Here is a 57671-nt window from a genome sequence, read left to right as displayed (position 1 = left end):
CGGCTGTTCATCGGGGGCGGTGCCGTCCGGCAGGATCTTCCGGTGGCCGGAGTCCCGGGCGAGGCGGACTTCGTCGTGCAGCAGCGACCACACCTGGTGGCGGTGTTCCACAAAGGCGGGGTGCGAGCGGATGTCCGCGTCGCGGTCGCCCTCGGGGATGTTGATGGCCACGATTTCCTTGAGTTTTCCCGGCCGGGCGCTCAGCACCGCCACCCGCTGGCCGAGGTACACCGCTTCGTCGATCCCGTGGGTGATGAAGACGATGGTCTTCCCGGTCGCCTTCCAGATCCGCAGGAGCTCGTCCTGGAGCTGTTCACGGGTCTGGGCGTCAAGGGCGGCGAAGGGCTCGTCCATCAGCAGAACGTCCGGCTCATGGGCGAGGCTCCTTGCGATGGCCACGCGCTGCTTCATACCGCCGGACAGTTCGTGAGGATAGCGGTCCCCGAACCCGGCAAGGCCCACCAGGTCCAGGAATTCGCTGGCCTTCGCCGCCCTTTCCTTTTTGGACAGGCCAGTGCTCTCGAGGCCTATTGAAACGTTGGCCGACGCCGTCCGCCAGGGAAACAGCTCGTACTGCTGGAAGACGACTGCCCGGTCCTGGCCCGGTCCGGTCACTTCCTTTCCGTCCACCAGGACCTCTCCCGATGTTGGACGGGAGAGCCCGGCCAGCAGGTCCAGGAGCGTGGTCTTGCCTGAGCCGCTGGGGCCCACGAGGGTGAGGAACTCGCCGGCGGCGACGTCCAGGCTGAGGCTGTCGATGGCGGTGAGGACTGGGGGCTCCCCCTGGCGGCGGCTGCCCGTGCCCTTGCCTGGCCGGATACTGAATTCCTTGGTGACGTTTCGGAGGCTGATTTTGGGGGTCATCGTCTATCCTTTCGGGGTTGCGGCCGGCGCCGGGGTTTCCAGCAGGTTGAACTCGTTGGTGTAGAGCGTGGAGGTATCGAGGTCGCCGGTGATGATTCCGGCCGACTTCAGGTAGTCGGCCCAGCGGGTGAAATCGGTCTCCTGGATCCGGCCGCCCGGCGAGGCAACGCCCACGCTCTTCCAGTACTTCAGCGCCTCGGTACTCTCGTTGCGGCCCCGTTTGGCGATGATTTCCTCGAATTTGGCGATCACCTGCTCCCGTGGGGTGCTCCGCTGCCATTCGATGGCCTTGGCCACCCCGGTGACCAGCGTCCGGCTGGTCTCCGGGTTCTTCGCCAGGAAGTCATTGCGAAGGACGTACTGCCCGGCGTCGAACGGTCCTCCGATGACGCCGACGTCGGTGAAGAGCGCACGGACGCCTCCCTCCGCGAGCGCACGGTCCTGCAGCACTCCGCCCAGTGTTCCCACGTCGACCTGCTTCTTGCGCAGGGCAACTTCGGTTTCGTTTGGCGGAACCACCACCAGCTGCACCTGCTTGATCTCCTCGGGAGTCAGGCCGCTGTTCTTGAGGTGCGTGGTGATCACGGCCTCGTGGTGGGCGCCAAGGGTGTTCACGGCGATCTTCTTGCCGATCAGGTCCCTGGCAGTGCGGATGGGGCTGCCTTCCTCCACGTAGTACCCCGTGAAAGTCTTGTTGTCCTCCCCGTAGTAGTTGATGACGGCTTTGACGGGCGCACCGGCCTCGATCAGCTTGATCACGGCGCCGGTGAACGCTCCCCCGATGTCCGTCTGGTCGGTGGCCACGGATTGGATGCTCTGCGGCCCGCTGGTGGTGTTGCTGACCCATTCGAGCTTGACGTCGCCCAGATAGCCGAGGTCTTCCGCCACTTCCACCAGGGCTACTGTGTTGGGCGAACCCTGGTACCGGACGGTTTTCACCTCAGCGCCGCTGCCGCTCCCGGCCTGTTGTGCCGTAGCGGGACCGCCGCAACCGGACAGCGCCAGCGTGACTGCCACGACTGCAGCCATGGCGAATGCCGTGCCTGTGGTGCGGATAGTTCGTGCGGGCAGGAGTCGGTTTTTCATGGTGGTGGGTCTTTCTGCAGTTCGGGTGTCGATCCGGACCATCTGGCTCGTGGCAACCACTAGAACAGAGAAGAATCACCGGCAGAAGCGGCGGCTTAACAGCGCGAAACGGCAGGCAACTGCGGGAAAACGGGAGTAACAGAAGTCCTCGCGGCGTAGTGTTCGGACACTCCGCTGCACGTTGCGCCGCCGGCCGACACATGGCGCATCGGGACGTAAGGCAATCAGGTACCGGAGGTTCATGGCGGTTCATACGGCGACGCGCAGGTCCACAGCAGCGCAACGTACGCCGTACTTTGAACGGTGGATGCCGGCGCCCTGCCCGCATGGGCATCACATCAAAGGGCGCACCGTCCCAGAAATGCCTGGCGGGTGTCGCCAATATTTCTGCCGGTGAGCTTCGTTTGTTACCCGCGGCCCGCCATCGCCTCCGGCGGAACTGCAGCCGGCGCGCCGTCGTCGTCCGGGTGTGAAAAAATCAACCATGCGCCCCATGCAGCACTCCAGCAAGCTCCAGAACGTCCGGTACGAACTCCGCGGACCCATCCTCCAGGCCGCCAAGGCCATGGAGGCGGAGGGGCACCGGATCCTCAAGATGAATCTCGGGGACACTGCCCCGTTCGGCCTGGAAACGCCGGAGTCCGTGGTGGTGGACATAATCCACCACCTGCGGGGCGCCCAGGGGTACAGCGATTCGAAAGGGATCTTCTCCGCGCGTACCGCCATCTCGCAGTACTACCAGACGCGCGGCCTGATGCAGATCGGGGTGGAGGACATCTTCATCGGCAACGGCGTCAGCGAGCTCATCTCGATGTGCCTGCAGGCTTTCATGGAAAACGGCGACGAGATCCTGGTACCCGCTCCGGATTACCCGCTGTGGACTGCCGCGGTCACGCTGACCGGTGGCAAGCCGGTGCACTACCTCTGCGATGAGGGGGAGAACTGGTGGCCGGACATGGCCGACGTCGAGGCCAAGATCACCAGCCGCACCAAGGGGATCGTGATCATCAACCCCAACAACCCCACGGGCGCCGTCTACCCGCGGCACATCCTGGAGCAGTTCGCGGCACTGGCCCGGAAGCACCACCTGGTCCTGTTCTCCGACGAGATCTACGAGAAGGTGCTGTATGAGGAGGCCCAGCATATCCACACCGCGGCCGTGGCCGAGGACGTCTGCTGCCTGACGTTCAGCGGGCTGTCCAAGGCCTACCGCATGCCCGGCTACCGCGCAGGCTGGGTTGCCGTCACCGGACCGCTCGCCGCCACTGCCGCCTACCGTGAGGGGCTGGAGCTGCTGGCATCGCTGCGCCTTTGCCCCAACGTTCCGGCGCAGCATGCCATCCAGACCTGCCTGGGCGGGTACCAGAGCATCGACGCCCTGGTGCGGCCCGGCGGCAGGCTCCGCGAACAGCGCGATCTCGCCTACCAGCTCCTGACGGAAATCCCCGGTGTGACGTGTGTTCCCGCGGCGGGAGCCATGTACCTGTTCCCCCGCCTCGATCCGGAGCTTTACCCCATCAGCAGTGACGAGCAGTTTGTCCTTGACCTGCTGAGGGACCAGAAGATCCTCATTTCGCATGGTTCCGCCTTCAACTGGCCCGCGCCCGACCACTTCCGGTTCGTGATCCTTCCGTCGGTCCTGGATATCCGGGAGGCCGTGCACCGCATCTCCACGTTCCTTGCGGCGTACCGGGCCGGCGTGGAACTGCCGTAGCCTCCTTTGGCCGCGGCCGCCGTCGGGCATTGCCTGCCTGTTCCGCTGCCGCGCCCGGGAACCAGTGCCGGGGAAACAGCACCGGCGCGAAGAACTAACCGGCGCCTAACCGCGGGGAAACGCGGGCGCAACATTGCTTCGGCACACTGGATTCTGCAGGCAAGAGCCGGCACCAGCCCCAGCCAGGAGGCCCCGCCATGAAGCAGAAAGCGACACCACATGTGACCCGGGTCCGCGCCCTGGACCAGCTCCACCGCGGCGACGAGATCGAGGCCCGCCTCTCGGTGGGTCCTTCCTACGACGACGTTGTAATCCGCCGCGGAAGTGTCCAGGAAACGGCTCCAGGCATCGGCGTCGTCTGGATCCTGGACCGGCTTACCGGCCTGCGCAAAGCCATCAATACGGACGAGTGCAGCGTCTGGCGGCTCGCCTGAAACTGTCGGGGTCCGCGGCCCGGGTGTAGCCGGCAAGGGCTGCCCGCCGTACCGGATTCTTCGACGCAGGGGCCTCCGCTCAGCCGCCGGCCACCGACTGGATGACCAGCACCTCCTGGCCTGGCGCCACCTCGGTGTCCAGGCCCTGCAACCGCCGCACCTCGTCCCCGCCGACGTACACATTCACGAAGCGCCGCAACGCGCCGGTCTCGTCACGGAGCCGCCGGGCCAGCACTGCGAAGTCCGAGGTCACCGAATCGAGGAGCTTTCCCACCGTTACAGGCCCGTCGGCGGGCGCAGTCAGGACGGACTGCCCGCCGGCCAGCGGTTGCAGGACGCTGGGAAGCACCACCCTGATTTCCTGCATGCTGCTCTCAGGCACCGGCTATCACGGCTGCCCGGACACAGAGCACATCCGGAAGGTGGGACACCACCTCCTGGAAGGTCCCGCCTTCATCCGCACTGGCGTAGACCGTGCCGCCGCGCGTCCCAAAATAGACCCCGGCCGGTTCCGCTGCATCCACACAGGCAGCGTCACGCAGCACGCTGTTGTACTCCCCCGTGGGCAGGCCGTTGCTGAGCCTCGTCCAGGTGGACCCGGCGTCGTCCGTCCTGTGGACGGCCAACTCGCCGTCCGGCGGAATGCGTTCCCCGTCCGCTTTGAGCGGGATGACCCATGCCGTTCCCTCCCGGCGCGGATGGGTCAGCATCACGAAGCCGAAATCCGCGGGAAGCCCCTCCGCGATGGAATTCCAGCTGTCCGCGTTGTCATCGGTGCGGTAGACGCCGTGGTGGTTCTGGGCGTAGAGGCGGCCGTCGACGGCGGCATCCGCTGCGATCTTGTGCACGCACTGCCCAAACTCGGGGTTGGGATCCGGCATGAAGTAGGCGGAGATGCCGTGGTTGCGCGGCTCCCAGGACGTGCCGCCGTCCAGTGACCGGTACACGCCTCCGGTACTCATGGCCACGTGGACCGTGTCCCCCGCCGGATGGACCACGATGGAGTGCGCGGCGGCTCCGCCGTAGCCTGCGCCCCACTCACTGCGGTGTGGATGGTCCCAGAGCCCGCGGTTCAGTTCAAAGTGTTCTCCGCCGTCGGTGGACTTCCAGACCGAGATGGGTTCAGCTCCCGCCCATACAACGCCGGGACGCGACTCGGCGTCCGGATAGATCTGCCAGATGCGCTCCAGTGCGGCACCCGTGTCCTCCGGAAACCTGACGGCGCCCTGCTCCGGCTCGGACCAGGTGGCGCCCAGGTCATCGGAGTGCGCAACGGTGGGACCCCAGTGCTCGCTGCGGACCCCCACCAAGATCCGGGTGCGGCCTTCCCTGGTGTCTATTCCAATGCTGGGGATCTCGCTCATGAGGAAATGCGGGCCGGTGAAAGACCACTGGCGCCTGTCCTGGCTGGTGGCCAGCCAGAGGCCCTTTTTGGTCCCGATCGCTAAGACAAAACTCTCTGCGGATGCCATGCCCACCATGCAACCACCGCGCACTGCAGCCCGCAACGGTTATTTTGTGTCCCGGCCGGGGTAACTAGTCCACAAACTCCGATTGGGTTTCGATGAAGTCCCAGTCCGCCGGGGTCAGGACGGCCGCCGGATTGTCCGGATGCGGGCCGCCCGCTTCCGCAATTCCCTGGAGCACCGGAAGGGGCAACTCCTCCGCCCGAAGGTTTTCCCGCAGCCATTCCTTGCTGGCCAGGTCCAGGTCAAGCCACCACATGTAGATTTCCATGACGCCATGCACCTTTCGTATGTTCCAACGTTAGGCCCGGGCGGATGCGCGGACAAGATACACCCGTGACGGGCAGGTAGCCAGTGCAGGGAGTCCCCCGATGATGCGGGTACCCGCAAGTAACCGCATGGTCCGGCCGCCGGAAAAGACAAGTACCCCCTACTCAGGACTGCCTTTAGCCCTCCCCCTAGCCTGAAAACTCAAGCAAGCTGACCGTGTTGCTGGGGCATTCGGCGCAAGTGCTGGGCCTCCTCTTCATGGTCCGTTTCACACAGCGAACTGGGGAGAAAACAATGAAACGTACCTTTGTGACTTTGGGGGTCGTCGGGCTGGGGCTGCTTGGCGTGACGGCACCGGCCATGGCAGCGCCTGAGAGAGTCACGGTCTGCCACAACGACGGAGGCAGCTGGTCGCCGCTCGAATTCAACATCAACGGCCTGAACGGCCACGACCAGCACCCGCTGGACATCATTCCACCCACCTCCGAGTCGCCCGGCAAGAACTGGACCGACGCCGGAAAGCTTCTCTACGTCGAAAAGTGCGCGCCGTTGCCGCCAGGCGAAACAATGCCGGAGGTGCCGGGCGAGGAACCTGAAGAGGAGCCCGTCGAGGAGCCTGTCGAGGAGCCGCCGGCTGAAGAGAATCCGGTAGTGGAGACACCGGCCGAAGAGAAGCCGGCCGCGGAAACACCGGTGGCCGAGACGCCGTCGGCGGAGACACCCGCGCTGACGCCTGCTGCTGAACAGCCCGCGGCAGTTCCGGCGGAGGCATCCGGCGTCGTCCCGCAAGCCGCCGCACCGGCTGCGCCTGCTCCGCAGGCAACCGTCCAGCGGCCGGTCGCCGCCACGGGGGCCACCAGCCTCGGCACCAACCAGGGGTACAACGCCCAGACCGCCGTCGGTGGTTCTGAAAGCACCCCGTCCTGGCTGGCCGGACTGGGAGCACTGGCGGCGGCAGGAGCGGCAGTGGCACTCCGCCGCCGGTCCCGCCCATTCACCCCCGCCGGCTGAAGCCAGGAACGGCATAACCGCAGCCCCGGCCCGTGGCTTCGTAAACACGGACCTGGCTGCGGCCCTTGACGGGGAAGGCGTCCCTCCAGTGCCCGGCGGGGCGCCTTCCCTCTTTTTCGTCGAAGCATCGAGGAGCACTATGGCCAAGGTCCACAGCCCGCAGGCAGCGGACGGGAAGCGCGTGCGGCGGCGCTGGAACCGTGGGGACCTGGCCATCCTCCTGTGCGGCGTCCTGGCTTTCCTGTCCATCACCTTTGGCGGGCCACTGCTGACGCACACCGCCTCGGATGGCAGCTCGCAGGGGTCATTCACGGCTGATGCGCCGGTCACCGCCGGCATCCCGCCCACGGACCCGGCACCCATCGCGGCGACGGGTACAGCAGAAGAAACCTCCGCACCTTTGGAATCCTCCGCCAGCCCCGCCCCGGCACCCGCGCTGCCCGCTGCCGCCGAGCCCCGCCGTGTCCGGTATCCGTCTGCCGGCTTCGACGTCCCTGTCCACCGCCTGGAGCTGGACAGCGACGCCCAGGCCAACCAGACCATCGTGCCGCCCGAAACCAAGGACGGCTACTGGCTGGCTCCCTTCGGCACCCCCGGCCACGGTTCGGCCAACACCACCTACGTCATCGGCCACAGCTGGGAAGGGGCGGAGGCACCCTTCAATCACCTGAGTTCAGCGGCAACAGTGGGTGACAGGTTTGAGGTGGACACCGCAACCGGCACCATCTCCTACCAGGTGGACACCGTCACCACGTACCTCAAAGCCACCCTCAAGGACAGTCCCATCTGGGAGATCGTGCCCGACCGCCTGGTCCTGATCAGCTGCTACACGGAGGACCCGTGGGGAAAGAACGTGGTTGTCGTGGCTTCGCCTGCGCTTCCCTGACGGCCCGGAAGCCCCGTTCTCTCCACCTGCCCTATCCAAGAGCCTTAAATGAGGCTGAAAATAGGTTATGAGCCCGGAACAGATGAGCAGCAGCCCGCCCCTGGTGGTGGGGATCGCGCCCGGACAGCATGCGGAAGTCCTGCAAACCGCCGTCGCCCTCGCCGCCCGGCTGGAGACACGGCTGCTGTGCGCCTATGTGGATGAGGCCAGCTTCCTGGTGGACTGGGACCCTGCACGGCCCGTGCACCGGCTCTCCCTGCACCCCGATACGGATGACCCCAACATCGGAGCCGTGGCACTGGAGCTTAAGTCGGCGATAGAAGCGGCTGTGGCCGGAGTCCCGCCCGGAACCGCCGCCGCCGAGTGGACCCTGCAGACCCTTGCCGGGGATCCTGCGCGCGCACTGGCCCGGCTGGCAGCCGAAACCGACGCGCCGATGATCATCGTGGGAACCTCCGAGCGCGGCTTCTCGCACCGCCTCGCGGAAGCCCTCAGCGGTTCGGTGGGTGCCTGGCTTACGCACCATCAGAGCAGGCCCGTGCTCATAGTTCCCTACCGGATGCCTGCCCATGACGACCGGCCGTGAAACTAAAGCGAAAGTAGTTATTCGGGGTGCTGGCGGAGCGGGGTACCAGCCAGTAAGCTGATTCAAGCAAGGCGGGTTCCAGCAGGATGGAAGCCGCAAATTGCCCAAAAGCTGCTCCGGAGTGCGTATCCCCCAATAACGCACTCCGGAGCTTTTTTATGTCCCGGCAACGGGCCGCCCCGATTAGCCGCATACCCCCCAGGGGTACTTGCCGATATACCCCAGTGGGGTATATCGTGTGGTTATGAGCGGAATCGAAGAAGCAGTGGGCGGGCACGCGGTGGACCTGCAGCCGCCCCATGGATACACCGGCAACAAAGAGGCTTACCTCCGCCGGCTCAAGCGCATCGAGGGGCAGGTCCGCGGGATCGCCCGCATGGTGGATGAGGACAAGTACTGCATCGACATCCTCACCCAGGTTGCGGCGGTCACCAAGGCCCTGCACGCTGTCAGCCTTGGCCTGGTGGAAGAGCACATCGGCCACTGCGTGGTGGGCGCCGCCTCTGAACCCGACCCCGCAGCCCGCGCCGACGCAATCGACGCCAAAGTCAAGGAAGCCGCCGACGCCATCGGCCGCCTGCTTCGCTGACGAACAATGACCAAACCAGCGCCGGCTACCGCCGGCAAACCTGAAGGAGCAGCCATGAGCACCACTTCCCCCACCACCACACGGGTCAGCGTCTCGGGAATGACCTGCGGCCACTGCGTTTCGGCAGTCAGCGAGGAACTCGAAGCACTGGCCGGCGTCGAAGAAGTGAGCGTGGAACTGAACGCCGGAGGCATCTCCACGGTGACCATCACCTCCAGCACGGAACTGTCTCCCTCGGAGATCGGGGAAGCGGTCGCCGAGGCCGGCTACCTCGTCGTCGCCAACGAAGCCTAAAAACCGTCACTGAAGCAGGGAAGCCCCAATGAGCAACCAGGAACTCCTCCACCAGCCCGCCACCCGCGTGGTGGAACTCGACATCGAGGGCATGACCTGCGCCTCCTGCGTCAACCGGGTGGAGAAGAAACTTGGCAAGCTCGACGGCGTGCAGGCCTCGGTCAACCTGCCCCTGGAATCAGCCCACGTCACGGTCCCGGCAGGCATCACTGACGAGCAGATCAAGGCAACAGTGGAAGCCGCGGGCTACAAGGCAACGATCCGCCAGCCGGACAGGCAGGACGAGAGCCCGGCCGGCGAAGCCGCAGACCTGCCCGCAGCGAAGCTCCGCCCCCGCCTGATCCTTGCGGCGATCCTGACCGTCCCCGTTTTCATCATTTCCATGGTGCCGGGAGCCCAGTTCCCGCACTGGGGCTGGGCGGCGGCCTTCCTGGCCCTGCCGGTGGTGACTTGGGCGGCGTGGCCGTTCCACCGGGCAGCGGCCGTCAACGCCCGGCACTTCGCGTCCACCATGGACACGCTGGTGTCCATCGGCGTGACCGCGGCGTACCTGTTCTCCGCCTGGCAGCTGTTCGCGGATCCCCGCATGACTGAACACCCGGGAATGGAAGGCATGGAGGCCGGCGGCCTCTATTTTGAGGTGGCAGCGGTGGTCACCACCTTCCTGCTCCTGGGCCGCTACCTGGAGGCCAATGCCAAACAGAAGGCCGGTGACGCCCTGCAGGCACTCCTGAACCTGGGCGCCAAGGATGCCACAGTCCTCCGTGACGGCAAGGAACAACGGATCCGGGCCGACCACCTGCAGGTGGACGACGTCCTGGTGGTCCGTCCCGGCGAAAAAATTGCCACCGACGGCGTGGTGACAGACGGGGACTCGGCCGTGGACGCTTCCCTGGTGACCGGCGAGTCCGTTCCCGTGGAGGTGGGCCCGGGCAGCCGGGTCACGGGCGCCACCATTAATACCTCCGGCCGCCTCCTTGTGCGCGCAACCCGCGTTGGCTCTGAAACAACCCTTGCCCAGATGGCGCGGCTCGTCTCCCAGGCGCAGACCGGCAAGGCACCCATCGCCCGCCTCGCGGACCGCATCAGTTCCGTCTTCGTTCCCGTGGTGCTGGCTATCGCGGCGCTCACCTTCGTACTGTGGCTTCTCTTTACGGGACCGGATGTGACCAGCAATGAGCTGCGCTCGGCGTTTACCGCCGCCGTCGCCGTCCTGGTGATTGCCTGCCCGTGCGCGCTGGGCCTCGCAACCCCTGTTGGCCTGCTGACGGGAACCGGGCGCGGCGCCCAGCTGGGCATCCTCATCAAGGGCCCGCAGGTTTTGGAGGACACCCGCACCGTTGACACCATCCTGTTGGACAAGACCGGGACAGTGACCACTGGAGTCCTTGCCGTGGATACGACCCTTGCCTTTGGGGGCTTCAGCGAGGCGGAGGTGCTTCGCCTCGCGGGGGCCGTGGAGGCAGCATCGGAGCACCCCGTGGCCAGGGCCATCGCTGCCGCCGCCAACGCGGGCGCCCGGGAGTTGCCAACAGCGGACGACGGCGGCACCCTCCCCGCCGTGGAAGGCTTCCGTTCCGCGCCCGGCGGCGGCGTTGCCGGAACCGTCGAGGGCCGGGTGGTTACGGCAGGCCGGACAGGCTGGCTGGAGCAGAACAACATCACCATCTCGCAGGAACAGCGCGCATCACTGGCGGCGGCGGAAGCCTCCGGCGCCACGGCCATCTGGGTTGCCGTGGACGGTGGTGTTGCCGGCATCATCAGCCTCCGGGACACCCTCAAGGAAGGTTCCGCCGCCGCCGTCGCACACCTGAAGCGGCTGGGCCTGCGCCCCATCCTGCTCACCGGCGACAACGCCGCGGTTGCCGCCCAGGTGGCGGCCGCCGTCGGCATAGATAAGGAAGATGTCTACGCGGGGGTCCTGCCCGAAGGGAAAGTGGAGGCGGTGCGCAGGCTCCAGGCCGGCGGTGCCACCGTGGCCATGGCCGGCGACGGAGTGAATGACGCTGCCGCGCTCGCCCAGGCGGACCTGGGCATTGCGATGGGCTCCGGGACGGACGTGGCCATCGAAGCGGCGGACCTGACGGTGATGGGCAACAACCTTGCCCAGGTGGCGCAGGCCATCGAACTCTCGCGCCGGACCCTGGCCACCATCAAGACCAACCTCTTTTGGGCCTTTTTCTACAACGCCGTGGGCATCCCGGTAGCAGCCCTGGGCCTGCTCAACCCGATGATCGCCGGTGCCGCCATGGCCGCCAGCTCCGTCCTGGTGGTGGCCAACTCGCTGCGGCTGCGGAGCTTCGGCAAGCAGCCGCAGGCCAGCTAGAAGGCGGACACGGCAGGAGCGGAAACGGCAGCTGCCGGCTCAGGCGGCGCCGTACCGCACGGCCGCCCGTGCCCTGGCCTTGGCTGCCTCGGCTTCCCGGTCCTTGGGCGGCGCTTGCGAAACCAGGGATTCCAGGAGGTGCTGGGTGATGTGGGCAATTTCGTGGACGGCCTCATCAAAGGCTTCCTGGTTGGCCTTGGAGGGCTTGGTGCTGCCGCTGATCTTGCGCACGTACTGCAGTGCGGCGGCGTGCACTTCCTCCGACGTGGCGTGCGGTTCAAAGTTGTGGAGGGTTCGGATATTCCGGCACATACAGCCATGCTAGGCTCTGGAACGCCTGGGATCGACCCCTCCCCGAACGGTTTGCGCAAGCGCCGGCCATGGGGAGGCCGGCATGGGCAGGGCTGCCCATCGACGCTGTCTCAGCAGCCGGGGTAGGTTTTAGGCAATGGATCTTCCGGATGAGCCGGGAGGCCGAGGGGGATGCCGACCTGGTTCGGATCCACGATTCTATGAGGAGAAATTGATGGCTATTTGGGGTGCAGACGTTCAGCAGCTTCGTCAGCTGGGCAGCAAGCTTCAGGCAGGTGCAACCGAGATCGACAACCAGAAGTCGAATCTCAACAGCCTTCTCAACAGCACCGACTGGAAGGGACCGGACGCAGACAAGTTCCGCGACGAATGGTCCGGTACCCACACCACCATGCTGACCAAGGTGGCCGACGCGCTCAGGGAAGCCGGCAACAAGGCCAAGCGCAACGCCGAGCAGCAGGAACAGGCCTCCAACTAGTCCCTGCGGCTGCGCAAGGCAGGCCCGGACACGTATGGGTGTCCGGGCCTGCTGCGTTTAAAGGCCTGCGGGCCCAGGTGGCGGCCCGCCAAAGTAAGGCCTCTGCACCTAAGGGACGGGCTCGACGTCGTTCGCGTGTTCCAGCGGTGACGCCGCCCTGGGCAGTTCCCGGCCGCGCTGCTCCTCCCCGCCCGCTGCGCCGCCGGCAGCCGGCCCCCGCAGCTCGTCGAGCCGGACCAGTACCACGCCGCCCACGATCAGGACGCCGCCGAGGAGTTGGATGGCCCCCGGCAGTTCACCGAGCAGCAGCCACGCCCACACGACGGCAAAGAGGACCTCGGTCAGCGACACGAAGGACGCCACCTTGGAACCCAGCGCCCGTGCAGCCATGATGCCGGAGACGTAGGCCAGCACTGTCGCCAGGACCACGAGCCCCGCCAGCGGCACCCACCAGGGCGTGATCCAGGGTCCGAGCCTGGTGTCCGTTGCGCTGAAGGCCATGGGCAGCAGGCCGGTGGCGGCAGCAAGCCACATCACGGCGGCACCTACGAACAGCCCGCCCGAGGCCAGCACGATGGGCGGCAGTGTGTCATTTTCCTTCGCGGTGATGAAGAAGTAGCTGGCAAGGCACACCGCGGCGGCCATTCCCCAGAAGACGCCAACAATATCGATCTTGACGGCGCCGGTCAGGTCAAGGACCAGGACCAGGCCGGCCAGGGACAGCAACGTCCCGCCGAAGGTCAGCAGGCGCGGCCGTTTCCGGCTGGCGGCCCACAGCCAGAGCACAATGATCACCGGAGCGAGGTATTCGAGCAGCAGCGCCACGCCCACCGACAGCCTTGCGACGGCGTTGAAGTAGAAGAGCTGGCAGGCCGCGACGCCGATCAGCCCGAACAGCCCGATGGTCACCCAGTTGTCCCGCAGCTGATGCCAGCGGCCCCTGAGTGCGGGAATGGCGGGCACGGCGAGGATCAGGGCTGCGCCGGTAAGCCGGGCCGTGACGGCCGCCCCGGGGCTCCACCCCGATTCCAGCAGCGCCTTAGCGAAGGACCCGGAAAGTCCAAAGACAGCGGAGGAGAAAAGAGCGATGCCCAGGCCGGAGGCGAGGAAGCTGCGCCGGGCTGCGGGCAGACGGCCGGGAGCGCGGCGTGCAGCGGGCATTGGTCGCCTCCTGTCAGGAGTAAAGTGGGCTTATGGTCATGACAGTACGGGACGGCACTGTAAGGAGTCAAGATGGTTTTTGCCCCTGACACTGAGGTGGCCCTGCGGACCGTGGTGAACCTCGTCAATTCAGCTGCGAACGGGAGCGAGGGCCTTGCCACCCAGGCGGACCTGGACCGCTTCCTGGCAGCCGAGGGCTTCAGCGGGTCGCGTACCCGGGACGCGGATGAACTGGAAAGCGTCCGCCGCTTGCGCCGCGAGCTTTGCGAGCTGTGGACGGCGGATGAAAACGCCGCAGTGGACACCGTAAACCGCCTGCTGCGGGAGGCCCGTGCACTGCCCCAACTGGTCAAGCACGACGCTTGGGACTGGCACCTGCACGCCACCACGCCGGACGCTCCATTGGTATACAGGATGAGCACGGAGGCTGCGATGGCCCTGGCAGACGTTATCCGCGGCAAGGAGATGGACCGGATGCGGACCTGCGAGGCGGAGGACTGTGATGCCGCAGTCCTGGACCTCAGCCGGAACAGGTCGAAGCGCTACTGCGATACCGGCAACTGCGCCAACCGCGCGCACGTCGCCGCCTACCGGGCGCGGCAGGCCGCCACCGGCTAGTGGCTGCCCCGGGTGTCCGTGCCGTCAGCCGGCGCGGGCGGGTCCTGCGGGCCCGAAGCCGAACCGAAGCCGTGGGACGGCTTGCGTGCTGAACTGAGGTTTACGCCGGATCCCTTGCCCAGGTGCTCGGCGTTCTCCTTGTGGCTCATGGAGAGCATTGCAGCCACCACCAGCGTGACAATGAAGGCGATGCCGGCCGCAGTGAAGGCCAGGTCAAATCGGGGGGCGCGTGCGCTGCCGCCGGAGGCGAAGACCACCACGGCAAGGAAAGCGACCACCGCCCAGAACGCGGAGAACATCAGCGGGCCCTTCACCGAGGTCCGCACCTTGCGCGGTTTTCCTGGATGCTGGTCTGCCACGGTGATTCCTCCCTGCAGGCGGCACGCAGGCCGGCCTGGTTTAAGTGTTGCGGTGTTTTGCCCGGCAAATTTTCTACAAGAAGTAGAACCGCGCTTTCCTAGTTTACGGCTTTCCGGCGGCGCTGCGGGCATCGTGCCGGAGGGTCAGGGCTGACAGGACCCACAGGACTCCCGAGATGATCGCTCCTCCGCCGGCCACTCCCAGCAGGGCGTGGGCGCCCAACCCGATGAAGAACGGCAGGAGCGCCGCGGTGCCCAGGCCTATAATGCCGGACGTGATCCAGTCGCGGGCCAGGACGTGGCTGCCGCGGAGCTTCAACCCGCAGGCCAGCTCCAGCGCCCCGGCCAGGCCCAGGCCCACAGCAGCGACCACGCCAAACAGCAGGTCCCCATGCAGGACCACCAGGGAAAATCCCGCGCCGGCCATGACCGCACCGGCGGCCGCCAGCATCTTGCCCGGCGCGGCACCCTGGGGTAGCCCCGTGGCGGGAACACTCCTGAGCAGCAGCACTCCGGTTGCCAGGAGGTACAGCCCGCCGGCCCACCCCATGACCTCAACGGAGGGCGCCGCCCAGAAAATGGTGAGGGCACCAAACACCAGGGCTGCCGCAGAGCGGAGCAGGACCGGCTGCCAGAGCTCGGGCCTGGCGTCGGTTCCGGGAGTGGTGCCTGCGGGGGTCCTTGGTTGCGTCACCGGTCCAGTTTAGTAGCGGTGCGCCGCCGGCCGAACTTTGCCCCCATTCCGGCCGGAGCTTACGCGGAACCGAGCACCATCCACCGGCCTGACCGGGCGCGGAGGCCGAGCGTCATTGCGCGGGCCGCCATGTAGCCCAGGGCAAAGGCTGCCCACAGCCAGCCCAGGCCAGCGCCGCCCGGAACTCCCAGCAGCGCAACGGCCGCGAGCATCGGCACGTAGGCGGCGAGATTCACCACGCCCGCCAGGGCAAGGTACTTCGCGTCCCCGGCTCCTATCAGCACGCCGTCCAGCACAAAGACGTAGCCGGCGAGGGGTTGGCCCGCAGCGAGGACCCATAGGGCCAGGGCCAGCATCCGCCGCACCTCGGGATCGGAGGTGAACAGGGCTCCGGCCCACGGAGCCGCCAGCGCAAGGAGCAGGCCCGTCACCGCGCCGAATCCAAGGCCCCACCGGACCATGGTTCCGGTCAAAAGCCGCGCTTTGACGGCATTCGAGGCTCCCAACTCCTTGCCGATCAGGGCCTGGGCGGCAATGGCCAGCGCGTCCAGGGCAAAGGCGAGGAAGGAAAAGATGGTCATTGCCAGCTGGTGGGCGGCAAGGTTGGCTGTGCCTTGGGCTGTGGCCACGAGGACCGTTGCCAGGATGGCGATCCTTAGGGTCAGGGTGCGCAGCATCAGCCAGGACCCCACGCGGGCCATGCTGCGGATGCCCCGCCAGCTGGGGAGGAGTCCCACGCCGTTGCGTAGGGCATTCCGCCTGACGATGGCCAGGTAGACGCCGGCCATGGCCCATTGCGCCACGCTTGTGCCCACCGCGGAGCCTGCCACGGACCAGCCCAGACCGTACACAAGCCACAGGTTCAGGATGATGTTCAGGGTGAACCCGGCAGTGGCCACCAGAAGCGGCGTCCGGGTGTCCTGAAGTCCGCGGAGGAGGCCTGTTCCGGCAAAGATCAGCAGCATGGCCACCAGCCCGGGCATGGACCAGCGAAGGTAATCGACGGCGAAGGCGCGAACCTCGCCTTCCGCGCCCAGGAGTCCAATCAGGGGATCCGCCGCCAGGAAACCGGCAACGGCGAGGAGCACGCCGAGCAGCAGTGCCAGCCACACGCCGTCGCGCCCGGCTGCCAGGGCCTTCCCAAGCTGGCCGTCGCCGATGGCCCTGGCCACTGCGGGAGTGGTGGAGTAGGCCAGGAAAACCATCAGGCCCACCGCGGTATGCAGCACGGCCGAGGCCAGCCCCACCCCGGCCAACTGTGCCACGCCCAGGTGGCCGATGATCGCGGAATCGGCAAGCAGGAACAGCGGTTCGGCCACGAGCGCGCCGAACGCCGGCACGGCCAGCCGCAGGATATCGCGGCTTTGCCCCTTGCGCGGCGCAGCGGTAGCGGGGGCAGGTAGGTAGGGCACGGTGCCAGCCTAATCGGCTGGCCGCAGGCACGCCTCAGGCAGACGGCCTTGCATGACAAGGGACACATTGTGACGGAAATGGTTGACTCTTCAACTATTTCTCGGGAATACTGGAGCCATGAATCAGTCACGACTCACCACGACCGCCATTACCGCCCTCCGCATTGTCCTGGGCTTCCTTTTTGCAGCGCACGGCTGGCAGAAGTTCAACGAATGGACCATCGCGGGCACACAGGCCTCGTTTGCCAAGATGGGCGTTCCGGCAGCGGAGATAGCCGCCCCGGCCGTTGCCATCCTGGAACTTGCCGGCGGCATCGCGCTGATCCTGGGCATACTTACCCGCGTGGTGGCTGCACTCCTGGCACTGGACATGCTGGGCGCGCTTTTCCTGGTCCACGCACCGGCCGGCGTTTTTGCCGCCAACGGCGGGTATGAACTGGTGCTGCTCCTCGCCGCCGCAGCCTTCGCCCTGGCCCTGACCGGCGCCGGCCGCGCCTCAGTGGACCGCGCCCTCTTCGGCCGCAGCAACTCGAAGCTTGCCATTCTGGCCTGACCTTGCACCTCCGGCTCCGTCCGGAAACCGCGACGGCGGATGGGCACCCCGGTGCGCATCCGCCGTCGGCCATTAAACCGGCAAGACCGCCGCGCGGGCCGCACCCTGCCGGAATCCCCCGGCCGGGATCGCCGGAATGGTGCCAACTCGCAGCCCCCAACCCCCTGCCCGGATCGCCGGAATGGTGTGAACGCGCCGCCCCCCTAACCCCCTGCCCGGATCGCCGGAAGGCTGCAGGCTCGCCGTTCCGGGGCGGCGAAGCGGGCGTCTTCCGGCGATTCCGCCGCCATCGGGCCGTTGAACGGCCCGCATCCGCTAACAATCCCGAACATCTAACACCAGAAAGTCACGGGAAAGTTGGGAAAACGCTTGCCACAGCTGCATCCCGACTGATAGACCATTGAATGCCGCAGCGAGAGCTGCGTCACCCTCCCCAGGTCTTCAGCCCCTTCCAAGTCACCACCGGAACCCTTCGCGATTTGCCCGCAGGACGCCTCCGGCGCATCTTTGAATCGTTCCAACCCTGGGCCTGCCTTACCACTGCTCATCGAAGGAGATGTTCGTGACCAAACCCCCGCAAGTGACCCCGGTTCCCCAGGAGGGGCCACCGCCCCGCCGCAGGCTGCCGGCAGGAGCAAAAGCCGTCACCGCCGCGGTGGCCTCCGCCGCCATCGCCTTCACAGGACTCCCGGCCGTTCAGGCCGACACAACCCTGCCGGCAGTGGGAAGCGGCTTCAAGTTCGACTTCGGCCCCGGGGCAACGGCTGACGGCTACACCTCGGTAGGCGCGGGAACGCCGTACTCCACCACTACCAGGTTCGGCTTCACGGATACGGCAGTCACCTCCGGAGTTGACCGGGGCACCGGAGACCCCCTGCGGTCCGACTTTGTGCAGGCCCAGGGAAGCTCCTTCCTGGTGGACCTGCCCAATGGCGACTACACCGTCAAACTCATTGCCGGCGACGCCGCCGAAGCCACGAACATCGCCATCACCGCCGAGAAAATGGCCAAGGTACAGGTCACGGACAAACCGGCCGGCCAGTACCTGGAAATGGAGTTCCCCATTTCCCTCGTGGACGGACAGCTCAACCTAGATTTCAGCGGCACAGCGGCGAAGATCAACTCCCTGGTCATTGCGGCAAGGGCTCCCCGCACCGCCACCACCGACCCCGGCGTCTACCTCGCCGGCGACTCAACCGTCCAGACCTACGATCCCGGCTACGTGCCCCAGGCGGGCTGGGGCCAAATGATCGACCGCTTCTTTGACAGCAGCGTCTCCTTCAAGAACCATGCCATCGGCGGCCGGAGCTCCAAGAACTTCATCACGCAGGGACGGCTGGACGAGATCCTCCGCGTCATCAACCCCGGCGACTACCTCATGGTCCAGTTCGGCCACAACGACGCCACCATCGGCGTCGACGACCGCTACGCCTCCCCCACCGATTACAAGGAATACCTCCGCACGTACGTCAACGGTGCCCGCCAGCGCGGTGCAACGCCCGTCCTGGTGACCCCCGTGGGACGCCGGGACTACGACGAAGCCACGGGTAAGTTCCGCGTCAGCTTTCCGGAGTACGTGGCCAAGATGCAGGAGCTCGCGGCCGAGGAAAACGTGGCCCTGGTGGACCTGTCCGCCTCGAGCCGCGCCTACTACGACCAGATTGGCCCCGAAGACACCAAATCCGTCTTCCTCCACGTCGATGCCGGCGTGTACCCCAACCGCCCCACCGGGACCGTGGACAACACCCACTTCCAGGAATACGGCGCCATCCAGATTGCCCGGCTGGTGGCGGGCGGAGTGAAGCAGCTCAGCGTTCCGCTGGCCTCCCGCGTGAAGGAAATCGCGCCGCCGTCGTCCGTTCCCGCCAAACCGCAGGGCCTGGTTGCCGGAAGCGTGTCCAACGCCGGCGCGCTCCTGAAATGGCAGCCCGTTGAGGGTTCGGACATCTACAAGGTGTACCGCAAACTGGCCTCCGAGCCGGACAGTGCCTACAACCTGACCACCACGGCAACGGTTCCCACTGCCAACCTCACCGGGCTGGCCGAAGGCACCGCTTACAGCGTCCGGGTGGCGGCCATGAACGGCAAGGGACTCTCCGAGCCCAGCGACGCACTCGCCGTCACCACCAAGCAGGCCAAATACAAGTTCGACTTTGGACCCGTGGGAGCTCCCCTCGAGGTGGGCTACACCGAAGTCAACCGGACCATGGGCTACACCGCCGGGCGTGGCTTTGGTTTCAAGGACATCTCTGTACTCGCCGACCGGGACCGCGGCGCGGTCACCAGCAACCTGCTGCGGGATTTCGTGCTCAGCGGCTCCAGCTTCGAGTTCCAGCTGGACGTCCCCAATGGCACATATGCCCTGAAGACCTACCACAGCGACTGGATCGGCTCCACCCGGACAGACGTCGCCGTCGAGGGCACGCCCTACGGCCAGGTGTCCTCCGGCAGGGAATCCTCCGCCACCAAGATCATCAACCAGGTACTGGTGTCCGACGGCCAGCTGAACCTGGCCATCAGCGGCTCCGGCCAGCGGCTCAACGGCCTGGAGGTCACCCCGCTGCTGGTGGGACCCACCAACCTGCACACCACCGCCGTCAATGCCGCGGCCGAACCGCCAACCGTGGACCTCGCATGGGATGCCGTGGCGGACGCGGCCAGCTACAAGGTGTTCCGCCAGGCATCCTTTGAGACCGAACCGCAACTGGTCGCGGGGGATGTGACCGCAGCGTCCTTCAGGGACACCACAGCGTTCGCCGGCCTCAATTACAAGTATTTCGTCACCGCACTGGACAGCACCGGACTCGAGTCGGTTCCGTCCAACACGGTGGAGACCGCCCTGGTTGACCCCAACACTCCAGTGCCCGCCGCCACCGGCAAGGTGGACGTCAAGGCCGTAGAGAAAACGAGCGTCACGCTCAAGTGGCAGAAGGTTTCCGACGCTGCCGCCTACCTCGTTTACCGGTCCACCTCTCCCGACGGCCCCTTCGGGTACGTGGGACGTGCCACCGAGGTTAACTACACCGACTACACGGTCCTGACCACCATCAAGTACTACTACCGGGTCACCACGGTGAACAAGGGCGGCGAATCTGCTCCCTCCCCGGTGATTGGAACTGAAAAGGTCACGGTGGTGAACCGGCAGATGGAAAACCTGGACCGCGCACCGGTGGCTCTGCTGACCGGCGAAGGCGTGCGGGTGGGCTGGCGCATGCTTGGCCTGGACCCGGAGCAGATCGGCTTCCATGTCATCCGCGACGGCGTCCAGCTCACCGAAGAGCCGATCCGCGGCAGCACCACTTTCCTGGACCCCTCCGGGACGGCTTCGTCCCGGTACGCCATCAAAACCGTGGGCAACGGCGGGGAGGAGCTCACCGCCGAGTTCGTGCCGCTGGCACAGAACTACCTGGCTGTGAAACTGGACAAGCCCGCCGATGACTACACCAAGGACGGCCAGCCCTACAGCTACTCCGCCGGTGACTCCAGCGTGGCAGACCTGGACGGCGACGGAACGTACGAGGTCCTCCAGATGTGGTCCCCGTCCAACTCCAAGGACAACTCCCAGGCAGGCTACACCGGGCTGGTGTACGTTGACGCCTACCGCATGGACGGCACCAGGCTCTGGCGGATCAACATGGGTCCGAACATTCGCGCCGGTGCCCACTACACCCAGCTGCTCGCCTACGATTTTGACGGCGACGGCAAGGCCGAAGTTGCCATGAAGACGGCGGACGGCACCCGGGACGCTGCCGGGACGGTAATCGGCAACGCCGGCGCGGACTACCGCAACAGCAGCGGCTATGTACTGACGGGCCCGGAGTTCCTCACGGTCTTCCACGGAGCAACCGGCACCGTCATGGACACTGTGGCCTACGACCCTCCCCGCGGTGACGTGGCAGCCTGGGGCGACGGCTACGGCAACCGCGTGGACCGCTTCCTCGGCGCCGTGGCGTACCTGGACGGGGAGCGCCCGTCCATGATGTTCAGCCGCGGTTATTACACGCGTACCGTGCTCGCCACCTACGACCTGGTGGGCGGCAAGATCAGCAAGCGCTGGATTTTCGACTCGGACGCCGCCGGCGCCCAATACCGCAGCCAGGGCAACCACAACCTGTCCGTGGCGGACGTGGACGCCGACGGAAAGGACGAGTTCGTCTTCGGCTCCATGACCATCGACGACAACGGCAAGCCGCTCTACAACACTGGCCTCGGCCACGGTGACGCCATCCACACCAGCGATCTTGACCCGTCCCGCCCGGGCCTGGAGACATTCGCCGCCCATGAGGACATGGGGTCCAGCGGCAACAGGGGAGCCACCTTCCGTGATGCCCGCACCGGAGAGATCCTCTGGAGCATCCCTGCTGCCAAGGACACGGGACGCGCTGCAGCAGGTGACATCGATCCGCGGCATGCAGGGGCCGAGGGCTGGGCCATCGGCGGCGACGCAGCCTGGAACTCCCCGGTGGGCGAGCTGCGGTCCGCCAAGGGCCAGCTGATTGCCAACAGCATTCCGGCGGCCAACTTCCTGGCCTGGTGGGACGGCGACCTGTTGCGCGAGATCGTTGACCATGACTGGGACGCAGCCACCACCTCGGGGACGCCCAGCATCGCCAAGTGGAACTGGGAAACGGAATCCAGCGACCGGCTGCTCACGGCCACCGGCGCGAAGTCCAACAACGGCACCAAGGGAACCCCGGCCATCCAGGCCGACCTCCTCGGTGACTGGCGCGAGGAAATTGCGTGGCCGTCGTCGGACAGCACGGAGCTGCGGATCTACACCACCAGCGCCGGGACTGACGTCCGGCTCCGGACGCTGATGCACGATCCTGTGTACCGGCTCTCGGTTGCCCGCGAGAACGTCTCGTACAACCAGCCGCCCCACGCGGGCTTCTATATCGGTGAAGGCATGGAACTGCCGGCCCAGCCGGACATCGTTTACACCCGCGCAGGCTAGCTGCATTCAGTGCGCAGGTGTGCTGCCCCGTTCGCCAACCTGGCGGACGGGGCAGCCGCGTTTGCTGGTGGTGTCACCGCAACAGCCTTTGTTGCGGTCCCCGACCGGTGGGTAACCCCCGGCGTCAGTATGATCGCACCATGACCGAGACCCGTGCCTCCAACTCAGTGACCCTCCGTTTCCTGGCCGCTCCCACGGACGTTGGCCACAGCGGCTCCGTGGACGCGGGCACCGTCCTGGAGTGGGTGGACAAGGCCGCCTATGCCGCCGCGGTGGGCTGGGCGAAGTCCTACTGCGTCACCGCGTACGTGGGAAACATCCACTTCGCCGATCCGGTCAACAGCGGTGACATGGTGGAAGTGGAGGCCACGATCGTCTACACCGGACGCTCTTCGATGCACATCCGCACCGTGGTTTCCTCCGGGGATCCCAAGGGCGGTCCGGCCACCATGCGGAGCCAGTGCATGGTGATTTTCGTAGCGGTAGGCGAAGGTGGAAAGCCGGTCCCGGTGCAGCAGTTCGAACCCGTCACTGCCGAAGAGATCGAACAGCGGGACCACGCGCTGGCACGGATCAAGGTCCGCGAGCAGATCGTTGAAGCCATGAACCGGCAGGAATATACCGATGCGGGCACGGCCGAACGGGTCACCCTGCGGTTCATGGCAGCGCCCACCGACGTGAACTGGGGCGGCAAGGTCCACGGCGGGATTGTTATGAAATGGATCGACGAGGCCGCCTACGTATGCGCCTCAAGGTACTGCGGCATGGACACCGTGGCCGTCTTCTCCGGCGGGGTCCGTTTCTACCGTCCGCTGCTCATTGGTCATGTGGTGGAGGTGGAAGCGCGCCTGGTGTACACGGGGACCAAGGGCATGCACGTTGCGGTCCACGTGCGCTCGGGCGATCCGAAGAGCCGCGAGATGGACCTCACCACCTACTGCCTGACAGTGATGGTGGCGCGCGACGCCGATGGCAACTCCGTGCCCGTACCCCCTTGGGTGCCGGTCAGCGAAGAGGACAAAAGGCTGCACGCCCATGCCCGCGAGCTGCTGGAAATCAGGGGCACGGCCCCGGGCAACCGCCTGCCCAACCACTTGCTGGGGCACGGCTAAGTCCGGAGCCCCGGTGGCGGCAGGTCCTAGAAGCCGCCACCTCCGGCGTCGGCCGCCATGTTGGCGAACCGGGAGTAATGGCCCTGGAAGGCAACCACGATGTCCTTGGTGGGACCGTTACGGTGCTTGGCGATCAGGATGTCGGCCTCTCCGGCGCGGGGGGACTCTTTGTCGTAGACGTCCTCGCGGTGAAGCAGGATCACCATGTCGGCGTCCTGCTCGATGGAGCCCGATTCGCGGAGGTCGGAGACCATGGGCCGTTTGTCCTGCCGCTGCTCGGAACCACGGTTGAGCTGGGACAGCGCGATCACGGGGACCTGGAGTTCCTTGGCCAGGAGCTTCAGGGCACGTGAGAACTCGGAGACCTCCTGCTGGCGTGACTCGACCTTTTTGCCGGAGCTCATGAGCTGCAGGTAGTCCAGGATCACCAGTTTGAGATCGTGCTGCTGCTTCAGGCGCCGGCACTTTGCCCGGATCTCCATCAGCGACATATTGGGGCTGTCATCGATGAACAGCGGGGCATCATTCATCCGGCCCATGGTGGTGGCGATTTTAGACCATTGCTCGTCCTTGATGGTTCCCTTACGGAGGTCCTGCAGCCCGATGGTTGCCTCTGCGGAGAGGAGGCGCATGGCGATCTCGTTCCTGCCCATTTCGAGCGAGAACATCACCGTGGCGAGGTTGTTCTTGATGGCGGCGGACCGGGCAAAGTCCAGGGCGAACGTGGACTTACCCACGGCGGGACGGGCAGCGATGACGATCATCTGGCCGGGGTGGAGTCCGTGGGTGAGTTCATCCAGCTCGTAGAAGCCGGTGGGCACGCCGGTCATGCCCTCGCCGCGGTGGCCGGACGCCTCGATTTCGTCCACCGTGGACTCCATGACGTCTTTGAGGACCACGTAGTCCTCCGCGGTACGCCGTTCCGCCACGGCATAGACCTCGGCCTGGGCCTGGTTCACCAGGTCCTCCACCTCGCCGTCCGAGCCGTAGCCCAGTTGGACGATCTTGGTGCCCGCGTTTACGAGGCGCCTGAGCACGGCACGTTCAGCAACGATCTCGGCGTAGTAGCCGGCGTTGGCGGCGGTGGGAACGGTCTGGATCAGCTCGTGCAGGTATGCGGGACCGCCGATCCTGTTGATCTCTGCGCGCTTGGTGAGCTCATCGGAGACGGTCACGGCGTCCGCAGGCTCGCCGCGGCCATAGAGGTCGATGATTGCTTCGTAGATAGTTTCGTGTGCCGGGCGGTAGAAGTCCTGGCCGCGGAGAATTTCCACGACATCGGCGATGGCGTCCTTGGACAGCATCATGCCGCCCAGCACCGATTGCTCGGCAGGGATGTCCTGCGGCGGCTTGCGGCTGGCGTCAGATCCGCGGGTTGTCTCGACCGGATCCAGATGCGCGATTGACAAAGCTGCCGTCCTCCATGTGAGCCGGCGCCTTGGTGGCACCGGTGGTTAACCGTCCTGCTAGGGCGTTGCCCGAAAGCTGGGCTCCGCTACCTGTCCAGGTGTACCAGCGGGGTGTGACAATGCTGGGGATTCAGCGCTGCGGATGGGGAGTTCGAGAGTTATCCCCAATATCCACAGGTTTTCCACAATGGACCTCTTTTTAGGGTTCCAGAGGTTCTACGGCTGCTGTCATCGGCGTCCGTCCGGACCCGCAGGAGCCCTGAAAAACAGGTACCCCGCTACGCTAGTCCCCCGTGCCCCAACGGCAAAGTCAACAGGCGCCGCACCCTGTGGAAAACCTGTGCACTAAGGGGCATAGCTTGTGCACAGCCTGTGGGAAAGGCTGTGGACAGCAAAAAACTTTAGCGCCCAGTGCCGCGTTGACCTGCGGAAACACCGCCGCCAGCTTGTGGAGTAAATGTTTTTTCCGGGTGTTTTCATCCACAGCCCCTGGTGGCATCCACGGAGGAAAACCGCCCCGTCCGGAGCAGTGACGCACTTCATGCCCCTCTGCCGCAGGCGCTCCTGGCCCGGCTCCGAAGGTTGGCGGCTTAGAGAAACCACACAGTATGCGCAGAGGTGAATGTTGCTGTGGATAAACCGGATCTGGCATAAGCTCTATACATGGGCGAACTGCTGCTGGTCCTGCTGCCGGCGATTGTGTTGGTGGCGCTCATTTGGGGGCTTGCCACGGCCCTCAGTCCGCGGGATTCGGGCCTGTCCGATGCCGAGAGATACCAGCGTGACCTGGCCGAGCGTTCAGCGCAGCACTATGCGGCCCAGGTCCAGGCTGCCACGGCGGCCCGGGCACGCCTGGAGTCCATCACGCGGCCCAGCCAGAACACCCAGGCGATGCATTCAGATCTGGCCCCCGCCAGGAAGTACACAGAACGGCGTTAGAAAAATGGAATCGCTTGTGGTCCCTGTCCTCATCCTCCTGGCCGTGGCTGCCGGAGTCACCCTGGTTGCCCGGGCCATCAGCCGGCGAAAGGCCTCTGCCGGCGCCGAGCCGCCGGCACCGGCAGCCAACTCCGCCGACCTGGCCCGCACTGCCGCGGCCAAACTTTCCGAGGACGAACACCGGCGGCTCTATGCCCTGATCGCCCAGGGCCAGGCCATGGCCGCGATCAAGCTGTACTACGAAGTCAGCGGCGACGGCCTGCGCGCGTCACGCGACGCCGTGGGAGCGCTGGCAGCACATCCACAGCCTTACAGGGGGACGGAGGCGGCCCCTGCCGAGGTTGAAGACGACGACGATGAGCCCCAGCGGTTCCCCTACCGCTACCGGGCCATCGCCAGCAAGGGCGACGTGACCCGCGAGGTCAGCAGCAACATGCTCAATGACGAAATCTATGGCCGGATACGCACCCTGGCCCGCAACGGTGACACAGAAGCTGCCGCAACGGCTCTCACGCGGCACTCCGATATCTCCCTGAAGCAGGCCCGGGAGTTCATCGAGCTGCTGGACGAGTAAGCCTGGCGGGTAAGGCCGGGACGCTGCCGGTTTCGGGGCGGCGGGCGGTCAGGCGCTTCCGGAGATTCCGGCGAGCAGCTGTTCGAAGGGAAGGGATTCCATCGGGGCGGGCTTCCGGCCCGGCTGGGGCCCCTCGAGGAGCCGCGTGAATTCCCCTGCCGCCCGGTCGATCCGGTCCGAAAGCGAGGAGCCGCCGTCGTCCGTGGTGCCCCAGTCCTGCGGGCCGGCAAAGACGCCCGTAGGCGCAGTCCTGGTGCGCAGGTAGCTGAACAGCGGGCGCAGGGCGTAATCCAGGACCATCTGGTGGCGGTCCGTGCCGCCGGTAGCGCCCAGCAGGACGGCCTTGCCGTCCAGTGACTTGGGGTCAAGGACGTCGATGAAGGATTTGAACAGGCCGCTGTAGGACGCGCTGAAGACTGGCGTCACCGCAATGATCCCGTCAGTGGCTTCCACGCCGGCTATCACCTCGGCCAGCCGGGGCGGGGCGTAGCCGGTGACGAAATTGTTGGCGATGTCCACAGCCAGGTCTCGGAGTTCGACGACATCCACCTGCACACTGAAGCCGGCTCCGTTCAGGTGCCGCTCTGCTGCGGCCGACAACTGGTCAGCCAGCAGCCTGCTCGACGACGGTACGCCGAGCCCGGCGGAAAGGACTGTGATGCGGCGGGTCTCCATGGCATTTCTCCTGTTGCTCGTTCATTCCAGCATATATGCATATGCATCTACCTTGTGAACGGTGCAGGCTTACGGAGTATTCCCGGTGCTAGAGGAGCACTGATCCCCGGATGCAGGTGGTGGAGTCTCCGCCCACCCAGATGTGGCCGTCTTCGGCTTTGATGTGGAGGCGGCCCGCACGGCCCAGTGCCGTCCCCTGGGCCGCTACATACTCCTGCGGAGCCCTGTTGCTGCCGATCAGCCATTGCGCTGCGCCCGCGTTGAAGCTGCCAGTGACGGGATCCTCCATCATGGCGTCGCCCGGGATGAACGTGCGGACCTCGAAGTCTGTGCCGCCTTCACCCCGCCCTGGCCCGATAATCCCGACCTTGAGGTTGCCCAGCGCCGCGAAGGCAGGCTTCACGGCCCTGACCTGTTCCGCCGAACCGAGCAGCACACCGATCCATTCGGGACCGTTCACCAGCCAGGACGCATCCAGCAGGTCAGCTTCTGCGAGGCGGAGCCCAGCTGCGATCCGGCTCCGGATCGTCCCGTCCACCGGACCAAAACGGGTCATGGGAGGCGCCGCGAAGGCGAGCCTCCCGTCGTCGCGCTTGACGCGGACCAGGCCAGCGCCGCACTCCTGGACAACGAAGCCTTCGGATTGCGGAGTTCCTCCGCACTCAAGCCAGGTGTGGGCTGAACCCAACGTGGGGTGGCCGGCAAAGGGGAATTCCTCACTGCCGGTGAAAATGCGGACCCGGTAGTCTGCACGCGGATCGGTAGGGGGCAGCAGGAACGTCGTCTCCGACAGGTTGGTCCAGTTGGCGAACTGCTGCATCTGCTCCGGCGCCAGCCCCTCGGCATCAACGACGACGGCGAGCGGGTTTCCGCGGTAGGCCTCACGGGAGAAGACATCGACCTGGTGGAACGGGCGGCTGCGGGCTGGAAGTACGGTACTGTTCACCGTCTGAAGCTATCAAGCAAAAGACCCCCGCCGCCGGAATCCGGCAGCGGGGGTCTTTTAAGCAGTCGGGGACTACTTGCCAGCTACTACATCGAGTTCGATGACAGCGGCAACATCCTCGTGCAGACGGACGTTGGCCTGGTAGGAACCAACCGACTTGATGTGCGTCGGCAGTTCAACCTTGCGCTTGTCGATGCGGCCAAGGCCAGCGGCCTCAACAGCGTCGGCGACGTCGCCCTGCTTGACGGTGCCGAACAGGCGTCCGGTCTCGCCAGCCTTGACAACGAGCTTGACCGGCTTGGAGGACAGTGCAGCGGCCTGCTTCTGAGCATCTTCCAGGGAAGCGTGCTCGCGGGCAGCGCGGGCAGCCTTGATGGACTCAACCTGCTTTTCGCCACCCTTCGACCAGGTCAGGGCGAAGTTGCGGGGCAGCAGGTAGTTACGTGCGTAACCGTCCTTGACCTCGACAACGTCGCCAGCAGCACCGAGACCGGTTACTTCGTGGGTCAGAATGAGCTTTGCCATGTTAGTTAATCCCTTCCTTAGCCGCGGCCAGCGCCGGAGTAAGGCAGCAGAGCAACTTCGCGGGCGTTCTTGATTGCCTGGGCGATCTTGCGCTGTTCCTGCACCGTGACGCCAGTGACGCGACGGGCGCGGATCTTTCCGCGGTCGGAGATGAACTTGCGCAGCAATGCTACGTCCTTGTAGTCGATGACAGTGATGTCAGCGGCCTTCAAGGGGTTGGACTTTGGTTTGGGCTTACGGAGTTCAGCCTTAGCCATCGTGGAGCTCCTATTCTAGGGAGCCCGTGGATGTTGATCCACGGGATGGTGGTGGTCCGACGGCGGCATTCACCTGGGTGCCTGGAGGCACTTTCGGCTATCCCGGCGTCGGCCCTTAATGGGGTGTTTAGAAGGGAGGTTCGGAATCGGGGCCGTTGCCCCAGCCGCCTGCATTGGAGACGCCGGGCGTTGCCCAGGGGTCGTCCTGTGCAGCCTGCTGGTTGCCGCCGCCCCAGCCTCCACCGGAGTTGCCGCCCTGGTTTCCACCAGAGGTGCCGCCTCCGAAACCGCCGCCGCTGTTGCCGCCGCCAAAACCGCCCTGGGCGCCGCTTCCGGCACCCCCAGCGCCGGAGCGCTGGGTGCGGTTGACCTTCGCATTGGCGTATCGCAGGCTGGGGCCGATTTCATCGACCTCAAGCTCGATAACGGTGCGCTTTTCGCCTTCTTTGGTTTCGTAGGAACGGCTCTTCAGGCGGCCGGTCACAATCACGCGCATGCCCTTGGTAAGGGACTCGGCGACGTTCTCGGCTGCTTCACGCCAGACAGCGGCGCGGAGGAACAGGGTTTCCCCGTCCTTCCACTCGTTGGACTGGCGGTCAAAGGTACGCGGGGTGGAAGCGATGGTGAAGTTCGCTACTGCTGAACCGGACGGTGTGAACCGCAATTCCGGATCATTGGTGAGATTACCGATGACCGTAATGGTGGTCTCGCCTGCCATCTACTGCCTCCTTGTTGATCCTGGGTGAAGAGTGCGTTCCTGCGGTGAAGAATGAAAATCGGTGCTGAAATTACTCAGCAACAACCTTCTGCTCTTCGGGGCGGGTGATCTTGGTGCGCATGATGGTCTCGTTAAGAGACAGCTGGCGGTCAAGTTCCTTGGCGGTGTCCGGCTTGGCGGTGAAGTTCACCACGGCGTAGATACCTTCAGACTTCTTCTTGATGTCGTAAGCCAGACGGCGACGGCCCCAGATGTCAACCTTTTCGATGGTTCCACCATCGTTGGTGATGACGTTCAGGAACTTCTGAAGCGACGGCTCAACGGTACGCTCTTCGACCTCGGGGTCGATGATTACCATCAATTCGTAAGGACGCATATGTGAACCCACCTCCTTTGGGCTAAGCGGTTACGGCATTTCCGTAACAGGAGGTTCATTTGCGATGCCGTGCAAAGCCCCGCCGCCGGAACGGAGGCAGGACGCAGCACAGACTTCAATATCTTAGTGCATATGGAGCGGATAGGCGATTCGCGCTTGACTCAAGGCTATGGCCATGCTGGCAAGGGCTGCACCAACAACGGCTCCTATGTGGAAAACGCACACCCGGCATCCTGTCCCAAACAGAGAACCGCCCGCGCCGGCGCGCCAGGGGCGGCTGCCAGTACGGACGGTTCAATGCCAAGCGAAAGGCCTGGAGAATTACGACGCCGGAGCGGCCTCCGGTGCACTCTCACGAGGTTCGCCGGCCGGTGGCTCCCCGCCGCCCGGGCGCCCTGCGGACTTGCGGTAGCGCCAAACCCCAACGCCAACCACGACAGCCGCAAGCGCCACGGACAGCAGGAGGGATTCGCGGGTGGATTCCAGGATGACCATCCCGATCAGCAGGGCCACGATGCTCACGATCGAGAGCCACGTCAGGTAGGGGAAGAGCCACATCTTCAGCGCGAGGTCCTTGCCGGCAGCACCCATGCGCTTACGGAGGATCAACTGGGAGGACGCAATGACCAGCCACACGAACAGGGCAATGGCACCGGAGGTGTTGACCAGGAAGAGGAACACGGTGTCGGGTGCAATGTAATTCATGCCCACTGTCACGAAGCCCACCACGGTGGAGGCCAGCACGGCAGCAGCGGGGACGCCCCGCCGGGAGATCCGGGTCCAGGCCTGCGGGGCATCTCCCCGCCTGGACAGCGAGAAGAGCATGCGGCTGGCGGTGTACAGGCCGGAATTGAGGCAGGACAGGACGGACGTGAGGACCACGATGTCCATGATGGTGCCGGCGCCGGGGATGCCGAACAGTTCGATGACCGCAACGTAGGGGCTCTTGGCAACGCTGGCATCATTCCAGGGCAGCAGGGTGACAACGATGGCGATGGAGCCGATGTAGAAAACCAGGATGCGCCACACAGTGGACTTGACGGCCTTCTTGACGGCGTCCACAGGGTTTTCCGATTCGCCTGCGGCGATGGTGGCGATCTCCGCACCGAAGAAGGAGAAGACCACAACCAGGATGCCGGCCAGTACTGCGCCCGGGCCATTCGGCAGGAACCCGCCGTTGCCTATCAGGTTGCTGAGTCCCGGGGCAGGGACGCCGGGGACAAAACCCAGGATGGCAGCAGCGCCGAACAGCAGGAAAAGCACAATTGCAGCGACCTTGATGGAGGCAAACCAGAACTCGAACTCACCATAGGACTTCACGGAAACAAGGTTGGTCAGCGTCAGCAGGACCATAAGGATCAGTGCCCAGACCCACTGGTCGATGCCAGGAACCCAGCGGTGCATGATGGCCGCGCCGGCCGTGGCCTCAATGCCGAGCACGATGATCCAGAACCAGGCATAGAGCCAGCCGATGCTGAATCCGGCCCAGCGTCCCAGCGCCTTGTCGGCATAGGTGGAAAAGGAGCCGGTCTCCGGGTTGGCGGCCGCCATTTCACCGAGCATGCGCATCACCAGGATCACCACCACGCCGGCGGCCATGTAGGCCAGCAGGATTCCCGGTCCCGCCTGCTGGATGGCAGCGCCGGAGCCGACAAACAGGCCGGCGCCAATGACGCCCGCAATCGCGATCATGGACAGGTGCCGCGGTTTAAGCGACTTGGCTAATTGCTGGTCAGCGGGCATGGGGAGCGCCGTCCTTCGGTGATGATGGTGCAGATGGGATTGGCAGGCAGGGGCCAGCCGGAAAGATGAGGACCGCCATTCAGTGGGGCCGGTCACACATTTCTCTCACTGTAATTCGCGCCGGGAAGCAGAAGCTCTGTGCATCGGCACAGCCTTGGGTTCCCGGATTTTGGCCATGGCCCAAGTGAGAGTACCTGCTGGCATCAGGAGATGCCTGCAGGGCAACAAGGAAACACGGAGGAAATAGTCATACAGCCCCGTATCCCCTAGTGGCCTTCCGCCCCGTTTCCCCCATTGCCCCCGGCAATTTTGGAGGTCTACATTGGCTTCCACCCGCACTCAAGCAGGGGACGCCAGAGCAGTGGTACGCCGTCAAGGACTACCTGCGCCACCAAGGACCTGAATATGCAAAGAGCAAAAGTTCGCCCTCTCGTTCCTCAAGCCCTTGCCGTGGCCGTAGCACTTGTCCTGGGCGTTGTGGCTGCCGGCGGTACAGCCCAGGCTGCGGAGAATTACGGCTACCAAAGCATCAGCTATACGGGAGTGGCCAACACCCCCACCTCCGACAAACCGCAGAGCAAGCTGTGGTGGAACGACGGGTCCTGGTGGGCTGATATGTGGACCACGGGAACCGGCTGGCAGATCTACCGGCTGGACAGGGCCGCAAAGACCTGGGTGAACACGGGGGTCTCGATCGACACCCGCAGCAACACATTGGCAGACACTTTGTGGGACGGCAACAAGCTGTACATCGCCTCGCATGTGGTGACGGTGTCAGGGGATGCCAGCACAAAAGCTTCAGTCTCGGGTCAGCCCGCCAAGTTGTACAGGTACAGCTACGCTGCCGGTAAGTACACGCTCGACGCCGGTTTTCCCACCAACATCAATAACAACAGCAGCGAGTCCATGACGATCGACAAGGACACGACGGGTGCCGTGTGGGCAACCTGGACGCAGGTTTCCGGGAGCTCAACCTCAGGCTACACAAGCAGCGTCTATGTGAACTCGTCCGCAGCGGGCGGAACAAGCTGGGGGACGCCGTTTGTCCTGCCGGTCGCAGATCCGAACCCGGCACCGGATGACATCTCGGCAATCGTCTCCTATGGAAGCAACAAAATCGGTGTCCTGTGGAGTGATGCTCCCGCAGGAACCGTGTACTGGGCCACCCGCACGGACGGAACCTCCCCCTCGGCAGCATCATCCTGGAAAGTCCAGCCCGCCGTACAGGGCAAAGGCCAGGCGGACGACCATTTGAACATCAAGGCACTCCTGGCTGATCCTTCAGGACGCGTGTACGCGGCGGTGAAGACGAGCCTGGACTCTTCGACTGACAAGACGCTTCCACAGTTGCAGCTGCTGGTCTTCCGGCCGGGAACCGGCTCCTTCACCAGATCCACCATCGCCACTCTTGCCGACTGCGTGACCCGTCCCCAGATCCTGCTGGACACGACCAACAATGTGGTGAGGGCGTTCCATACTGCACCATCCACATCGACCTCGGGATGTGCATATTCAGGAGTCCCCGGCAGTATCTATGAGAAGACTGCCTCCATGGACAATCCGGTCTTTGGCAGCGGCCGCGGCACCCCGGTGATCCAGGACGGGGCATCTGCCAATATCAACGACGTCACCACCACCAAACAGGGCGTCAACGCCACCACGGGCGTCGTGGTCATGGCCAGCAACAAGGCCACCTCGCGCTACTGGTTCTCGGACCGGTCGCTGGGAACGGCGCCCGCACCGGGTGATACGGCGGCTCCGACGGTGACGGCCACGTCCCCAGCTGCCAATGCCACCGGCGTGGCTGTCACGGCAAACGTGACTGCCACGTTCTCCGAAGCGATGAACACCTCGACCATCACGTCGAACACATTCACGTTGACCACGGGGACGACGACGGTTTCGGCCGCTGTGACGTACAGCAGCACCGGTAACACCGCGACGCTCAACCCAGGCACCGACCTTGCGGCCGGCACCACCTACACGGCCACAATCAAGGGCAGCTCCACCGGGGTGAAGGACGTGGCCGGCAACGCGCTGGCAACGGACAAGACCTGGAACTTCACCACAGCGGCGGCGAGCGGCGGCGGCACGACGGAGACCGTCACCCTCACCGCCACCGCGGACAGCTGGGTGGCAGGCGGAGCGGCAGCCACAAACTACGGCACCTCCACCACGCTCAGCGTAGACAACAGCCCGGTGGAGGCCACCTACCTGAAGTTCGACCTCTCGGCCTACGCCGGCAGAACCCTGGAGAGCGCAACACTGCAGCTGCGCAGCGCCGGCAGCGGGTCAACAGGCAAGCAGAACATCAAACTTGTCACCGATGACAGCTGGACCGAAAGCACCATCACCTACACCAACCGCCCCACGCCCGGCACCAGCCTCGGCACCCTCGGCCCCACAACGGCCAACGCCAGCTACAGCGTCCCGCTGACCGCCAGCGGGCTGGCCGGTCAGCTCGGCCAACAGCTCTCCCTCGGCCTTGATTCCGCCAGCACCGACGGCCTGGACCTCAACTCCAGGGAAGCCGGCAGCACTACCGCACCCAAACTGGTCCTCACGATGTCCGGGAGCGGCAGTGGCGGCGGCAGCAGTGATACGGTGGCTCCGACGGTGACGGCCACGTCCCCGGCCGCCAATGCCACCGGCGTGGCTGTCACGGCAAACGTGACTGCCACGTTCTCCGAAGCGATGAACACCTCGACCATCACGTCGAACACATTCACGTTGACCACGGGCACGACGACGGTTTCGGCCGCCATGACGTACAGCAGCACCGGTAACACCGCGACGCTCAACCCAGGCACCGACCTTGCGGCCGGGACTACCTACACGGCCACAGTCAAGGGCAGCTCCACGGGGGTGAAGGACGTGGCCGGCAATGCGCTGGCAACGGACAAGACCTGGAACTTCACCACAGCGGCGGCCAGCGGCGGCGGCGGCACGTCGGAGACCGTCACCCTCACCGCCACCGCGGACAGCTGGGTGGCAGGCGGAGCGGCAGCCACGAACTACGGCACCTCCACCACGCTCAGCGTAGACAACAGCCCGGTGGAGATCACCTACCTGAAGTTCGACCTCTCGGCCTACGCCGGCCGCACCCTGGAGAGCGCAACACTGCAGCTGCGCAGCGCCGGCAGCGGGTCAATAGGAAAGCAGAACGTCAAACTCGTCGCCGATGACAGGTGGACCGAAAGCGCCATCACCTACACCAACCGCCCAGCACTCGGCACCAGCCTGGGCACGCTCGGCCCCACAACGGCCAACGCCAGCTACAGCGTTCCGCTCACCGCCAGCGCCTTGGCGGGTGAGCTCGGCCAACAGCTCTCACTCGGCCTGGACGCCACCAGCACCGACGGCCTGGACCTCAACTCCAGGGAAGCCGGCAGCACCACCGCACCCAAACTCGTCCTCACCCTGGGCTAGATCAGGGTGGAGAGGCCAGGCTGCAGGTAACCGCAATTTCCACATTCTTACCCCCGGGCAGCCACAAGCCCCGCTGCTTATCGGACCGCGGCGTCCGGCCTCGTACTAGCTTTGCAACACGCCAAAGCGGCACAGAGACACAGGAAACCCGCCGGAAAAGGGGCAATCATGGCAGAAGAAAAGGTCTTTCGAATCGACCCGGCCGCACCAGGCCCTTCCGCCGTACCTGCCCATTCAGCACGTATACCTGCAGGAGGGAACGGATTCTTGAGTAATCAGGAGATTGGCGGCAGCGAGGCTTCAGCTTCCGGGATGGGACTGAGGGACTACGCCCGGGTCGCCAGGACGTACTGGAAGCACATTGTGGTTGTGACCATGATCGTCACCCTGCTGGCCACGGCGTGGAGCACTTTCCGCCCCCGTATCTATGCAGCGGAAGCCAGCGCAGTTGTTATTGCGGTGGGGACCGACAACGTCAGCAGCCTGCTGGCCGGCGACACCCTGGCCAAAGCAAGGGCAAAAAACTACAAATCGCTGGCTGAATCGCGGCTCGTGGCCGACAACGTGCGTCTGTCCACCGGGCTGAACATGTCCAGTGACGCCTTGTTGGGCGCTATCTCTGTGACCGTCCCCCGCGATACAGCTGAAATCCGGATAACGGCCGAATCGCCGGATCCGACCATTGCCCAGCGGGTGGCTGACGCCTGGATCGTGGAGCTGAGCAAGCAGGTCCAAGACAGGGAGAAGGCCGCCACCGCCGCTTCGGGTGAGGCCCTCGAAGCCGTTACGCCGCCCCTCTCCCTGGTACCGCTGGATCCAGCGGCTTTGCCAACAAAACCCGTCTCTCCCGGCGTGGCAATGACAGCTCTGTACGGGGCAGCACTGGGCCTCCTCCTGGCCTATGCTTCCGCACTCCTCCGGGACCGGCTGGACCGCCGCCTGCACAACGCAGCTGAAGTGGAACATCTGTTCTCCGTACCGGTCATCGGTGCCCTCCCGGTCGACATCCGGCTCACGGGCGAAAACAAGGTCCTGGGAGGCGTTCCGGCAGCTCCAACGCCCGGTTCACGGGCACAGAGCCCGGCCTTTGCTGAGGCGCTCCGGGAACTCCGCACCAACCTGACTTTCCTGGACGTGGACAACCCTCCCCGGATTATCGTCGTGACGAGCTCGGTGAGCGGCGAAGGCAAATCGACTATTGCGGCCAACCTGGCCTCGGCGATGTCGGCCGGAGGGGAACAGGTCATCGTTGTTGACGGAGACCTGCGGCACCCCAGCATGGCCAAGATCTTCGACGTCATCCCTGGAATAGGCATCACCGACGTTCTCACCGGAAAGGCTGAGGTGGATGACGTTCTCCAGCAGCGGAGCGACCTGCCCAACCTGTCGATTTTGGGGTCCGGCCGGATCCCGCCCAATCCCACCGAGCTCCTTGGCTCCCACGCCATGAAACAGCTGATCGAATCCCTGTCAGAAAAGGGCATCGTGATCATCGATGCTCCGCCATTGCTCCCCGTGACCGACGCGGTGCTCCTTGCCAGGATCGCGGACGGCGCCATTGTGGTTGTCAAGGCCGGCAAAACGACCAAGGACCAGCTGACAAAGTCGCTCGGAAACATCCGGAAGGTGCACGGAGCAGTTCTTGGCACGCTTCTGAACTGCGTGCCGGCGAAGGAATTTGACGGCTACTCGTACTACTCCTCGGATCCGGACTCTGCGGACAGCGACCCCTCCGGGGACGCGGACGACTCGCCGGCAGTGGTTGAGCCCGAAAGCCCCCCCGCATTCCGTGGTTCGAGCAGGGAACAGACCTCCCGGAGCGTCACGTCCTTCTAGGCACCACCAACGCCTGCAGCTGCCACGTGCGCCACATCGGAGCAAACCCGGGCACAAGCGCACGTGGCCCACAAAGTCATCTAGGAGAAACCCATGTCCAAGTCTGTCGTCGTCATCGGGACACGCGGCTACCCAAGTTACTACGGCGGCTTTGAGACTGCAGTCCGGCGCCTGGCACCATTCCTCGCCGATGCCGGCTGGGACGTCAACGTCTACTGCCGGGCAGGCCAAACCAAGGACGACGACGAGGACCGCGACCCCCGCATCCGAACCACCAATACAGTCGGGCTTGAGAGCAAGTCACTGAGCACCCTCTCTTTCGGGCTGACTTCCGTCCTTCATGCCCTGTGGCATAAGCCCCAGGTGGCGCTTGTCATGAACGTTGCCAATGGTTTCTTCCTGCCGCTGCTGAAGCTTCGCGGAATACCAACCGTGGTGAACGTGGACGGAATCGAGTGGGAACGCGCCAAATGGAACCGGTTCGCCAAGTTCGTCTTCCGGCTGGGCGCCCGGCTTACTGCCCGCTATGGCACCATCCTGATCAGCGACTCCCTTGAGATCCAGCGGCGCTGGAAGCGGGACTTTGGGCGCAAGAGTGTTTTCATTCCGTACGGCGCCAACCTCGCCATCCCCAGTGAGGTTGTCCCCGGCCTTGAATCTGGGTCCTATGTACTCATGGTGGCCCGGTTTGTTCCGGAGAACACTGTCTCAGAGTTTTTCCAGGCAGCTGAACGCCTGGCGGAGCAACATCCAGTGGTGATCGTTGGATCCAGTGGCTATGGCGGGCCGCTGGACGAGGCCGCCCAGCGGCTGGCTGAACATCCCAACGTCCAATGGCTCGGCCATGTCAGTGATGACAAAAAGCTCCTCTCACTCTGGCATCATGCCGGCGCGTACTTCCACGGCCACAGTGTGGGCGGGACCAATCCGGCCCTGGTCCAGGCGATGGCCTGCGGGGCACCTGTGGTTGCCCGGCAGACGCCATACAATGCGGAGGTCCTGCGGGCGGACGAGAACCTTGTGGCCCCTGATCCGCTGGCCATCGAGAGTGCTTTGCGCCGTATGCTGACTGACCACGACCTTCGGGCGAAAGCGCGGGCAGCAAACAGAGCCCGCGCAGCTACCCATTACGACTGGGAAGATGTGTGCCGGAGGTACGAACTGACTCTTCAGGAGGCCGTCCTGGGGGAAAAAGCCGCCAGAGTAGGCACCGGGGTGCGGCAATGACTTTTGGATTGCGCACGCGCCCACCCGATTCGGCAACGCAGGACTGCGGCAGAACCCCCCGAATACTGGTGGTGAATCCCCTGGGAGTGGCATTAAGCCACTACACCGGGGCACTTGTACGTCAATTGTCCGATGTGGGAATAGAAGCAGAATCGTTTTCCATCACCGAACCTTCCCAATCAGGTAAAAGCCGCCTTAAGTGGCTCGGCGAATATACCGCAATGCTTTATTCAGTGGGACAACGGACGCGAAAGCCGAATTCGTCTGAAAGGATGCTCCTTACTTGGCCGGTATTAGGTTTCCTGGACCTTCTAATGGTGAAAGTCCTTTGTGGCAATTCGGCTGTCATTATTTACCACGATCCGCAACCTCTCGTCCGGTCGGTGGGCAGCAGCCCCCTGGTGGCGCGCTTTGCCGGGCGCATAAAGAAGCGGCCCGGAACCCTGGTGCACAGCGACGAAGCTGCCCAAGCCATGGCCGCCGTCGGGCTGGCGGAGGGCTTGGCGCAGGTGCCGCATCCAATGCTGCCCCCTGCCGGCGCCGCAAAGGACCCCCACCTCAGCGGACCATCCGGGAAAAGGCCGCGGGTTCGGGTGCTGGGACAGTACAAAGCCGACAGGGATCTTGACCTCCTGAAATTATTGGCCGGCAGGCTTGGCATGAAGTACCACCTCGACATAGTGGGCCGTGGCTGGCCGTCCGTCGAGGGGTGGAGTGTGGATGCCCGCTTTGTCCCGGAGGATGAGCTGGAGGAACTGATCGTCTCCAGCGACACCATAGTCATCCCCTACAAGCGCTTCTACCAAAGCGGCATAGCCATGCGAGCGCTTGAGCATGGAGTTCCAATCGTCGGGCGCATCGGGACGAGCCTTGAGAAGCTGTACGGACCGCAATCACGGCTCTTGGTCGCAGCTGACCACGTGCTGCCCGGCCAGGAGGTCGGGGCGTGGGTATCGGCCATCGAGTATGCGATGGGCCAGGGAAGGACCGAAACAGTCCTCGCTGCCAAACTCTTTCATGAGGAGGCGTCCGAGAGCTGGCGCCTGTTCGGCCGCAGCATGCTGGCCCATGGATCCGCCCATCGGTCCAAGGGCTGATCCGATCTCCCAAGGTCCAGGTCCAGGAGAGCCCTCGCATGACGAAGTTCCTCATTTCATTCCCCAGTGACGCCATGGTGGTCCCCGCAGGCGAATTCGATGCGGTGGTCGAAGCCTCGCACGCCGTTATCGCCGAGGCCAAGGCAGCGGGCGTTTATGTCTTCGGCGGCGGAATCGATGAGCACGTGGACCCGGTGCGCGTGGCCGGTGACGGCACCGTCACCGAGGGCACTTACCCAGGCCATACAGTGCCCGACGGCGGCTATACGGTTCTGGAGCTGCCCTCCAGGGAAGCGGCACTTGAGTGGGCAGCTAAGATCGCCGTCGCCTGCCGCTGCCCGCAAGAGGTCCGGCAGTTCCAATACGATCCCGACAGCTGACACCAGTCAAACCCGGCCAGTGCCGTACCCCTCAAACCCAGTGCCGTGCCCCTCAAACGGAGGGTTGGACTCTCCTCGCGCGCCCCTGCGCTGCCGGACCCCCGGGCCAGGTGCTGCCTGGCGTGACCCAGCCCCGCCGGCTTCAGCGGCGCGGGGTGGACCGCTGCAACATCGGCCGTTGCGGGAAGTGCGAGCCCGTAGCCGCCTGCACGGTCCTGGCCTGCAGTTTTAGGGGTACCGTCATGGCAACCACAGATCCCAACGTCAACCATAGGACCGGGGTGGATGCCATGGAGGAGGCGGACTCGGATGAAGCAACAGTTAGCACGAAGCCTACGGCCAGCCACACGGGCAGGCTCTGGGACCTCGGAACACGGCGCAGGAGTTTTCCGAGGTGCACCAGGAGCACAAGGGCGGCAGCAATCATGGGCCAGCCGATCCACGCGAAATACAGCCCCAGCAGGCTCTCGCTGCCCACACCGGTGGACGCTCCTTCAAGCGCGGCCTGATATCCGGTTGTGCCGAAGCCCAGCCCTGCGGGCGACTGGAGGCCAAGCATGAACCCGGAGAACAGGCCATCCGAATGGCTGGCGGTGTTGCCCTGCTCAATGAAGGTGGTAAACAGGTAGCCGCCAAGGCCAAGGGCTACAAGAATGCCGGCGTGCTTCCCCACCTTGGTCCAGATGAAGTAGATCACTGTGACCATCAGGAAGAGCAGGATGCCCGCCCGGGCGTAGGCGAAGAAGAGGGCCAAGCCGATGGCAGCAAGCATCCCCAGCCTCGCGAGGCTCCGCAGCCTGGCAACGGCAGCAAAGGCTCCGAGGCCCAACAGGAAGCCCATCACCGGGGGGTTCATAAAGGGGCCGCCGGGGCGGAAGGTGAGTTCGCCGTCGGACACCCCGTCCGCGAAGTAGGCGGGCGGCAGTCCCATGCGCATGCTGCGCGGGTTTCCGCCAACAACGTTCACGTGGTACCAGGCCGGGTCCAGGAGGGGCGTCTGCATGATTTCCTCGGCCAGGGCCCATGCCACGGTCAGCGCGGCCAGCAGAAGCAGGTAGGTGCTGACCTTTCGCCATTTGATGTCGTCACGGAAGACGAAACCGGCGAACACCAGGCCAAGCGGCATGAGTACCTGCCGTGCCTGGGCAATGCCGATCTCCGTGTCCGGTGACCGGACAAAGCCGATACCCACCAGGATCACCAGGATCACCATCAGCCCAAGCGCTTTGTGCAGGCGCTTGTCCTGGGAGCTGAATGCCCTGACAACGGCGGCTGCAACAAGAACCGCAGCGGGCACGTCGTCCAGGTACTGGAAGGCATCAGACCGGGTGAGGGTAATGAGCGGCGCCTGCGACCAGCCGGCTGCAATGACCAGCAGGATTAGTACGTGGTAGGAACGGCCTAGGATCAGCACCAGGCTGATCACGGCGGAAGCGGTAACAACGAAGGGCAGTAGCACGAGTTGGTCGTCCCTCTCGAGATTGCTGCAACGCCTCCAGAATCGCTGCAATGCCGGGTCAAGCACCGGAATCATCCGGTCAGGCTGCCAATACCCGCAGTATGCAAAGCATCGCGGGGTGACGGCATCCGTCCCTCCCCACGCTAGGCCCGCCAGCATCCCGCAACAAGGGCAATGCCGGGACTATGTGGGAAACCACACCCGGCCGTGGGCCGAAAGCTGCCTTGACCCGCCTGAACCAGCCCTAAAGCTCTTCAGATCGTCACGAACCTATTGACCGCATCCTTCCAGTAGGCCAGGAACGGCGCGGCGGCCAGGGCGACTGTCCGCCCGTTCTGCAGTTCCGTTATCTGACTATCCAGGCGCTCAAGCTCGGTCGCCGTCGTGATCGTCCTGTGGGCAACCCCTGCCAGTTCCCGGACGGAAGCGGGGACTACGATCAGACCGCCGGCCATGGAGGCTTCCCCCAAGGTCCCGGAGTCAAAACCGATCACGGGCGTACGGTACGCGAAGGCCCGCGAGGCCACCCCGGAGGCAGGCAAAATGTTGCCGTAGAAGCGGCTCGTCTTGTCGTAGGGCAGGAGGATGGCCCTCACCGACTCGAAGAATGCATCCTCCTGCGGCCCTTCGACTGCCCCCAGGATGGTGACTCCGGGTATCGGCGGCAGCTGTTCGGTTCCCCTGCCCGCGACCCGGATCTCGACCTCCGGCGGGAGTTCGCGGCGGAGCTCAACGAGCCTGTCGAACCCTTTGCCTTTGGATGCGTGACCGTAAAGTCCTACTGCCAGCGGGCGCTGGGAGGGAGGCTTCAGGGCGGGCCTGGGCGGCACAAAGTGCCAGGTGCTCAGCACCTTGCAGGCCGGAAAGCTCTCCCGAAGCGCTGCCGCGCCGACTTCACTGAGCGCAAACAAGGTGGTGTCCCGCAACAGCCGACGTTCCAGCCAGGCGCTGACTGGGCGCAGCGGAAGATGGATGCCGTGGTGGAACAGCTTGCTCCTGGCCACCCATTTGAAGCGGAAAGGCCACCATGCGGCCAGCGGCGGGTCATGCACGGTGGCCGTTGTAGCGATCTCCCGGGGTCGGCCGGCAAGCAGCCAAAATGGTCCCAGGGACGCCGCAGACAACTCAAAGTGAACAATTACCTGGCCCTCAGAGAGGGCTTCCTTCACTGCCCTGGAGAGCCTTCGCCGGTCACGGAACACATCAAGGAGCCCCACGTTGCCCGGTCCCGCCGTCCTGATTTCGCGGAAGGAGGCGAAGCTGGGCACGGCCGCGGCGATGAACTCTTCCGCATAGTCGCCGACTCCCCCCGAACCCACACGGGGTGCTACCAGAATCAGCGTTGCGTGAATTGGAGAACTATTAGGTACAGGAACTGCGTCTGAATTTGCCACATTACTCCGCTTTTGCACCAGAGGGACGAAAACCGGGCGGCACACTCCCACAAAATGGGTTTGTCCGGCCTTGACAACAGTATGCACCAGCAGCCCTGACGAGAACCTGGAAATTGATCAAACAATTCGTTTTCCAGCCACCTGCGCCCGGAATGCCCCACGCTTGACGCTTCAGATGCCGCGGAACAGCATTTAGCTCAATAACTGCTCAATTACTGTTAATTCCTCCCGACGGGCACACCCAGACAGTAAACTTTTGCAATGAGGCCACAGGAAGGCTCCAACCCATGACGAACGTTGCTGGTGGACTTGCCCGTGTCGGCTTCCGGGGCGCGGTCTGGCAGGGGCTTGCCCTGGTGGGCGGGAAGGCGATCGTCCTCATCACCACGATCGTGCTCGCACGCCTCCTGTCGCCTGAACAGTACGGCCTTGTGGCCGTGGCACTGGTCCTCATGGCCTACGTCGAAACCGTCGCCGATGCCGGCGTCGCGCAGGCGCTGGTCTATTTGCCCGCCTCCGGCGTCGCGGCCCGCTCGGCGCTGCTGGTTTCCGTGGTTCTTGGTACCTCCCTGGCACTCTTGACGTTCTTCTCGGCGCCGTGGATTGCCGGGCTTTTCCAGCTGCCGGACGTGGGCCCCCTGGTGCAGGTGCTGTCCATCGCCGTGCTGGCAACGTCACTGGGCGCGGTTCCGGAAGCCCTGCTGCGGCGGGACCTGCTGTTCAGGAGACTGGCTGTGGCCCCGATTATCCGGGCGCTCGTCACAGGAGTACTCAGCCTGGTCCTCGCCTTCGCAGGGTATGGCGCCTTCTCGCTCGCGGCGGGTACCGCGGCAGGGGCGGTTGCGTACGCAGCGACGTGCTGGTGGCTTGTCCGCAAGGGCGCTCCCTGGCAGATCTGGCGCGTGGCCAAGGACGCCCTCCGGGCAAACCTCAAATTCGGTGTTCCGGTGGCAGGCAGCAACCTCCTTGCGCGGCTCATCTTCGACATCGACTATGTGATCATCGGCGTGATCCTTGGGGCCCAGGCCCTGGGCTATTACACGCTGGCCTTCAGGCTTCCCGAAGCCCTGATCATCAACGTCTTTTTTGTGCTCTCCACGGTCCTGTTCCCGCTCTACACCCAGGTGCAGCACCAGCCGGAACGGTTGCGCGACGGCTATCTGAAGGGTGTCCGCGTTCAGTCCCTTTACGGCATGACGGCGGGCGTCGGGCTGGCAGTGCTGGCGCCGATCCTCGTCCCGCTGGTCTTTGGCGGCCAATGGTCCGAGTCTGTCATTCCGCTCGTGTTCCTGGCCCTGTATGCGGCAGCACGCTCCCTCGGCGCAGGTGCAAACGACGTCTACAAGGCGATAGGCCGCCCCGGTATCTCCATCACGTTCTCACTCATCCGGCTGGCCGTGCTGGTGCCCGTCCTGCTTGTGGCGGCCCAGTGGGGGATCATCGCTGTCGCGTGCGCCCAAATGGCAACAGCGCTGCTCTTCGCCGTCGGGATGCAAACGGTAGCTGCCAGGGTGCTCCACATCGGACCGAAAGCAATGCTGCGCGCTGTTCTGCCCGCCTTTGCCTGCAGTCTCGCCGTGGCCGGGGCCGGATCCATCATCTTCCTGCAACTCTATTTGGGGGCTCCCCTCACAGCGGCGCTGGTCTTTGTGACCGCCATAGCGGCCGTGTACAGCGTCCTCCGGTTTGGATTCCCAACGCTGCACAACGAGCTGCTGCACCTCGTCCGCCGCCGGCAGGATGCCACCGCTGAATAGAAGGGCCCGGGCACACCATCACCCCAGGGCGGACGTGCGGTCGGGTCCTTTGCCGGTGGAACTTGGGTTGCTGACACTGCCCACCGGAAGCCCTGTGGCCAGCTTGGTGAAGGCCTCCCGGCATTCAACCCGCAACAGGCTCTTCGTGGAGCCTGCTGACAGGACCAAAGGCTTTTGATCAGCTACCTCGTCGCCATTGCGGACGCAGGACACAAAGCACGACGGCGGTCCAGCCAGGCAGGACGCAGGCCTTCCCGTCTAGACGTGCCCGCCTAGGCCTGCCTGGCCCGGAGGGGCCCTTCCCGCCCCAGGTCCCGTATGGACGGGGTGTCTCCCTCGAGCTGGAGGGCAGGTACGGCGTCCAGCTCCTCTTTCGCCGCCAGGTCTGAGCCGATGACCAGGCCCAGGATGATGAAATACGGCGCTGCCGAGTTGGGACTGAGCGCTACCTCATTGAAGGCGGCATTCAGGAGGAAACCGCCCAGGAGGCCCGCCGCCAAAGTCTTGTCGCGCAGGTTTTTGATCTGTAGGACGTATTTCGACAGCTGGAAGAAGAACACCAGGTACACGGCCAGTCCCACTATTCCGAGTTGACCGATCACCATGCCGAGTCCGCTCTCTGTCACGGCTGACGTTGACTCGGACCCTTCCGAAAACAGGCCGGCGAGGACTCCGGAGCTGCCCAGTCCGCGCCCGAGGGGATGCTGCGGGAACTCAACAAAGGCCGCGGTGAACCCGCCGATGTGTGCCGCTGTACTGCCTGTTGAACTGGAAACGGTAAACAAATAGAAGTTGTAGGCACCGGCAGCCAGCAGCACCAGGGCAATGAGGTGGCTGGTTCTCGATGCGTAGTAGCGGGTCCAAAATGCGAAAAACACGATCAGGCCAAGGAGTGCACCCTTACTGACGGCCAGGACCATCGCTGCCACGGTTGCGATCTGGCATAACAGCCCGCGGAGATACCAGGCAGCCATGAACACGGCGAATAGGAAGGTTCCGAAATTTACCGGGTCCGCGAAGGGGCCTGCCATCCGCCTCAGGAACTCTCCGGGAACCACCTGCTCCGAAGCAAAGAAGTTTTTAGGCAGGCCGGAGTCCTGCTGGACAGAGATTCCCTTCTTCTCCCACAGGCTCCGGAGGTCGAGGGACTGCCAGAAATCAGGCGTATTCGCTTCAATGAAGCCGAAGACAACCGCCACGAAACCCAGCATTACCAGGTAGCGGAGGTACACGGCATGCTTGGCCCAAACGCTGGCATGCAGGCCGATGAGGAGGAACAGGAAGGGGGCCACGATGTTCCTTGAGGAGGCCGCTGCCGCCACCAGATCATGCTGGAACAAAACAACGGTCGCAGCCCCGTAGAGGACAAGGATGGCCAGGCAGGTTGTCACGGCTTTGATCAGCTTCCGAAGGGCATGCCCGGAAGCTGGCTTTCGAGTCGCGATCAGGACCACATACAGCGCAACCGAGAAAAGGAAGTTCAGGATGATGGCGAACTGAAGCCGTCCGCTGTCCAGGGCACCCGCAACGGTAGTCAGATAGACGTTTTGCGTCGCTGACATGATCGTGGGAATGATCAGGAAAAACGAAATCTCGGCCTTGCGCTCAGCCAGGCGGTGAATCAGTTGCGCTATGACGGAGAAAAAGACCATTGCCGCCACTGCGGCAAGGATCGCCATCGAACCGAGGCTGGCGGCGATTGTGATGAGCACCAGCCCGCCGGCGAACAGCAGGAAAGGGATGATGTCCAGCCTGGACGAGAACTCGGAGGCCGTTTCCTTGGTATACATCTTCTCCCCAGACTGTCGAATTTGCAGGCAACTAAGCGGCTGTCACCGCCCTAGGCAGGAACCGCTGCCCAGGTGGTGACCGCATGGCGCCAGAGCCAGAAGTCGCGGTCCGCCGTCACTGCGGCCTGGACGTGGCCGGTGTCCCCGTTCTGCACGGATTGGCCGGCCAGCCGGTAGGCCATTGTTGCTGCAGACCGCGCCCACGTTGCGATCACCAGGTAGGGAAGCAGTTCCGGTTCCACGTTGCGCAGCCGAAGGTGTTGTGCCAGGGGTGCCAGGGCCCATCCACCGGGACTGAAGGCGTTCTCGAAGGCGCGGAGCTGCAGGCGGCGGGAAGACAACGCATCCTCCTGCGACTGGCCGATGTACTGCAGGTAGAAGATCAGGTCATGGGCAGGCAGGCCATCGAGGCGCGAACGTTCCCAGTCCACCACCTGGAGGCGGCCGTTCGGCTGCAGGAAGAGGTTCTGGTAGCTGAGGTCTCCGTGTTCCACGACTGCCGGAAGCTGCTCGGCGCGCATTGGCGCCAACACCTGGTGGGTGCGGTCGATCAGCCGGGCCACTTCCGTGTCAGCCGGCAACAGCGAGGCCAGCTCGGCCAAAGGGCTGGTGATGGTCCGCTGGTACCAGTCCGCATTTTCCGGCACCGACCTGGTGCACGGCAGCGCAGCGACGAAGTTCAGGCCGGCGTCCAGGGCGCGGGGGAAGTCCTGCACAACGAGGTGGGGCTCCAGCAGGCTGCCCACCACGGCAGTCTCGATCAGTATTGTCTGCCCCCCGACGTCCAGCACCCCCACAACCTCAGGAGCACCCTGTTCGGCCCCCACCCCAAGCGACTTCAGCTGGAGCAGGACATCGGATTCCTTGCGCACGCTTTCGTTGTCTCCAGGCTGGCGGGGGATCTTGACCACAAGCCGGGGAACCTGGGCGTCCGTGGAATAAATGAGGGCCACAACGTGGCGGGAGGTGACAAACTGCGGCGTCAGCAGAAGTGTGTCCCACTGGCCGGTGAGCCCGTACTTCTTGAGCTCGAGCGCCCGGTAGTTATCGCGGAGGATCTGGTCGATATATTTCACAGCGACTCCTGCCGGCCGGCTTCCAGTGACCGCCGGCCAACCACGGTGCCTTCTGCGGCGGCCACATTGAACATACCCAGGTTCAGTGCCAGCCTCCCGATTGCAGCCTTGGCTTTTCCAAAGCGTACGCCCGAATAATGCGACAGGGTATCGAGTACCGCGGTCCTCGACGCCGTGGGTACAAAACGGGCCGGCCGTTCAAGTGATGGCACATGCCAATAGACCGCCACATCATCAAAGCCTGACCGCTCCAGCGTTCGCTTCCACCCTGCGAGGGTGTGCGGGCCCGGACGGGAACCGGCTGAGCGCCGTACCTGCAGGCAGATCCAGCCACCTGGCCGAAGGGAAGCGGCAGCACCGGTAAACAGCCGTGCGTCCGGTTCAGAAAGCAGGACGACGTCGAATTCATTGTCCGGGGCGGGTCCGGAAGACGGCTCGATACGGCGGGCGGACGGGTCCAGCAGGCTGATCGCCGCCACCGCATCACTGCTGAACCGGCCGCCATAACCAAGTTTTTCGGACTGGCTTACGGGAAGCAGGAAACGCCAGTCCAGCAGCATCCACAGGTGCAGGGGGAGCGGTTCCGCGGCACCATCCACGTCCATCCCCTTGGGTGCGGCGACATTCCATAAGAGCCTGCTGGCCTTCACCCGGACCTCGGACTCTGTTTGGCTGGCATCCAGGACGTGCGCCGAGGGAATTTCCTCGGCCAGCTCCAGATACGCTTTGCGCCATTCCTCAAGCTTTTGGGGAGTGTGTTCGCCTTTTCTGGCAAACATGACCTCGCCGGGGACATCAAGCACCAGGACGAGGTCAGGGCGCGGCTGGAACCGGAGGGCCAGCGCATCCGTCAACGCGGCCAAACGGCTTTCCGTCCGCGAGCCGGGGAGGAGGACATCGAATGCGAGGCGGTCCATCAGCACCACGCGGCCCCGGAGGGAGTAGTACCTGGCGGCAAGTCCGGCCCGGAATATCCTGAAGACCTTCCTGGCCAGGAACCCGCCGCGGATCTTCTGAAGCCACCGGTCCATGGGGCTGGCGGACCACAGGCCCATGTAGACGTAGGCAGAAGGCAGGGGACAGGTGGAGCGGAGGCCGTGCAGCAGGGTGGTCTTGCCCGCGCCGTCAGGGGCCAGCACTCCGGCCACCGGCCCCCGGCCCTTGAGTTTTGGACCCAGCCGCCTCAGCACCCTGTTGGCCAAGCTGATGACCCCGGGCGGGACCCGGGTGCCCGTCCAACGGCTTTTCAGGCCAGCCGCGGTGGCAGGGATGTCATCGAAAGTTCCGGACTGCAGCAGGTTGAGGAGCTTCCCCGCTGTTCCGGCCCCGAACTTCCGGTCCAGGAACAGGGCTACTGGATTTTCCACCGTCGCCACGGCAGCTGCGGAACGGGCTGCGGGGACCTTGGCCGGAGTAATCTCACCCTTGTCCAGCACCAGGTGCAGGATGTGCAGCCAGGCCTGGTCCTGGGCTTCCGGCAGCCACAACGGCCCCACAGCCACGCGCCGCCGCAGGCAGCCGGCTGCGAGGGCAGTGCCAAGTTCCTGGAACTGCCCAAAACTGATGTCCGAAACCACGTCCAGTTTGATCCAAAGATCCTCGTCGGAGAGGTAGCGGAAGTAGAAGCGGTGGCTCCCGTGGCCCAGTGCGATGACGCGCCGGAATCCCACGCCGGCAACAAGGCGGTCCAGTCCCGGCACAAGTTCAGCGGAAACGAGCAGGTCAACATCCCCCGACGGGCGGACCAGGTCCTCCTCACCCCTCAACAGAACCCACGGCAACCCGGACTTATCGAGCTCCCGGAACACGGTAATCAGCGCCGAATTAACCTCTGGAATGGCAGGCGCATTGTTGCCGCTTGAATATTCTCTGGCAAATTCCGGCTCCGAATAAGAAACCGGAAGTTGGGGGGAACTCGGCAATTCGCTCACCACTTCTTGATAGGTTGGAATTTCGACGGCGCCTGCCCGCCGCACGCCGGCAGGCACCGCTGATCCGATGGCAGTCCCGAGAGCCTACCCCCTACCTAATGGGCTGGCACGAGTAGTGGGTACTCACATTTTTTTCGCCCCGGCTCCCCGTAGTACGTAGGTAAAGGGCATCCTGCTGCTGCCTCCACTGGGCATAGGTAGCCGGCCGGCCGCCGCGGGCATTAGGTAGGGGAGGAGGTGGACTGCGGGCGATTAGGTAGGTAGGGCTTCCGCTGCCTCCTTGAGGAAAAGCAGGGGTGATCTTGAGCCAATACTAAGTGAACTATATATGGCGCTTTGCCTAAATTCAGGGCTATATTCGCTTAACGGCTGGGAACCGTGCTGGAGGTGCGAACCGAAAGCCTGCCGACCTAATGGTTATCCATAACCGGATGGCGGCGTACAGTATTGGAACAACTACTAACGAAAGAATGTGGTCTCCTTCTTCGAGGATTGGGGACCCATGTCATTGTTAGGGCGAAACAAGGAGCTGGACAGGCTTCTTTCGGTGATCCGCGGTCCAAAGGACACGGCCCTGGCGGTGATCGGCGGCCACGGGGTTGGAAAGTCGGCCTTGCTCTCAGAGATCCCCATACTTTCCGACTACAAAACCGTGTTCCTCGGAGCAAGTGCGTTCGAATCGGACTGGCCGTTGTCCGGTGTCACTGCCCTCCTCAACGCCATGGATGATCCCGTCCTCAACAGAATCGCCGACGAGCTCCTGCGCGATACTGCCGGGGCCCTGGACGTTCCGGCCATCTCCTCAATGCTCCTCAACGGCCTGCACCAGCGCGCATCCTCCCGGACGGTCATCGTCATTGACGACGCAGACCAGCTGGATCCGAGCAGCCAGGCTGTTATCGGCTTCCTGGCCCGCCGCCTGTCCGGGACAGACATTGCCATGTTCGTCTGCCTCCGTGACGAGATGCCTGACAGCCCCTTCAGCGGCCTGTCCGTGCTGCACCTGCAAACGCTGAGCTACAGCGATACGGTGCGGATGCTTGAGGCGATCCCCGCAAGGCAAACCACGACGGCGGCTGCCCACGCAGTTGCCGCAGCTACCCGCGGAAACCCGCTTGCCGCCGTCGAACTCTACGGCCGGCTGCTGGAGCGGCAGGCGGAGGGAAAGTTCGCCCTCCCGGTTCCCCTTCCCGGCAACGGCAGCTTCGAGGCGGAATTCGCCCTGGTGGTGGGCGGCCTGACCGTGCCCGCACGGAATGTCCTGGATCTGCTGTCCCTTTCATGCCGGAGCGACATCACCACGCTGGAAAAGATCAGCAAGGACGTATGGACCGGCGTGGACGAGCTGCTCGCCTGCGGGATCGTGCACCGCACAGGCCCGCACCTTGCAATCCGGGACCAGCTGCTTCGCGGGTATGTTTTTGGTGCCATGACCCCTGCAGTCCGCACCGCCAACCATCGGGCGCTGGCGGAAGCCTGCCAGGACACTGACCCTTATGCCCGCAGGTGGCATCTGAGCTTCACCGCACTGGAACGGCAGACCCCCTTCGGCCTGCTCCGCCATGCCGTGGACCTGATCCGCGGCGGCGAACTGTCCTTCGCGGTGGAATACGTCGAACGCGCCCTGACCATAAACCCGTGGGAAGCGGAAACCGCGGCACGCCTGGCGGCAATCGCGGAACTGCTGTTCAACCGGGGTGAGTTCGTTTACGCCAGGCGCTACTTGGAGTGGGCGCAGCGGGTGACCAGGAATCCTGCCTTGATCCTCCGGCTGACGGGGCTTTCCTTCGAAATCGACTTCATCCAGGGCGGAGCAGTCCGCTCCAGCATGGTGCTGCGCCTGGTGAAGGAATTCGGCCAGCATGATCCCGGCTTCGCCGCCAACCTCCTCGCCGTCGCCGCCGTGTACTACGCGGAACGCTGGGAATTCCAGGATGCGTGCGACCTTCTCCAGTACGCCGGAAATTTCCAGGACTCGGCATCGGCTGAGTGCCTTGAGCTCATGGAACGCGCGCGGCTGCTCACGGAGTCCACCAGCGGCGACGGAGTGCAGCCCGGACGCAAGTACAGCCTTGAGGGCAGTTCCGTGGCAGGCCTCCTGATCCAGGGCCGCGCCTACAGCTACGCGGAGCGATACGACCAGGCGCAGGAGCTCTTTGCCATGGTGCGGACCTCCACACGGGACGCCCACGTGAACTGGCGGGAAACGGCCCTGTTCCTGGCTGTGGACAACGAGATCAGGGCAGGAAACGTCCGGACGGCGAGCAAGCTCATGGATGACCTTGAACTTTTTGAACCCGAGTTCAAGTACCACCGCGGCCTCCGCCACGTTTTCAGGGTTTGGCGTGCCCATGCCCTGGGGGATGAAGCCCTCGCCCACAGCTACGCGGCCGAGGCACAGCGGTTCGCCGGCGCCGAAAGCCACCCGGCCATCACTGCTCAGCTTGCTGCGTGGCAGGGCCACTTCGCACTGCTCCGGGGTGACCTTGCAGAATCCCTGGCCCAGCTCTCACGTGCCGCTGAAATTGGTACAGGTTTCACCAATCCCACGTTGCTGCGGTGCGATGCGGACCTCGTGGAGGTACTGGTCCGGCTGGGACGCCACCGGGAAGCCACCCAGGCCCTCCTCAGCCTGGAGAGCCGTTCCGTCGGACTGCGCTCACCGTGGCTGATGATGGCGGTTGCGCGCAGCCGTGCCATCCTGGCGGACGGCGAGCAGTCGCTGCAGTTGTTCGGCCAGGCCCTGGACAGCAGGAACTCGCGGGATTCGTTGCTCGAACGGGCAAGGACCATGCTGTGCTACGCAGAAAGGCTGAAGGCACTTGGCCGGCTGCGGGATGCCCGCGACGGTCTCCTGCGGGCCAAGGTCATGTTCGACGAGGTTGGCGCCAATGCGTGGATCCAGCACGTGGACGCCCTCCTGCTGGACGAACGGGTGGAGGCACCAGGCCCACAGGGAAACCCGGCCATGCTGCTACTCGCTGACCACGAACGCGTCCTGGCGAGGATGGTTGCCCGGGGTATGCGCAACAAGGAAATCGCTTCCACCCTCTTCGTCTCCGTGAGGACCGTGGAAGTGAGGCTGACAGCCATCTACCGCAAGCTCGGGGTTGAGTCACGCGCCCAGCTGACTGCCCTGGCCGCCAGCAAAGAGAAGGCAGCTCCGGAGCCGTACATCCTGCCGGTCCTTTAGCGCCAACTGCTGCTGCTGCAGCTACCCGCATTATCCACAAAATTCCTTCGCGGGACCCACAAAGGGCCCGCGCAAATCCTCCGCAGCAGGCTTTCCGTGACTAGTTTTGCTTCACGGCCAGAGCACAAGCGGACATACCGGAAGGGGTCACCATGGCAGAAGCACCCGTCACCGGACAGCGGCGTCCCATGCTTTTCGGGACCAAACGCTCAGCGCTCACCGGCGCCCTGGCAGGTGAGCGTCCTGCACTGGCGGGCGAGGGGCCGGCGTCAGCTCCCGGCTACCGGCCGGCCGTCAGCCTGGTTCCCGCTGCGCTGGGCCGCAAGGCGTCCTCCGCCGACTGGATTTCAGTCCACATCAACCTGTTGCGTGTTACCGACTCGCTGCTGATCGCCGGGGCAGTCGCTCTTGGCTACCACCGCTCCAGTCCGGGACTTCTCGACAGGACCTCAACGGCCGCGGGCATCGCGGCCAGCGTTGCGCTGGCACTGATCTGGATCGCTGCACTGGAAATCTACAAGACACGCGATCCGAAAGTCCTGGGCGTCGGCGCAGACGAATACAAGCGGGTCATATCGGCCACCTTCCGTCTCTTCGGGTTCATTGCAATTGCATCCGTCGTCTTCTCCATCGAGAGCGGCGCCACCATGTTCGCCGTTTCGTTGCCGGTGGGCATCCTCTCGCTGACCGCGAACCGCTGGCTTTTCCGCCGGCGGCTGGCGACGGAAAAGGCCAAGGGGCGGCACTTGTCCCGGGCCATCGTCGTCGGTGAGCCCGAGGATGTCCGGTACGTCGTCCAGCAGATCGAGAAGAAGTCCGGCCCCGTCTACAAGATCCTCGGCGTATGCCTTCCCGGTTCCCGCCGCGGGGCCAGGCTCCGCGTGGGCGAGCAGCTGGTGCCCGTTCTTTCTTCCACGGATGACATTGCCCGGACGGTGCGCCTCGCCCAGGCGGACTCGGTGATCATTGCCGGACCCCTCCCGGGCGGCAACAAGTTCATCCGGGAACTGGGGTGGAGGCTGGAGGAGTGCTCGGCCGAAATGGTGCTGGCAGCGACCCTTACGAACGTCGCGGGGCCCCGGATCCATTGGCGTCCGGTGGAAGGGCTTCCGCTGATGCACGTGGACATCCCCCAGTACTCCGGCGGCAAGCACATCCTCAAGCGGGTCGTGGACGTGGCGCTTGCCGGTGCCGCGCTGACGGTGCTTTCACCGCTGCTGCTGCTCCTCGCCGTCATCGTCCGGATGGACAGCCCGGGGCCCATCCTGTTCCGCCAGGACCGGATCGGCAAGGGTGGCCAGACCTTCGGCATGTACAAGTTCCGCTCCATGGTGGTCGATGCGGAGGAGCGCCAGGCCGTGCTGCACGATACCAACGAAGGCGCCGGTGTCCTGTTCAAGATGCGCAATGATCCCCGGGTCACGCGGTGCGGACGGTGGATGCGGAAGTACTCCCTGGACGAACTCCCGCAGCTCTGGAACGTTGTGCTTGGCGATATGAGCATGGTGGGACCACGCCCTCCGCTTGCCCGCGAGGTCAGCGGATACGAACGGCACACCCACCGGCGCCTCCTCATCAAGCCGGGCCTCACTGGCCTCTGGCAGATCAATGGGCGCTCGGACCTGTCCTGGGACGAAGCCGTTCGCCTGGACCTCTACTACGTCGAAAACTGGTCAATCCCAGGTGACCTGCTGATCTTGTGGCGGACTTTCCGTGCCGTCATCCAGCCTTCCGGCGCCTACTGACAAAGAGGATGAGAATGGAAGCTTTCGCTAAGGACTCCGGCCACGGCAGGGACCACGTGAACGCGGACAGGTTGCGTATCGCTGTGGTCGGCGCTGGTTCCCGGGGAGCGGGCATGGCCGAAACCCTGCAGGCCGGCCCGGACTGGGACCTGGCGGCCATTTGCGACGTGGACTCCCGCAGGGCCGCCAAGGTCTCGGAAAAACTTGGCGGTGCGCCCTGGTTCGAGGCCATCGACGAATTGCTGGACAGTGTGGAGTTGGATGCGGTGGCGATCGCGACCCCGCTCCGCGCCCTGTTCGGAACAGGAATGACTGCGCTGCGGGCGGGCAAGCACGTTCTGGTGGAACAGCCTCTGGCGGACAGCCTGGAACTCGGGCAGGAGATGGCAGCGGAGGCGGACGCCAGGGACGTTGTCCTGATGGCAAACAAGGCCCAGTGCTTTGAACCTGCTGTGCAAAAGATGCAGAAGCTGGTGGCCAGCGGGTCCCTGGGCGATATCCTCTTCGTCGAAGCGGTGCGCACCGAAAGCAACCTGTCCCGGACTGACCGGGACGTCTTCTGGGACCTTGCCCCGGACAGTCTTGCCCTCCTTGACTTTGTTTTTGCCGGGCGCCTCAACCCCCAGGGTGTTTCGGCACTCGGCGGGGACCCCCTGGGAACCGGCCGCGACTGTGTTGGCCACGTGAATTTCAGGCTTCCCAACGACGCCACGGTGCACCTGCATGTCAACAACCTGAGCCGCGTGAAGAGCAACCAGCTGGTGATCGCGGGTTCGCAGCTCGTCCTGGTGTGGGATGCCATGCTGCAAGAGGAACAACTGGGCATCTTCGACTCCGATTCATCCACCCAGCAGCGGCGGCGGTCCCCGTACTGGGCAGAGCCCGGCGCACTTCAGGTGCCGGCCGAAGACGGACCGGTGCCCGCCTTCGGCCAGGAGGCGCGGAACCGCGCGGCCGCCGAGTTTGCGCGCCGGGTGCGCGGCCAGCAGAGGGCACCGTCCACCAACACATCCGGCCTGCGGGTACTCGGCATGCTGGAGGCCGTCACCCGCAGCAGGGGCCTTGAAGGCCAGGCGTCAAGCATCCAGGTACCAGGGCCCGAGGATTACCAGCAGTACGCCGCAGGATCCTGGCTTGAAAGCGTCCTGTGGTCCAGGTGAGACGAGCTGCCCGTCTTCGTTCCGTTCCTCCTAGGAAAGATGGTGCCTCGTGGCCACCGAATCAGCTGTTGCACGCATCGAAGTAATGAAGCCCTGGCTGGGGCAGGAGGAAGCCCACGCGCTGGCCGAGGTGGTCTTCTCCGGATGCGTTACCCAGGGTCCGAAAGTCAAGGAGTTCGAGGTCGACTTCGCAGCCGCGCAGGGGGCCAGGTTCGCAGTGGCGACATCGAGCTGCACCACCGCGCTGCATCTGGCCCTCGTGGTGGCGGGAATCGGTCCCGGTGACGATGTGGTCGTGCCTTCCCTGTCCTATATCGCCACGGCCAACGCCGTGACGTACGTCGGAGCACGCCCCGTCTTCTGCGACGTGGATCCTGCCACCGGCAACGTGACCGCGGAGACCATCCACGCCGCCCTGACCTTGGACACCCGGGCGGTGATAGTGGTGGACCAGGGCGGAGTGCCCGTGGACCTGGACCCCATCCGTGATCTTTGTGACCGCCACGAAATCACGGTCATCGAGGACGCAGCCTGTGCAGTGGGCTCGCAGTACAAGGGCAAGCCGGTGGGCGCCGGCGCCCACATCACCGTGTGGTCCTTTCATCCCAACCACATCCTGACTACCGGCGAAGGCGGCATGCTCACAACCCGCCGGGCAGACTGGGCAGCCCGCGCCCGCGCCCTGCGGGAACATTCAAGCAGCCTGGCAGCCCTCAACCGGGAGGAACTGTTCCTCTCCCCCCGCGAGGTCTGCCTTGAAGTTGGCTTCGACTACCGCATGACCGACCTGCAGGCCGCCGTCGGAATCATCCAACTGCGACGGCTGCCGCAGATGGTGGAACGGCGGCGGAACATCGCGAACATGTACGTGGAGGCCCTCAAAAGCCTCAAAGGACTGAGGATCGTGTCCGATCCGCCCTACGGCACCACGAACTACCAGTCCCTGTGGCTGGAAGTCCTCCCGGGATTCCCCATGACCCGCGAAGCGCTGCTGGAAAGGCTGGCCGAGGCCGGCATCACCGCGCGGCGCGGGGCATACGCCGCGCACCGCCAGCCGGCCTACCGCTGGCGCGACAACGGCAACGCCAGGCTGCAGTCCACGGAGCGGCTCAGCGACCGCACCCTGGTCCTCCCTGTCTTCCACGAGATCGACTCGTCCAGCATCAACCGCGTCATCAATGCCATCCGGAACGCAGCGCACCCGGTGGGCACGTGAGTGAGCTGATCCTTATTTCAGTGAGCGGCCTTGCCCGTGAAGTCCTGGCGATGGTGCGAAGCAGTGGCCAGTACGACGTCGTTGGGCTGCTGGACGACGACAAGGAAATGGCAGGGGTCACCGTTGACGGCGCACCTGTCCTGGGGACCATCGATGATGCCGCCAACTACACCCACGCATTCCTGCTGGTGTGCCTGGCGTCCGGGAAGGCACGGGAGGCCGTGGTGGACCGGCTCACGTCCCTGGGCATCCATGAATCGCGGTATGCAACAGCCGTGGATCCCTCGGTCCAGTACCCCGAGGGCTGCCGGATCGGGCGGGGCAGCATCCTGTTGCGCAACGTCACCCTGACAGCCGCCGTCACCCTGGGCTCGCATGTGGTGGCAATGCCCTCGGTGACCTTCACCCACGACGACGACGTGGCGGACTTTGCGACGTTCGGCGCGGGCGTGTCCTTGGGCGGCGGCGTCCGGATAGGCAAGGCTGCCTACCTCGGCATGAATTCGAGTGTCCGGGACAGGACGTCGGTGGGTGACTATGCCACGGTGGGCATGGGTGCTGCCGTCCTCAGTAACGTGCCGGCCGGAGAAACGTGGGTTGGAGTCCCCGCCCACGAAATCGACCAGCACCTGTTCGCCTTCGGAAAGGAACCGTCCCGCTAGGCGGCAGTGCGGAAGAACAGCTCGGCCACCGCGGCCAGCCGCCAGGGATCCTCCACGCCGCACAACTCCCGCGCGGAATGCATGGAGAGCAGCGGAACACCAACGTCCACCGTCCGGATTCCCAGGCGGGTGGCAGTCAGCGGACCGATGGTGGAGCCGCACGGAATCGCGTTGTTGGACACGAACTCCTGGTAAGGCACGCCGGCATCAGAGCACAACCGGGCCCACAGGGCCGCGCCGGGGGCGTCAGTGGCGTACCGCTGGTTCGCATTGATCTTCAGGAGCGGGCCGCCGTTCAGCACCGGATGGTTGGCGGGGTCGTGCCGCTCCGCGTAGTTGGGGTGCACGGCGTGGCCTGCGTCGGCAGAAACACAGAACGACGCCGCCAGCGCCTGCCGCCGCTGGCTCACCGTGGCGCCGAGGCCGTCAGAGATCCGCACCAGGACATCCTCGAGGATGGGCCCGCAGGCACCCGAGCGTGAGTTGGAGCCGATCTCCTCGTGGTCGAACGCCGCCAGGACGGCGATCGGGCTGCCAGGGCCGGACACAGCACCGGACGCGTGCGCGATCAACGCCACCAGCCCCGCATAAGTCGAGGACAGGTTGTCCAGGCGCCCGGAAGCAAAAAACTCGCTGTTGCCCCCGAAAACCGAAGGGGCCTGCGTGTCCGCAATGACGACGTCGTACCCGCCAATGCGGGCAGGGTCCACGGAAGCGTCGGAAACGTGGGAGGCCAGCACGGCCAGCAGGTCGGCGTCGGCAGGATTGCCGAGTCCCCACACCGGATTCATGTGGCGCTGCTTGTCCAGGGTCAGGCCGTCGTTGACTGCGCGGTCCAGGTGGATGGCAAGCTGCGGGAAACGGAGCATTGGCCCGGTGGCGGTCAGGTGCTCGGTGCCGTCCAGCATGACCAGGCGGCCGGCCAGCTGCAGTTCCCGGTCAAGCCAGGAGTTCAGCAGCGGCCCGCCGTAGACCTCC

The 57671-nt window shown here is 64.7% G+C and carries 50 protein-coding genes (2 of these 50 running past the window's edge); 26 read left to right on the top strand and 24 right to left on the bottom strand.

Annotated features, from left to right (window positions below; translation table 11 throughout):
* Nucleotides 1–864 carry the 5' portion of an ABC transporter ATP-binding protein gene (locus WHH00_RS18940; RefSeq protein ID WP_406635215.1) on the bottom strand. 21 nt of this gene lie to the left of the window's left edge, so only the first 864 of its 885 coding nucleotides appear in the window; the start codon lies at nt 862–864; the stop codon falls past the left edge of the window.
* 3 nt (nt 865–867) lie between these two features.
* Entirely contained in the window at nt 868–1950 is a 1083-nt protein-coding gene (locus WHH00_RS18935) for an ABC transporter substrate-binding protein (RefSeq protein WP_406635213.1), read from the bottom strand.
* A gap of 484 nt (nt 1951–2434) precedes the next feature.
* Here WHH00_RS18935 and WHH00_RS18930 point away from each other — a divergent pair, with 484 nt between their 5' ends.
* Nucleotides 2435–3664: a pyridoxal phosphate-dependent aminotransferase gene (locus tag WHH00_RS18930; RefSeq protein WP_406635211.1), complete on the top strand. Its 1230-nt coding sequence runs from the start codon at nt 2435–2437 to the stop codon at nt 3662–3664.
* Nucleotides 3665–3861: 197 nt separating this feature from the next.
* Nucleotides 3862–4098 carry a hypothetical protein gene (locus WHH00_RS18925; RefSeq protein ID WP_066272548.1) on the top strand — a complete coding sequence of 79 codons (237 nt, stop codon included), beginning with the start codon at nt 3862–3864 and terminating at the stop codon, nt 4096–4098.
* A 79-nt stretch (nt 4099–4177) separates the two neighbouring features.
* Here the strand turns inward: WHH00_RS18925 and WHH00_RS18920 are convergent, their stop codons facing one another.
* The 3 genes from WHH00_RS18920 to WHH00_RS18910 are packed head-to-tail and all read right to left on the bottom strand — an operon-like array spanning nt 4178 to nt 5835.
* Nucleotides 4178–4465, bottom strand: coding sequence for a MoaD/ThiS family protein (locus tag WHH00_RS18920; RefSeq protein ID WP_406638693.1), 288 nt, complete (start codon nt 4463–4465; stop codon nt 4178–4180).
* A 7-nt stretch (nt 4466–4472) separates the two neighbouring features.
* Nucleotides 4473–5579 carry a WD40/YVTN/BNR-like repeat-containing protein gene (locus tag WHH00_RS18915; protein WP_406635208.1) on the bottom strand — a complete coding sequence of 369 codons (1107 nt, stop codon included), beginning with the start codon at nt 5577–5579 and terminating at the stop codon, nt 4473–4475.
* 55 nt (nt 5580–5634) lie between these two features.
* Nucleotides 5635–5835: a hypothetical protein gene (locus tag WHH00_RS18910; RefSeq protein WP_066280037.1), complete on the bottom strand. Its 201-nt coding sequence runs from the start codon at nt 5833–5835 to the stop codon at nt 5635–5637.
* Nucleotides 5836–6128: 293 nt separating this feature from the next.
* Here WHH00_RS18910 and WHH00_RS18905 point away from each other — a divergent pair, with 293 nt between their 5' ends.
* The 6 genes from WHH00_RS18905 (at nt 6129) to WHH00_RS18880 (ending at nt 11526) form a co-directional block, all read left to right on the top strand.
* The gene (locus WHH00_RS18905; protein ID WP_406635206.1) at nt 6129–6845 is read left to right on the top strand and encodes a hypothetical protein; all 717 of its coding nucleotides are present in this window, start codon (nt 6129–6131) and stop codon (nt 6843–6845) included.
* Nucleotides 6846–6984: 139 nt separating this feature from the next.
* Nucleotides 6985–7731 carry a class F sortase gene (locus WHH00_RS18900; RefSeq protein WP_406635204.1) on the top strand — a complete coding sequence of 249 codons (747 nt, stop codon included), beginning with the start codon at nt 6985–6987 and terminating at the stop codon, nt 7729–7731.
* A gap of 67 nt (nt 7732–7798) precedes the next feature.
* Nucleotides 7799–8317, top strand: coding sequence for a universal stress protein (locus WHH00_RS18895; RefSeq protein WP_231454213.1), 519 nt, complete (start codon nt 7799–7801; stop codon nt 8315–8317).
* Nucleotides 8318–8561: 244 nt separating this feature from the next.
* Complete coding sequence (locus WHH00_RS18890) at nt 8562–8906, top strand: metal-sensitive transcriptional regulator (RefSeq protein ID WP_406635201.1); 345 nt, start codon at nt 8562–8564, stop codon at nt 8904–8906.
* Between the two features lie 54 nt (nt 8907–8960).
* Entirely contained in the window at nt 8961–9200 is a 240-nt protein-coding gene (locus WHH00_RS18885; RefSeq protein ID WP_231454211.1) for a heavy-metal-associated domain-containing protein, read from the top strand.
* A 28-nt stretch (nt 9201–9228) separates the two neighbouring features.
* Nucleotides 9229–11526, top strand: a complete 2298-nt coding sequence (locus WHH00_RS18880) for a heavy metal translocating P-type ATPase (protein ID WP_406635199.1) — start codon at nt 9229–9231, stop codon at nt 11524–11526.
* A gap of 39 nt (nt 11527–11565) precedes the next feature.
* On the opposite strand, the gene WHH00_RS18875 is transcribed toward WHH00_RS18880, so the two are convergent.
* The gene (locus WHH00_RS18875; RefSeq protein WP_043448476.1) at nt 11566–11838 is read right to left on the bottom strand and encodes a DUF2277 domain-containing protein; all 273 of its coding nucleotides are present in this window, start codon (nt 11836–11838) and stop codon (nt 11566–11568) included.
* A gap of 214 nt (nt 11839–12052) precedes the next feature.
* Between WHH00_RS18875 and WHH00_RS18870 the strand changes: the two genes are divergently transcribed.
* A complete protein-coding gene (locus tag WHH00_RS18870; protein ID WP_406635197.1) occupies nt 12053–12316 on the top strand; it encodes a WXG100 family type VII secretion target in 264 nt (87 codons plus the stop codon).
* A 108-nt stretch (nt 12317–12424) separates the two neighbouring features.
* Here WHH00_RS18870 and WHH00_RS18865 read toward each other — a convergent pair whose 3' ends face one another.
* Nucleotides 12425–13477: an EamA family transporter gene (locus tag WHH00_RS18865; RefSeq protein WP_406635195.1), complete on the bottom strand. Its 1053-nt coding sequence runs from the start codon at nt 13475–13477 to the stop codon at nt 12425–12427.
* Nucleotides 13478–13549: 72 nt separating this feature from the next.
* Between WHH00_RS18865 and WHH00_RS18860 the strand changes: the two genes are divergently transcribed.
* Entirely contained in the window at nt 13550–14095 is a 546-nt protein-coding gene (locus WHH00_RS18860) for a CGNR zinc finger domain-containing protein (protein WP_406635193.1), read from the top strand.
* Here the strand turns inward: WHH00_RS18860 and WHH00_RS18855 are convergent.
* The 3 genes from WHH00_RS18855 to WHH00_RS18845 form a co-directional block, all read right to left on the bottom strand.
* Nucleotides 14092–14454: a hypothetical protein gene (locus WHH00_RS18855; protein WP_406635191.1), complete on the bottom strand. Its 363-nt coding sequence runs from the start codon at nt 14452–14454 to the stop codon at nt 14092–14094. The genes WHH00_RS18860 and WHH00_RS18855 overlap by 4 nt on opposite strands.
* Nucleotides 14455–14557: 103 nt before the next feature.
* A complete protein-coding gene (locus WHH00_RS18850; RefSeq protein WP_406635189.1) occupies nt 14558–15148 on the bottom strand; it encodes a hypothetical protein in 591 nt (196 codons plus the stop codon).
* Between the two features lie 59 nt (nt 15149–15207).
* Nucleotides 15208–16560: an MATE family efflux transporter gene (locus tag WHH00_RS18845; RefSeq protein WP_406635187.1), complete on the bottom strand. Its 1353-nt coding sequence runs from the start codon at nt 16558–16560 to the stop codon at nt 15208–15210.
* Nucleotides 16561–16678: 118 nt separating this feature from the next.
* Here WHH00_RS18845 and WHH00_RS18840 point away from each other — a divergent pair, with 118 nt between their 5' ends.
* From WHH00_RS18840 to WHH00_RS18830, 3 genes are all read left to right on the top strand, one after another.
* Nucleotides 16679–17113: a DoxX family protein gene (locus tag WHH00_RS18840; RefSeq protein WP_231454203.1), complete on the top strand. Its 435-nt coding sequence runs from the start codon at nt 16679–16681 to the stop codon at nt 17111–17113.
* 562 nt (nt 17114–17675) lie between these two features.
* Nucleotides 17676–22067: an SGNH/GDSL hydrolase family protein gene (locus tag WHH00_RS18835; RefSeq protein WP_406635185.1), complete on the top strand. Its 4392-nt coding sequence runs from the start codon at nt 17676–17678 to the stop codon at nt 22065–22067.
* Nucleotides 22068–22207: 140 nt separating this feature from the next.
* Nucleotides 22208–23179 carry an acyl-CoA thioesterase gene (locus WHH00_RS18830; protein ID WP_231454202.1) on the top strand — a complete coding sequence of 324 codons (972 nt, stop codon included), beginning with the start codon at nt 22208–22210 and terminating at the stop codon, nt 23177–23179.
* A 26-nt stretch (nt 23180–23205) separates the two neighbouring features.
* Here the strand turns inward: WHH00_RS18830 and dnaB are convergent, their stop codons facing one another.
* Nucleotides 23206–24588 carry a replicative DNA helicase gene (gene dnaB / locus WHH00_RS18825; RefSeq protein WP_406635182.1) on the bottom strand — a complete coding sequence of 461 codons (1383 nt, stop codon included), beginning with the start codon at nt 24586–24588 and terminating at the stop codon, nt 23206–23208.
* 663 nt (nt 24589–25251) lie between these two features.
* Between dnaB and WHH00_RS18820 the strand changes: the two genes are divergently transcribed.
* Nucleotides 25252–25527, top strand: a complete 276-nt coding sequence (locus tag WHH00_RS18820; protein WP_350003464.1) for a hypothetical protein — start codon at nt 25252–25254, stop codon at nt 25525–25527.
* A gap of 4 nt (nt 25528–25531) precedes the next feature.
* Nucleotides 25532–26101 (top strand): hypothetical protein, encoded by a 570-nt coding sequence (locus tag WHH00_RS18815; RefSeq protein WP_406635180.1) that lies wholly within the window; start codon nt 25532–25534, stop codon nt 26099–26101.
* A gap of 48 nt (nt 26102–26149) precedes the next feature.
* Here WHH00_RS18815 and WHH00_RS18810 read toward each other — a convergent pair whose 3' ends face one another.
* From WHH00_RS18810 to WHH00_RS18780, 7 genes are all read right to left on the bottom strand, one after another.
* Nucleotides 26150–26776 carry an FMN reductase gene (locus WHH00_RS18810; protein WP_406635178.1) on the bottom strand — a complete coding sequence of 209 codons (627 nt, stop codon included), beginning with the start codon at nt 26774–26776 and terminating at the stop codon, nt 26150–26152.
* Between the two features lie 88 nt (nt 26777–26864).
* Complete coding sequence (locus WHH00_RS18805; protein ID WP_406635176.1) at nt 26865–27722, bottom strand: PhzF family phenazine biosynthesis protein; 858 nt, start codon at nt 27720–27722, stop codon at nt 26865–26867.
* Between the two features lie 72 nt (nt 27723–27794).
* On the bottom strand, nt 27795–28247 hold the full coding sequence (gene rplI, locus WHH00_RS18800; RefSeq protein ID WP_231454198.1) for a 50S ribosomal protein L9: 453 nt from the start codon (nt 28245–28247) through the stop codon (nt 27795–27797).
* A 17-nt stretch (nt 28248–28264) separates the two neighbouring features.
* Nucleotides 28265–28504: a 30S ribosomal protein S18 gene (gene rpsR, locus WHH00_RS18795; RefSeq protein ID WP_003800144.1), complete on the bottom strand. Its 240-nt coding sequence runs from the start codon at nt 28502–28504 to the stop codon at nt 28265–28267.
* 127 nt (nt 28505–28631) lie between these two features.
* Entirely contained in the window at nt 28632–29222 is a 591-nt protein-coding gene (locus WHH00_RS18790) for a single-stranded DNA-binding protein (protein ID WP_406635174.1), read from the bottom strand.
* Nucleotides 29223–29292: 70 nt separating this feature from the next.
* Nucleotides 29293–29598 carry a 30S ribosomal protein S6 gene (gene rpsF, locus WHH00_RS18785; RefSeq protein ID WP_050683795.1) on the bottom strand — a complete coding sequence of 102 codons (306 nt, stop codon included), beginning with the start codon at nt 29596–29598 and terminating at the stop codon, nt 29293–29295.
* A 321-nt stretch (nt 29599–29919) separates the two neighbouring features.
* Nucleotides 29920–31341 (bottom strand): amino acid permease, encoded by a 1422-nt coding sequence (locus WHH00_RS18780; RefSeq protein ID WP_406635172.1) that lies wholly within the window; start codon nt 31339–31341, stop codon nt 29920–29922.
* Between the two features lie 450 nt (nt 31342–31791).
* On the opposite strand from WHH00_RS18780, the gene WHH00_RS18775 reads away from it, so the two are divergent.
* The 5 genes from WHH00_RS18775 (at nt 31792) to WHH00_RS18755 (ending at nt 39310) form a co-directional block, all read left to right on the top strand.
* Nucleotides 31792–34770: an Ig-like domain-containing protein gene (locus WHH00_RS18775; protein ID WP_406635170.1), complete on the top strand. Its 2979-nt coding sequence runs from the start codon at nt 31792–31794 to the stop codon at nt 34768–34770.
* A 267-nt stretch (nt 34771–35037) separates the two neighbouring features.
* Nucleotides 35038–36606 (top strand): polysaccharide biosynthesis tyrosine autokinase, encoded by a 1569-nt coding sequence (locus tag WHH00_RS18770; protein ID WP_406635168.1) that lies wholly within the window; start codon nt 35038–35040, stop codon nt 36604–36606.
* 93 nt (nt 36607–36699) lie between these two features.
* The gene (locus WHH00_RS18765; protein WP_406635166.1) at nt 36700–37833 is read left to right on the top strand and encodes a glycosyltransferase; all 1134 of its coding nucleotides are present in this window, start codon (nt 36700–36702) and stop codon (nt 37831–37833) included.
* Between the two features lie 383 nt (nt 37834–38216).
* Nucleotides 38217–38930: a hypothetical protein gene (locus tag WHH00_RS18760; protein WP_406635164.1), complete on the top strand. Its 714-nt coding sequence runs from the start codon at nt 38217–38219 to the stop codon at nt 38928–38930.
* Nucleotides 38931–38968: 38 nt separating this feature from the next.
* Nucleotides 38969–39310, top strand: a complete 342-nt coding sequence (locus tag WHH00_RS18755) for a YciI family protein (RefSeq protein WP_406635162.1) — start codon at nt 38969–38971, stop codon at nt 39308–39310.
* A 142-nt stretch (nt 39311–39452) separates the two neighbouring features.
* Here WHH00_RS18755 and WHH00_RS18750 read toward each other — a convergent pair whose 3' ends face one another.
* Together WHH00_RS18750 and WHH00_RS18745 are read right to left on the bottom strand one after the other, a co-directional pair.
* Nucleotides 39453–40769 (bottom strand): hypothetical protein, encoded by a 1317-nt coding sequence (locus WHH00_RS18750; RefSeq protein WP_406635160.1) that lies wholly within the window; start codon nt 40767–40769, stop codon nt 39453–39455.
* Between the two features lie 254 nt (nt 40770–41023).
* Nucleotides 41024–42088 carry a hypothetical protein gene (locus WHH00_RS18745; protein WP_406635158.1) on the bottom strand — a complete coding sequence of 355 codons (1065 nt, stop codon included), beginning with the start codon at nt 42086–42088 and terminating at the stop codon, nt 41024–41026.
* A gap of 362 nt (nt 42089–42450) precedes the next feature.
* On the opposite strand from WHH00_RS18745, the gene WHH00_RS18740 reads away from it, so the two are divergent.
* Nucleotides 42451–43920, top strand: a complete 1470-nt coding sequence (locus tag WHH00_RS18740; RefSeq protein ID WP_406635156.1) for a lipopolysaccharide biosynthesis protein — start codon at nt 42451–42453, stop codon at nt 43918–43920.
* Nucleotides 43921–44192: 272 nt separating this feature from the next.
* Here WHH00_RS18740 and WHH00_RS18735 read toward each other — a convergent pair whose 3' ends face one another.
* Genes WHH00_RS18735 through WHH00_RS18725 form a run of 3 tightly spaced genes read right to left on the bottom strand, consistent with a single transcriptional unit; the run spans nt 44193 to nt 48567 of the window.
* On the bottom strand, nt 44193–45710 hold the full coding sequence (locus WHH00_RS18735; protein ID WP_406635154.1) for an O-antigen ligase family protein: 1518 nt from the start codon (nt 45708–45710) through the stop codon (nt 44193–44195).
* A 50-nt stretch (nt 45711–45760) separates the two neighbouring features.
* Nucleotides 45761–46786 carry an aminoglycoside phosphotransferase family protein gene (locus WHH00_RS18730; RefSeq protein WP_406635152.1) on the bottom strand — a complete coding sequence of 342 codons (1026 nt, stop codon included), beginning with the start codon at nt 46784–46786 and terminating at the stop codon, nt 45761–45763.
* Entirely contained in the window at nt 46783–48567 is a 1785-nt protein-coding gene (locus WHH00_RS18725; RefSeq protein WP_406635150.1) for a hypothetical protein, read from the bottom strand. The genes WHH00_RS18730 and WHH00_RS18725 overlap by 4 nt, the downstream gene beginning before the upstream one ends.
* Before the next feature lie 652 nt (nt 48568–49219).
* On the opposite strand from WHH00_RS18725, the gene WHH00_RS18720 reads away from it, so the two are divergent.
* From WHH00_RS18720 to WHH00_RS18700, 5 genes are all read left to right on the top strand, one after another.
* On the top strand, nt 49220–51910 hold the full coding sequence (locus tag WHH00_RS18720) for a LuxR C-terminal-related transcriptional regulator (RefSeq protein ID WP_406635148.1): 2691 nt from the start codon (nt 49220–49222) through the stop codon (nt 51908–51910).
* Between the two features lie 188 nt (nt 51911–52098).
* Nucleotides 52099–53655, top strand: coding sequence for a sugar transferase (locus WHH00_RS18715; RefSeq protein WP_406638691.1), 1557 nt, complete (start codon nt 52099–52101; stop codon nt 53653–53655).
* A 14-nt stretch (nt 53656–53669) separates the two neighbouring features.
* Nucleotides 53670–54815 carry a Gfo/Idh/MocA family protein gene (locus WHH00_RS18710; protein WP_406635146.1) on the top strand — a complete coding sequence of 382 codons (1146 nt, stop codon included), beginning with the start codon at nt 53670–53672 and terminating at the stop codon, nt 54813–54815.
* Between the two features lie 85 nt (nt 54816–54900).
* Complete coding sequence (locus tag WHH00_RS18705; RefSeq protein WP_231454240.1) at nt 54901–56031, top strand: DegT/DnrJ/EryC1/StrS aminotransferase family protein; 1131 nt, start codon at nt 54901–54903, stop codon at nt 56029–56031.
* On the top strand, nt 56028–56693 hold the full coding sequence (locus WHH00_RS18700; RefSeq protein WP_406635144.1) for a NeuD/PglB/VioB family sugar acetyltransferase: 666 nt from the start codon (nt 56028–56030) through the stop codon (nt 56691–56693). Before WHH00_RS18705 ends, WHH00_RS18700 begins: the two co-directional genes overlap by 4 nt.
* On the opposite strand, the gene WHH00_RS18695 is transcribed toward WHH00_RS18700, so the two are convergent.
* A protein-coding gene (locus WHH00_RS18695) for a M18 family aminopeptidase (RefSeq protein ID WP_406635142.1) crosses the window boundary here: on the bottom strand, nt 56690–57671 show its 3' portion. Its footprint extends 326 nt past the window's final position; 982 of the gene's 1308 nt are visible here — the last part of the coding sequence; its start codon lies beyond the right edge, outside the window; the stop codon is at nt 56690–56692. The two genes, WHH00_RS18700 and WHH00_RS18695, sit on opposite strands and share 4 nt — an antisense overlap.

This window comes from Pseudarthrobacter quantipunctorum (assembly GCF_045291495.1).
In the GTDB taxonomy this organism is placed as follows: Bacteria; Actinomycetota; Actinomycetes; order Actinomycetales; family Micrococcaceae; genus Arthrobacter; species Arthrobacter quantipunctorum.
This window is presented reverse-complemented; position numbering and strand designations above follow the sequence as displayed.

Excerpts from the sequence above, each read along its gene's own strand:
- WHH00_RS18930 (WP_406635211.1), top strand. The coding sequence starts at position 2,435 with ATGCGCCCCATGCAGCACTCCAGCAAGCTCCAGAACGTCCGGTACGAA.
- WHH00_RS18815 (WP_406635180.1), top strand. The coding sequence starts at position 25,532 with ATGGAATCGCTTGTGGTCCCTGTCCTCATCCTCCTGGCCGTGGCTGCC.
- rplI (WP_231454198.1), bottom strand. The coding sequence starts at position 28,247 with ATGGCAAAGCTCATTCTGACCCACGAAGTAACCGGTCTCGGTGCTGCT.
- WHH00_RS18860 (WP_406635193.1), top strand. The coding sequence starts at position 13,550 with ATGGTTTTTGCCCCTGACACTGAGGTGGCCCTGCGGACCGTGGTGAAC.
- WHH00_RS18740 (WP_406635156.1), top strand. The coding sequence starts at position 42,451 with ATGACGAACGTTGCTGGTGGACTTGCCCGTGTCGGCTTCCGGGGCGCG.
- WHH00_RS18705 (WP_231454240.1), top strand. The coding sequence starts at position 54,901 with ATGAAGCCCTGGCTGGGGCAGGAGGAAGCCCACGCGCTGGCCGAGGTG.
- WHH00_RS18880 (WP_406635199.1), top strand. The coding sequence starts at position 9,229 with ATGAGCAACCAGGAACTCCTCCACCAGCCCGCCACCCGCGTGGTGGAA.
- WHH00_RS18790 (WP_406635174.1), bottom strand. The coding sequence starts at position 29,222 with ATGGCAGGCGAGACCACCATTACGGTCATCGGTAATCTCACCAATGAT.
- WHH00_RS18710 (WP_406635146.1), top strand. The coding sequence starts at position 53,670 with ATGGAAGCTTTCGCTAAGGACTCCGGCCACGGCAGGGACCACGTGAAC.
- WHH00_RS18840 (WP_231454203.1), top strand. The coding sequence starts at position 16,679 with ATGAATCAGTCACGACTCACCACGACCGCCATTACCGCCCTCCGCATT.
- WHH00_RS18765 (WP_406635166.1), top strand. The coding sequence starts at position 36,700 with ATGTCCAAGTCTGTCGTCGTCATCGGGACACGCGGCTACCCAAGTTAC.
- WHH00_RS18780 (WP_406635172.1), bottom strand. The coding sequence starts at position 31,341 with ATGCCCGCTGACCAGCAATTAGCCAAGTCGCTTAAACCGCGGCACCTG.
- WHH00_RS18885 (WP_231454211.1), top strand. The coding sequence starts at position 8,961 with ATGAGCACCACTTCCCCCACCACCACACGGGTCAGCGTCTCGGGAATG.
- WHH00_RS18720 (WP_406635148.1), top strand. The coding sequence starts at position 49,220 with ATGTCATTGTTAGGGCGAAACAAGGAGCTGGACAGGCTTCTTTCGGTG.
- rpsR (WP_003800144.1), bottom strand. The coding sequence starts at position 28,504 with ATGGCTAAGGCTGAACTCCGTAAGCCCAAACCAAAGTCCAACCCCTTG.
- WHH00_RS18920 (WP_406638693.1), bottom strand. The coding sequence starts at position 4,465 with ATGCAGGAAATCAGGGTGGTGCTTCCCAGCGTCCTGCAACCGCTGGCC.
- WHH00_RS18870 (WP_406635197.1), top strand. The coding sequence starts at position 12,053 with ATGGCTATTTGGGGTGCAGACGTTCAGCAGCTTCGTCAGCTGGGCAGC.
- WHH00_RS18820 (WP_350003464.1), top strand. The coding sequence starts at position 25,252 with ATGGGCGAACTGCTGCTGGTCCTGCTGCCGGCGATTGTGTTGGTGGCG.
- WHH00_RS18900 (WP_406635204.1), top strand. The coding sequence starts at position 6,985 with ATGGCCAAGGTCCACAGCCCGCAGGCAGCGGACGGGAAGCGCGTGCGG.
- WHH00_RS18830 (WP_231454202.1), top strand. The coding sequence starts at position 22,208 with ATGACCGAGACCCGTGCCTCCAACTCAGTGACCCTCCGTTTCCTGGCC.
- WHH00_RS18925 (WP_066272548.1), top strand. The coding sequence starts at position 3,862 with ATGAAGCAGAAAGCGACACCACATGTGACCCGGGTCCGCGCCCTGGAC.
- WHH00_RS18755 (WP_406635162.1), top strand. The coding sequence starts at position 38,969 with ATGACGAAGTTCCTCATTTCATTCCCCAGTGACGCCATGGTGGTCCCC.
- WHH00_RS18905 (WP_406635206.1), top strand. The coding sequence starts at position 6,129 with ATGAAACGTACCTTTGTGACTTTGGGGGTCGTCGGGCTGGGGCTGCTT.
- WHH00_RS18915 (WP_406635208.1), bottom strand. The coding sequence starts at position 5,579 with ATGGTGGGCATGGCATCCGCAGAGAGTTTTGTCTTAGCGATCGGGACC.
- WHH00_RS18875 (WP_043448476.1), bottom strand. The coding sequence starts at position 11,838 with ATGTGCCGGAATATCCGAACCCTCCACAACTTTGAACCGCACGCCACG.
- WHH00_RS18810 (WP_406635178.1), bottom strand. The coding sequence starts at position 26,776 with ATGGAGACCCGCCGCATCACAGTCCTTTCCGCCGGGCTCGGCGTACCG.
- WHH00_RS18735 (WP_406635154.1), bottom strand. The coding sequence starts at position 45,710 with ATGTATACCAAGGAAACGGCCTCCGAGTTCTCGTCCAGGCTGGACATC.
- WHH00_RS18935 (WP_406635213.1), bottom strand. The coding sequence starts at position 1,950 with ATGAAAAACCGACTCCTGCCCGCACGAACTATCCGCACCACAGGCACG.
- WHH00_RS18895 (WP_231454213.1), top strand. The coding sequence starts at position 7,799 with ATGAGCCCGGAACAGATGAGCAGCAGCCCGCCCCTGGTGGTGGGGATC.
- WHH00_RS18890 (WP_406635201.1), top strand. The coding sequence starts at position 8,562 with ATGAGCGGAATCGAAGAAGCAGTGGGCGGGCACGCGGTGGACCTGCAG.
- WHH00_RS18865 (WP_406635195.1), bottom strand. The coding sequence starts at position 13,477 with ATGCCCGCTGCACGCCGCGCTCCCGGCCGTCTGCCCGCAGCCCGGCGC.
- WHH00_RS18910 (WP_066280037.1), bottom strand. The coding sequence starts at position 5,835 with ATGGAAATCTACATGTGGTGGCTTGACCTGGACCTGGCCAGCAAGGAA.
- rpsF (WP_050683795.1), bottom strand. The coding sequence starts at position 29,598 with ATGCGTCCTTACGAATTGATGGTAATCATCGACCCCGAGGTCGAAGAG.
- WHH00_RS18715 (WP_406638691.1), top strand. The coding sequence starts at position 52,099 with ATGCTTTTCGGGACCAAACGCTCAGCGCTCACCGGCGCCCTGGCAGGT.